52 protein-coding genes (2 of these 52 only partly in view) are annotated in these 56,758 nt (G+C 65.1%); 30 read left to right on the top strand and 22 right to left on the bottom strand.

Annotated elements, in window-relative coordinates; translation table 11 throughout:
* The 4 genes from CJ028_RS16460 to CJ028_RS16445 form a co-directional block, all read right to left on the bottom strand.
* Positions 1–675, bottom strand: the 5' portion of a protein-coding gene (locus CJ028_RS16460; RefSeq protein WP_105036303.1) for an ABC transporter permease. The gene continues 282 nt to the left of window position 1, outside the view; the window shows 675 of its 957 coding nt (coding positions 1–675); its start codon is at positions 673–675; the stop codon falls past the left edge of the window.
* Positions 676–679: 4 nt separating this feature from the next.
* Entirely contained in the window at positions 680–1,696 is a 1,017-nt protein-coding gene (locus CJ028_RS16455) for a TIGR03842 family LLM class F420-dependent oxidoreductase (RefSeq protein WP_105036302.1), read from the bottom strand.
* Positions 1,697–1,705: 9 nt separating this feature from the next.
* Positions 1,706–3,139 (bottom strand): dihydropyrimidinase, encoded by a 1,434-nt coding sequence (gene hydA / locus CJ028_RS16450; protein WP_105036301.1) that lies wholly within the window; start codon positions 3,137–3,139, stop codon positions 1,706–1,708.
* A 78-nt stretch (positions 3,140–3,217) separates the two neighbouring features.
* The gene (locus CJ028_RS16445) at positions 3,218–4,072 is read right to left on the bottom strand and encodes a nitrilase-related carbon-nitrogen hydrolase (protein WP_105036300.1); all 855 of its coding nucleotides are present in this window, start codon (positions 4,070–4,072) and stop codon (positions 3,218–3,220) included.
* 153 nt (positions 4,073–4,225) lie between these two features.
* On the opposite strand from CJ028_RS16445, the gene CJ028_RS16440 reads away from it, so the two are divergent.
* Positions 4,226–5,593, top strand: coding sequence for an aminotransferase-like domain-containing protein (locus CJ028_RS16440; protein ID WP_105036299.1), 1,368 nt, complete (start codon positions 4,226–4,228; stop codon positions 5,591–5,593).
* Positions 5,594–5,613: 20 nt separating this feature from the next.
* Here CJ028_RS16440 and fgd read toward each other — a convergent pair whose 3' ends face one another.
* Entirely contained in the window at positions 5,614–6,618 is a 1,005-nt protein-coding gene (gene fgd, locus CJ028_RS16435) for a glucose-6-phosphate dehydrogenase (coenzyme-F420) (RefSeq protein ID WP_105036298.1), read from the bottom strand.
* A 173-nt stretch (positions 6,619–6,791) separates the two neighbouring features.
* Here fgd and CJ028_RS16430 point away from each other — a divergent pair, with 173 nt between their 5' ends.
* The 4 genes from CJ028_RS16430 (at position 6,792) to cofD (ending at position 10,669) form a co-directional block, all read left to right on the top strand.
* A complete protein-coding gene (locus CJ028_RS16430; protein ID WP_105036297.1) occupies positions 6,792–7,787 on the top strand; it encodes a putative F420-0 ABC transporter substrate-binding protein in 996 nt (331 codons plus the stop codon).
* A 94-nt stretch (positions 7,788–7,881) separates the two neighbouring features.
* Positions 7,882–8,898: a putative F420-0 ABC transporter permease subunit gene (locus CJ028_RS16425; RefSeq protein WP_105036296.1), complete on the top strand. Its 1,017-nt coding sequence runs from the start codon at positions 7,882–7,884 to the stop codon at positions 8,896–8,898.
* Complete coding sequence (locus CJ028_RS16420; protein ID WP_105036295.1) at positions 8,889–9,668, top strand: ABC transporter ATP-binding protein; 780 nt, start codon at positions 8,889–8,891, stop codon at positions 9,666–9,668. The genes CJ028_RS16425 and CJ028_RS16420 overlap by 10 nt, the downstream gene beginning before the upstream one ends.
* Entirely contained in the window at positions 9,665–10,669 is a 1,005-nt protein-coding gene (gene cofD / locus CJ028_RS16415; protein ID WP_105036294.1) for a 2-phospho-L-lactate transferase, read from the top strand. The genes CJ028_RS16420 and cofD overlap by 4 nt, the downstream gene beginning before the upstream one ends.
* Here the strand turns inward: cofD and cofC are convergent.
* The gene (gene cofC, locus CJ028_RS16410; RefSeq protein ID WP_105036293.1) at positions 10,666–11,334 is read right to left on the bottom strand and encodes a 2-phospho-L-lactate guanylyltransferase; all 669 of its coding nucleotides are present in this window, start codon (positions 11,332–11,334) and stop codon (positions 10,666–10,668) included. The two genes, cofD and cofC, sit on opposite strands and share 4 nt — an antisense overlap.
* A gap of 121 nt (positions 11,335–11,455) precedes the next feature.
* Between cofC and CJ028_RS16405 the strand changes: the two genes are divergently transcribed.
* Complete coding sequence (locus tag CJ028_RS16405) at positions 11,456–11,806, top strand: hypothetical protein (RefSeq protein WP_105036292.1); 351 nt, start codon at positions 11,456–11,458, stop codon at positions 11,804–11,806.
* Here CJ028_RS16405 and CJ028_RS16400 read toward each other — a convergent pair.
* Together CJ028_RS16400 and CJ028_RS16395 are read right to left on the bottom strand one after the other, a co-directional pair.
* On the bottom strand, positions 11,803–12,591 hold the full coding sequence (locus CJ028_RS16400) for a coenzyme F420-0:L-glutamate ligase (RefSeq protein WP_105036371.1): 789 nt from the start codon (positions 12,589–12,591) through the stop codon (positions 11,803–11,805). The genes CJ028_RS16405 and CJ028_RS16400 overlap by 4 nt on opposite strands.
* 48 nt (positions 12,592–12,639) lie before the next feature.
* A complete protein-coding gene (locus CJ028_RS16395) occupies positions 12,640–13,686 on the bottom strand; it encodes a TIGR03557 family F420-dependent LLM class oxidoreductase (RefSeq protein WP_439099056.1) in 1,047 nt (348 codons plus the stop codon).
* A gap of 65 nt (positions 13,687–13,751) precedes the next feature.
* Here CJ028_RS16395 and CJ028_RS16390 point away from each other — a divergent pair, with 65 nt between their 5' ends.
* Positions 13,752–14,588, top strand: coding sequence for an exodeoxyribonuclease III (locus CJ028_RS16390; RefSeq protein WP_105036291.1), 837 nt, complete (start codon positions 13,752–13,754; stop codon positions 14,586–14,588).
* Positions 14,589–14,676: 88 nt separating this feature from the next.
* On the opposite strand, the gene putP is transcribed toward CJ028_RS16390, so the two are convergent.
* Positions 14,677–16,179 carry a sodium/proline symporter PutP gene (gene putP / locus CJ028_RS16385; RefSeq protein ID WP_105036290.1) on the bottom strand — a complete coding sequence of 501 codons (1,503 nt, stop codon included), beginning with the start codon at positions 16,177–16,179 and terminating at the stop codon, positions 14,677–14,679.
* 157 nt (positions 16,180–16,336) lie between these two features.
* On the opposite strand from putP, the gene CJ028_RS16380 reads away from it, so the two are divergent.
* Positions 16,337–18,031 carry a dihydroxy-acid dehydratase gene (locus tag CJ028_RS16380; RefSeq protein ID WP_105036289.1) on the top strand — a complete coding sequence of 565 codons (1,695 nt, stop codon included), beginning with the start codon at positions 16,337–16,339 and terminating at the stop codon, positions 18,029–18,031.
* Between the two features lie 12 nt (positions 18,032–18,043).
* Here CJ028_RS16380 and CJ028_RS16375 read toward each other — a convergent pair whose 3' ends face one another.
* On the bottom strand, positions 18,044–20,860 hold the full coding sequence (locus CJ028_RS16375; RefSeq protein WP_105036288.1) for an FAD-binding and (Fe-S)-binding domain-containing protein: 2,817 nt from the start codon (positions 20,858–20,860) through the stop codon (positions 18,044–18,046).
* Positions 20,861–21,023: 163 nt separating this feature from the next.
* Between CJ028_RS16375 and CJ028_RS16370 the strand changes: the two genes are divergently transcribed.
* Genes CJ028_RS16370 through CJ028_RS16345 form a run of 6 tightly spaced genes read left to right on the top strand, consistent with a single transcriptional unit; the run spans position 21,024 to position 26,176 of the window.
* Complete coding sequence (locus CJ028_RS16370) at positions 21,024–21,773, top strand: SDR family NAD(P)-dependent oxidoreductase (protein ID WP_205684075.1); 750 nt, start codon at positions 21,024–21,026, stop codon at positions 21,771–21,773.
* On the top strand, positions 21,766–22,380 hold the full coding sequence (locus CJ028_RS16365; protein ID WP_240607365.1) for a carboxymuconolactone decarboxylase family protein: 615 nt from the start codon (positions 21,766–21,768) through the stop codon (positions 22,378–22,380). The genes CJ028_RS16370 and CJ028_RS16365 overlap by 8 nt, the downstream gene beginning before the upstream one ends.
* Positions 22,377–23,588 (top strand): CaiB/BaiF CoA transferase family protein, encoded by a 1,212-nt coding sequence (locus tag CJ028_RS16360; protein WP_276309396.1) that lies wholly within the window; start codon positions 22,377–22,379, stop codon positions 23,586–23,588. Before CJ028_RS16365 ends, CJ028_RS16360 begins: the two co-directional genes overlap by 4 nt.
* The gene (locus tag CJ028_RS16355; RefSeq protein ID WP_105036286.1) at positions 23,581–24,741 is read left to right on the top strand and encodes an acyl-CoA dehydrogenase family protein; all 1,161 of its coding nucleotides are present in this window, start codon (positions 23,581–23,583) and stop codon (positions 24,739–24,741) included. Before CJ028_RS16360 ends, CJ028_RS16355 begins: the two co-directional genes overlap by 8 nt.
* 35 nt (positions 24,742–24,776) lie before the next feature.
* A complete protein-coding gene (locus tag CJ028_RS16350; protein ID WP_240607364.1) occupies positions 24,777–25,448 on the top strand; it encodes a GntR family transcriptional regulator in 672 nt (223 codons plus the stop codon).
* Positions 25,449–25,489: 41 nt separating this feature from the next.
* Positions 25,490–26,176, top strand: coding sequence for a GntR family transcriptional regulator (locus tag CJ028_RS16345; RefSeq protein ID WP_105036284.1), 687 nt, complete (start codon positions 25,490–25,492; stop codon positions 26,174–26,176).
* An 18-nt stretch (positions 26,177–26,194) separates the two neighbouring features.
* Here the strand turns inward: CJ028_RS16345 and CJ028_RS16340 are convergent, their stop codons facing one another.
* Entirely contained in the window at positions 26,195–26,929 is a 735-nt protein-coding gene (locus tag CJ028_RS16340) for a fumarylacetoacetate hydrolase family protein (RefSeq protein ID WP_105036283.1), read from the bottom strand.
* A 52-nt stretch (positions 26,930–26,981) separates the two neighbouring features.
* On the opposite strand from CJ028_RS16340, the gene lhgD reads away from it, so the two are divergent.
* Positions 26,982–28,169: an L-2-hydroxyglutarate dehydrogenase gene (lhgD, locus tag CJ028_RS16335; protein ID WP_105036282.1), complete on the top strand. Its 1,188-nt coding sequence runs from the start codon at positions 26,982–26,984 to the stop codon at positions 28,167–28,169.
* A complete protein-coding gene (locus tag CJ028_RS16330; RefSeq protein ID WP_105036281.1) occupies positions 28,166–28,585 on the top strand; it encodes a cupin domain-containing protein in 420 nt (139 codons plus the stop codon). Before lhgD ends, CJ028_RS16330 begins: the two co-directional genes overlap by 4 nt.
* A 21-nt stretch (positions 28,586–28,606) precedes the next feature.
* On the opposite strand, the gene CJ028_RS16325 is transcribed toward CJ028_RS16330, so the two are convergent.
* The 4 genes from CJ028_RS16325 to CJ028_RS16310 are packed head-to-tail and all read right to left on the bottom strand — an operon-like array spanning position 28,607 to position 31,986.
* Positions 28,607–29,263 carry a GntR family transcriptional regulator gene (locus CJ028_RS16325; RefSeq protein WP_105036280.1) on the bottom strand — a complete coding sequence of 219 codons (657 nt, stop codon included), beginning with the start codon at positions 29,261–29,263 and terminating at the stop codon, positions 28,607–28,609.
* 54 nt (positions 29,264–29,317) lie between these two features.
* A complete protein-coding gene (locus tag CJ028_RS16320) occupies positions 29,318–30,292 on the bottom strand; it encodes a dihydrodipicolinate synthase family protein (RefSeq protein WP_105036279.1) in 975 nt (324 codons plus the stop codon).
* A gap of 4 nt (positions 30,293–30,296) precedes the next feature.
* Positions 30,297–31,082 (bottom strand): SDR family oxidoreductase, encoded by a 786-nt coding sequence (locus CJ028_RS16315; protein ID WP_105036278.1) that lies wholly within the window; start codon positions 31,080–31,082, stop codon positions 30,297–30,299.
* Between the two features lie 28 nt (positions 31,083–31,110).
* Positions 31,111–31,986 (bottom strand): NAD(P)-dependent oxidoreductase, encoded by an 876-nt coding sequence (locus tag CJ028_RS16310; protein WP_105036277.1) that lies wholly within the window; start codon positions 31,984–31,986, stop codon positions 31,111–31,113.
* A 220-nt stretch (positions 31,987–32,206) separates the two neighbouring features.
* Between CJ028_RS16310 and CJ028_RS16305 the strand changes: the two genes are divergently transcribed.
* Genes CJ028_RS16305 through CJ028_RS16290 form a run of 4 tightly spaced genes read left to right on the top strand, consistent with a single transcriptional unit; the run spans position 32,207 to position 36,664 of the window.
* Positions 32,207–33,199, top strand: a complete 993-nt coding sequence (locus CJ028_RS16305) for a TAXI family TRAP transporter solute-binding subunit (RefSeq protein ID WP_105036276.1) — start codon at positions 32,207–32,209, stop codon at positions 33,197–33,199.
* A gap of 6 nt (positions 33,200–33,205) precedes the next feature.
* Positions 33,206–33,748 carry a hypothetical protein gene (locus tag CJ028_RS16300; protein ID WP_105036275.1) on the top strand — a complete coding sequence of 181 codons (543 nt, stop codon included), beginning with the start codon at positions 33,206–33,208 and terminating at the stop codon, positions 33,746–33,748.
* The gene (locus CJ028_RS16295; RefSeq protein WP_105036274.1) at positions 33,745–35,793 is read left to right on the top strand and encodes a TRAP transporter permease; all 2,049 of its coding nucleotides are present in this window, start codon (positions 33,745–33,747) and stop codon (positions 35,791–35,793) included. Before CJ028_RS16300 ends, CJ028_RS16295 begins: the two co-directional genes overlap by 4 nt.
* 1 nt (position 35,794) lies before the next feature.
* Positions 35,795–36,664, top strand: coding sequence for a fumarylacetoacetate hydrolase family protein (locus CJ028_RS16290; protein ID WP_105036273.1), 870 nt, complete (start codon positions 35,795–35,797; stop codon positions 36,662–36,664).
* 23 nt (positions 36,665–36,687) lie between these two features.
* Here CJ028_RS16290 and CJ028_RS16285 read toward each other — a convergent pair whose 3' ends face one another.
* Positions 36,688–37,608, bottom strand: a complete 921-nt coding sequence (locus tag CJ028_RS16285; RefSeq protein WP_105036272.1) for an AEC family transporter — start codon at positions 37,606–37,608, stop codon at positions 36,688–36,690.
* 81 nt (positions 37,609–37,689) lie between these two features.
* Between CJ028_RS16285 and CJ028_RS16280 the strand changes: the two genes are divergently transcribed.
* Entirely contained in the window at positions 37,690–38,505 is an 816-nt protein-coding gene (locus tag CJ028_RS16280; protein ID WP_105036271.1) for an alpha/beta fold hydrolase, read from the top strand.
* A 331-nt stretch (positions 38,506–38,836) separates the two neighbouring features.
* Positions 38,837–42,841 (top strand): SCO7613 C-terminal domain-containing membrane protein, encoded by a 4,005-nt coding sequence (locus CJ028_RS16275; protein ID WP_129590529.1) that lies wholly within the window; start codon positions 38,837–38,839, stop codon positions 42,839–42,841.
* Between the two features lie 257 nt (positions 42,842–43,098).
* Here the strand turns inward: CJ028_RS16275 and CJ028_RS16270 are convergent, their stop codons facing one another.
* From CJ028_RS16270 to CJ028_RS16260, 3 genes are all read right to left on the bottom strand, one after another.
* Complete coding sequence (locus CJ028_RS16270; RefSeq protein ID WP_105036269.1) at positions 43,099–44,709, bottom strand: HNH endonuclease signature motif containing protein; 1,611 nt, start codon at positions 44,707–44,709, stop codon at positions 43,099–43,101.
* 264 nt (positions 44,710–44,973) lie between these two features.
* Positions 44,974–46,377: an APC family permease gene (locus CJ028_RS16265; protein WP_276309398.1), complete on the bottom strand. Its 1,404-nt coding sequence runs from the start codon at positions 46,375–46,377 to the stop codon at positions 44,974–44,976.
* A 166-nt stretch (positions 46,378–46,543) separates the two neighbouring features.
* Positions 46,544–47,380 carry an SDR family NAD(P)-dependent oxidoreductase gene (locus CJ028_RS16260; protein ID WP_105036267.1) on the bottom strand — a complete coding sequence of 279 codons (837 nt, stop codon included), beginning with the start codon at positions 47,378–47,380 and terminating at the stop codon, positions 46,544–46,546.
* A 249-nt stretch (positions 47,381–47,629) separates the two neighbouring features.
* Here CJ028_RS16260 and CJ028_RS16255 point away from each other — a divergent pair, with 249 nt between their 5' ends.
* Entirely contained in the window at positions 47,630–48,169 is a 540-nt protein-coding gene (locus CJ028_RS16255) for a hypothetical protein (protein WP_105036266.1), read from the top strand.
* 23 nt (positions 48,170–48,192) lie between these two features.
* Positions 48,193–49,266, top strand: a complete 1,074-nt coding sequence (locus tag CJ028_RS16250; RefSeq protein ID WP_205684074.1) for a COG1361 family protein — start codon at positions 48,193–48,195, stop codon at positions 49,264–49,266.
* Here the strand turns inward: CJ028_RS16250 and CJ028_RS16245 are convergent.
* Entirely contained in the window at positions 49,263–49,664 is a 402-nt protein-coding gene (locus tag CJ028_RS16245) for a DUF3592 domain-containing protein (protein WP_240607361.1), read from the bottom strand. The genes CJ028_RS16250 and CJ028_RS16245 overlap by 4 nt on opposite strands.
* Before the next feature lie 119 nt (positions 49,665–49,783).
* On the opposite strand from CJ028_RS16245, the gene CJ028_RS21020 reads away from it, so the two are divergent.
* The 4 genes from CJ028_RS21020 (at position 49,784) to CJ028_RS16235 (ending at position 51,831) form a co-directional block, all read left to right on the top strand.
* The gene (locus CJ028_RS21020; protein ID WP_161499012.1) at positions 49,784–49,939 is read left to right on the top strand and encodes a hypothetical protein; all 156 of its coding nucleotides are present in this window, start codon (positions 49,784–49,786) and stop codon (positions 49,937–49,939) included.
* Positions 49,940–50,058: 119 nt separating this feature from the next.
* Positions 50,059–50,196: a PIN domain-containing protein gene (locus CJ028_RS20805; protein WP_148666445.1), complete on the top strand. Its 138-nt coding sequence runs from the start codon at positions 50,059–50,061 to the stop codon at positions 50,194–50,196.
* A gap of 17 nt (positions 50,197–50,213) precedes the next feature.
* Entirely contained in the window at positions 50,214–51,104 is an 891-nt protein-coding gene (locus CJ028_RS16240) for an amidohydrolase family protein (protein WP_240607360.1), read from the top strand.
* 286 nt (positions 51,105–51,390) lie between these two features.
* A complete protein-coding gene (locus CJ028_RS16235; RefSeq protein ID WP_105036264.1) occupies positions 51,391–51,831 on the top strand; it encodes a QcrA and Rieske domain-containing protein in 441 nt (146 codons plus the stop codon).
* A gap of 202 nt (positions 51,832–52,033) precedes the next feature.
* On the opposite strand, the gene CJ028_RS16230 is transcribed toward CJ028_RS16235, so the two are convergent.
* Together CJ028_RS16230 and CJ028_RS16225 are read right to left on the bottom strand one after the other, a co-directional pair.
* Positions 52,034–53,059, bottom strand: a complete 1,026-nt coding sequence (locus CJ028_RS16230) for a hypothetical protein (protein WP_105036263.1) — start codon at positions 53,057–53,059, stop codon at positions 52,034–52,036.
* 1 nt (position 53,060) lies between these two features.
* The gene (locus tag CJ028_RS16225; RefSeq protein ID WP_105036262.1) at positions 53,061–54,743 is read right to left on the bottom strand and encodes a multicopper oxidase family protein; all 1,683 of its coding nucleotides are present in this window, start codon (positions 54,741–54,743) and stop codon (positions 53,061–53,063) included.
* A 317-nt stretch (positions 54,744–55,060) separates the two neighbouring features.
* Between CJ028_RS16225 and CJ028_RS16220 the strand changes: the two genes are divergently transcribed.
* Both CJ028_RS16220 and CJ028_RS16215 read left to right on the top strand, forming a co-directional pair.
* Positions 55,061–56,461, top strand: a complete 1,401-nt coding sequence (locus CJ028_RS16220; RefSeq protein ID WP_105036261.1) for a DUF6421 family protein — start codon at positions 55,061–55,063, stop codon at positions 56,459–56,461.
* On the top strand, positions 56,461–56,758 hold the 5' end (the start) of the coding sequence (locus tag CJ028_RS16215; RefSeq protein ID WP_105036260.1) for an SDR family NAD(P)-dependent oxidoreductase. The gene runs 365 nt beyond the window's last position; only the first 298 of its 663 coding nucleotides appear in the window; the start codon lies at positions 56,461–56,463; the stop codon falls past the right edge of the window. The genes CJ028_RS16220 and CJ028_RS16215 overlap by 1 nt, the downstream gene beginning before the upstream one ends.

Raw genomic sequence — 56,758 nt, 5'->3', positions numbered from 1 at the left:
GAGCGTCTTCCACCAGCCGATTGCGTAGCAGTGCATGAGGTCGACGTGGTTGGCGTCGGGCGAGGCGAGGCCCCGCAGGGCGCCGATCGACACCGGGAAGAACGCGAGGTAGGAGGCGATCATGGCCACCGACATCCAGCTTTCCCAGGTGAATTCGCCGAACTGGATCTGCGCGCCCCAGCGTCGAACCAGCGGGGCGATCGCGATCAGCGGCACGGTCTGGCTCAGAATGATCCAGGGCAGAATCATTGACTCGGCCAGGCGAAAGCGCTGCATGAGCAGGGCAAGCGCGAGCCCAACGGTCACGCCAACCAGCCAGCCGACTGCGGCGATTCCCAGGGTGAACAGCGAACCGGCCAGCACCGCCTGCCACAGCGGCAGAGCGGATGCCGCGCCGGTCACCGGCTCGAACAGTCGCTCGAACATGACCCAGAGGTGCGGCATGGCGAGATCGCTCGTTCGCGGAAGCACGGTGAGCGTGCCAATGACGACACCGTCGACCGGTCCGAGCGTTTTGTAGAGCTCCCAGATGAGGGCGAGCAGCGCGAGGCCGGCCAGACCGAAAAGGCCACCACGCAAGCGCGGGTGCACGCCGGAACGCCCGGGCTGGCGCGCTTTAGCCACTCCGAGCGCGCCGCGCGTAAGTGGCGCGGCCTGCTCGCTGGTCGTCGGCATCCGCTTATTTCTTAGCCGTAATGGCGTCGGTCAGCGCTGGAATCACGGTGTCGCCGTAGACGCGCATCGTTTCTTCCTTGTTGTCATGCTGCAGGTAGCCGGCGAACTGGTCGACGCCGAGGTCTTTGAGCGCCTCGAGCTTCTCGATGTGGTCTTTCGCCGTGCCGAGCAGGCAGAACCGGTCGACGATCTCGTCTGGCACGAACGCGGCGTGCTCATTGCCCGCCTTACCGTGTTGGTTGTAGTCGTAGCCCTCACGGTCCTTGATGTAGTCGGTGAGTGCCTTCGGAACCGCGGAATCGACGCCGTACTTGGCCACGATGTCGGCCACGTGGTTGCCGACCATGCCGCCGAACCAGCGGCACTGGTTGCGCATGTGCTCCCAGTCCGAACCGACATAGGCGGGGGCGGCGACGCAGAATTTGATCTCCATCGGGTCGCGGCCGGCGTTGGAGGCTGCGGTACGCACGCTCTCGATCATCCACTTGGCCACGTCGAGGTCGGCCATCTGCAGGATGAAGCCGTCGCCCACCTCACCGGCGAGCTTGAGCGCGAGCGGGCCGTAGGCCGCGACCCACATCTCCAGGCTGGAGCCGCGACTCCACGGAAACTGCACCGTGGCGCCGTTGTATTCCACCGGGCGAGAGTTGGCGAGCTCGCGAATGACGTGGATCGACTCGCGCAGGGTCTTCAGTGTGGTCGGGGCACCGTTGGTGGTGCGCACCGCGGAGTCGCCGCGCCCGATGCCACAGATGGTGCGGTTGCCGTACATTTCGTTGAGGGTCGCATAAGTGGATGCCGTCACGGTCCAGTCCCGGGTGGCCGGGTTGGTTACCATGGGGCCGACGATGATTCTGCTGGTCTCGGCCAGAATGCGGCTGTAGATCACGTAGGGTTCCTGCCAGAGCAGGTGCGAGTCGAAGGTCCAGACGTGGCTGAACCCGTGTGCCTCGGCCAATTTGGCCAGTTGCACGGTGCGCGCCGACGGCGGGTTGGTCTGAAGTACTGCGCCGAAATCCATGTCGTCCCCTTAGATGAGGTACTGGCTCAGGCCGCGCTTGATGAAACGGCCGTCACCCTTGGTGCCGAGGTAGGCGTGATCGTCGACGACGACCTTGCCGCGGGAGATGACGGTGTCGACGTGGCCGTCGATCTCATAGCCTTCCCAGGCCGAGTAGTCCATGTTCATGTGGTGGGACTTTCCCACCCCAATAGACGTGTGCCCGTTCGGGTCGTAGATGACCACATCGCCGTCGGCGCCGGGCGCGATCACGCCCTTCTGGCCATACATGCCGAACATGCGCGCCGGGGTCGTTGAGCACACCTCGACCCAGCGTTCGAGCGAGATCTTGCCGTCGACGACGCCCTGGTACAAGAGGTCCATGCGGTGTTCGACCGAGCCGATGCCGTTGGGAATCTTGGAAAAATCGGTCAGCCCTAAGTCCTTCTGGCCTTTCATGCAGAACGGGCAGTGGTCGGTGGAGACCATCTGGATGTCGTTTGTGCGAAGGCTCTGCCACATGTGGTGCTGGTGTCCCTCGGCCTTAGCCCGTAGCGGCGTGGAGCAGACCCATTTGGCGCCCTCGAACCGGCCCCACTCGTCGCTCTCGGCACCGAGGTTGTCCTCGAGCGAGAGGTAGAGGTACTGCGGACAGGTCTCGCCGAACACATTCTGGCCATTGTCTCTGGCCTGCGCGATCTGGTCCACGGCCTGCTTCGCCGACACGTGCACTATATATAGAGGAGCGCCGGTGAGGTTGGCAAGCATGATGGCCCGGTGGGTGGCCTCTTCTTCGGCCTGCCAGGGTCGGGTCAGGCCGTGATAGAGCGGGCCGGTGTTGCCGGCGGCAACCGCCTGCTGCACGAGCAGGTCGATGACGCTGCCGTTCTCGGCGTGCATCATGATCATGCTGCCGTTGGTGGCGGCGCGCTGCATGGCCTTGACGATTTGGCCGTCGTCGCTGAGGAACACGCCCTTGTAGGCCATGAACAGTTTGAAGCTCGAGACGCCCTCGTCGACGAGTTTGTCCATCGCGGTCAGCGAGCTGTCCTGCACGTCGGAGAGGATCTGATGAAAGCCGTAGTCGATGGCGCACTGGCCGGCGGCCTTCTGCTGCCAGGCGGCATAACGCTCCAGCACGTCTTCGCCGGCGTACTGCACGACGAAGTCGACGATGCTCGTGGTGCCGCCCCAGGCGGCAGCGCGGGTACCGGTTTCGAAGGTGTCGCTGGCCTGGGTGCCGCCGAACGGCATCTCCAGATGGGTGTGGGCGTCGATGCCGCCCGGAATGACGTACTTGCCCCCGGCGTCGATGACGCGGTCAACGTTGCCCGCCACGTCGAAGCCGAGCAGGGTCGAGCCGGGTGCGAGCACCGCGGCAATTTTCTCGCCGTCGATGAGCACATCGGCGAGTCCTCGGCCCGTGGCGTTGACCACGGTGCCGTTCTTGATCAAAGTCTTCATGGCATCCTCTTCGCTGAAAGTGTCAGGGGTAGCGGATGCTGTCGGCCGGGTCGGTCGACAGCATCCGTTCTATGCGCTTTAAGGGGCGACGAGGGGCTCGTAGGAGTCGGGGCGACGGTCACGGTAGAACTGCCAGGAGTTGCGCACCTCGCGGATCACGCCGAGGTCGAGGTCGCGCACGAGAATCTCCTCGGTGTCGGTCGAGGCTCGCTCGCCCACGTAGTTGCCCTTGGGGTCGACGAAGTACGAGCTGCCGTAGAAGGTGACGGCCTCATCGCCGAACTCCGCCTCTTCGTTGCCGATACGGTTGTTCGCGCCGACGTAGTACTGGTTGGCGACAGCGGCAGCCGGCTGCTCGAGCTCCCACAGTCGGTTCGACAGGCCGGGTTTGGTGGCCGAGGGGTTGAACACGATCTCGGCGCCGTTCAGGCCGAGGGCACGCCAGCCCTCCGGGAAGTGGCGGTCATAGCAGATGTACACGCCGATCTTGCCGTACGCGGTGTCGAAGACCGGGTAGTCGGCGTTTCCGGGACGAAAGTAGAACTTCTCCCAGAACTGCGGCAGGTGGGGGATGTGGTGTTTGCGGTACTTGCCGAGGTAAGTTCCGTCGGCGTCGATGACCGCAGCGGTGTTGTAGAGCACGCCGGGCTGTTCTTCTTCGTACATGGGCACGACGATGACCATCTTGTACTCGCTCGCGAGCTTTTGAAAGCGCTCGACGATGGGGCCGGGCACGGCCTGCGCGTAGTCGTAGTACTTGGCATCTTGCACGATGCCGAAATAGGGGCCGTGGAAGAGCTCCTGAAAGCAGATCACCTGCACGCCCTGGGCAGCCGCGGTGCGCACGAAGCCTTCGTGTTTTTGAATCATGGATTCTTCGTCGCCGGTCCAGGTGGCCTGGGTGATGGCGGTTCGAACGATCTGACTGTTCATGCTGTGCCTTCCACTTGCTTTTCGTTAGTCAAGGGTCGCTACGAACTGCGCTGTTCGTATTGTTATTATTTGACGTAAACATTTCAAATGTGTTTCTCTGTGTATCGCACGCATTAATCATCCTGTCGTCCACGGCACCTTGGGGCAAGAGCAATGCAGAACTTTATCGCTGAAATCGAGCAGCGCACACCGGCGGGGATTGCCGCGGCCATCGGCCGATTGATCGCGAGCGGTCGCCTCGTGCCAGGCGACCGTCTGCCGACGGTGCGGGTGCTGGCCGGTGACCTCGGCGTGAGCCCGGCCACGGTCAGTCATGCCTGGCGGGCGCTCTCCGCGGTCGGCCTGATCGTGTCGCGTGGTCGGGGCGGCACCTTCGTTCAGGATGCCGCGCCCAAGTGGCTGCCCGCCCGCAGCCAGTCCATGATCGGCGCGGTCGGTCCGGCCCGCCTCGACCTCTCGCGCGGCACTCCCGACCCGAAGTTGTTGCCGGCGCTCGGACCTGCGCTCTCCCGGGTAGCGCAGCGCGCGGTGACGCCGAGCTATCAGGACCTCCCGATCATTCCGGAGCTGCTCGAGGTGCTGCGGGCTTCGTGGCCCTACCCGGTCGAAACCGTCACCATCGTCGACGGCGCCCTCGACGCCATCTCGCGCAGCCTCGATGCGGTCGCGCGGTTCGGCGACCGCGTCATCGTGGAGAACCCGTCGTTTCCACCGTTCTTCGATCTGCTCGACCAGCTCGGCCTGGAACGCCTGCCGGTGGCCGTCGACGAGCACGGCATCATTCCGGCCGACTTCGCCGCGGCCCTCAAGCTCGGCCCGGCCGTCGTACTGCTGCAACCGCGCGCGCAGAACCCGACCGGCGCCTCGATGACCGCGCACCGGGCAGAGGAGCTGGCCGGGCTATTGCACAGCACTGCGGCGAGCGCCGACACCATCGTGATCGAAGACGACCACTCTGCGGAGATCAGCATCGCCCCCGACGTGAGTCTTGGACTCTGGCTGCCCGAACGCACCCTGCACGTGCGCAGCTTCTCCAAGTCGCACGGCCCCGACCTGCGCATGGCCGCGCTCGGCGGCCCGGCCGCACTCATCGACCCGATCGTGTCGCGGCGCATGCTCGGCCCCGGCTGGACTAGCCGCATGCTGCAGACGATTCTGCACGACCTGCTCACCAACGGCGAGAGCATGGCGCAGGTCAGCGAGGCGCGCCGCATCTATTTCGCCCGCCAGCGTGCCCTCGCCGACGCCCTGGCCGAGTTCGGGCTCGTCGTGGTGCAGGCCGACGGCATCAATACCTGGCTGCCCGTGCAGAACGAGCGTGATGCCCTGGTGCGGCTCGCCGCGTCCGGCATTCGCGTGGCCGGCGGCTCGCCGTTCCAGGCCGTGGAGGGTGGCCCCGCGTTCATTCGGGTGACCGCCGGCGCCCTGCCCGACGACATCCGTCCGGTGGCCGAAGCCCTCGCCGCTGCGGCGCATCCGCTTGATTCGGCCGTGCACTCGGTCGGTGCGCGCTGGTCGTAGTCGGTCTCGTTTGCCCGGCTTCAGCCCAGCTGGCGCAGCCGCGGGGCCAGGTCGCGCTCGAACAGGTCGAGAAAACGTTTCTGGTCGTGGCCCGGGGCGTGGAAGACCAGGTGGTTGAGGCCCGCGTCCAGGTAGGGCTTGATCAGCGCCACGGCCTCGTCGGGGTCGGAGGCGACGATCCAGCGCTTGGCGACCTGCTCGATCGGGAGCGCATCGGCGGCGGCCTCCATCTCGAGCGGGTCGTGAATGGATTGCTTCTGCTCGGGCGTGAGTGACAGCGGGGCCCAGAACCGGGTATTCTCCAGTGCGGCTTGCGGGTCGGTGTCGTAGGAGATCTTGATCTCGATCATGCGGTCAATGTCGTCCTGCGGGCGCCCCACCTTCTCGAGGCCCTCAGCGACGGCCGGCAGCAGTTTCTCGGTGTAAAGCTCCATGCCCTTACCCGAGGTGCAGATGAAACCGTCGCCGGCACGGCCGGCATAGCGGGCCACGACGGGGCCACCGGCCGCGATATACACCGGCACCGGGGCATCCGGAATGTCGTAGAGGGTGGCGCCGACAGTGGAATAGTACTCACCCGTGAAGTCGATGCGCTTGCCGGTCCACAGTTGCCGCATGAGGTTGACGGCCTCACGCAGGCGCGCAAATCGTTCCTTGAACTCGGGCCACTCGCCCTGATAGCCCGTGGCGATCTCATTGAGGGCCTCGCCCGTTCCGACACCGAGCATGATGCGCCCGGGGTACAGGCAGCCCATGGTTCCGAAGGCCTGGGCCAGCACGGCGGGGTTGTAGCGGAAGGTGGGGGTCATCACCGACGTGCCGATCTGCACCCGTTTGGTGCGCTCGCCGACCGCGGCCATCCAGGCCATCGCGTAGGGTGCGTGGCCGCCTTCGTGCCGCCACGGCTGAAAATGGTCACTCACGGTCACGCTGTCGAGCCCGTGCTCCTCGGCCATGACGCCGAGCTCCACCAATTCTCGTGGTGCGAACTGCTCCGCCGACGCTTTTAGTCCCAGCTTCAACATGCGCTCTCCTCTTGTGGTAGTCAATGTTTGCACTGACTCAATGTTTGCACTGGCCGGTCCCTGCTACGGTGTTCCTGACCACCAATTAGATGTTATTGGTTGAGCTTGCCTCGATTTGGGCAGCAGGTCTCTGGACAATCCAGTCTCCCGCGCCCAAAATTATGAGGTTCTGCATGCAGCGTCATTCCCGTTTTGTATCTCTCGGCGTGGCCGCCAGCGCCGCCCTGTTGCTCAGCGGATGCGCCGCCGCCGCAACCCCGGCCGCCACCCACTCCTCTTCCACCGGCGCAACCGCTAGCTACCCGGTCACCGTGGAGAATTGCGGCACGAGCCTCACGGTGACGAAGGCGCCCGAGCGGATCGTGTCGATCAAGTCCTCGACGACCGAGTTGCTGCTGGCGCTCGGCCTCGGCGACCGCATCGTCGGCTCGGCTTTTCTCGACGGTCCGCTGCCGGAGTCGCTTGCCGCTGCCGGCGGCGACCTCAACGTGATCAGCGACTTTCTGCCCGGCCAGGAGGCGGTACTCGGCCTGAACCCCGACTTCATCTACGGCGGCTGGGAATCCAACTTCAGCGCCGACGGTGTGGGCGAACGCGACGCCCTGACGGCGCTCGGCGTCGGCAGCTATGTCTCACCGGCTGCCTGCAAGGGCGACTTCATGCCGAACCCGCTCACCTTCAACTCGGTGTTCACCGAGATCGAGGAAGCCGGCGCCATCTTTGGTGTCGAGCCCGCCGCCGCCGAGTTGGTCAGCACCCTGAACGACGACCTCGCCGGCCTGGAGCCTACCGCCGGAACCACCACGGCACTCTGGTACTCCAGCGGCACCACCACCCCCTACGTGGGCGCCGGCATCGGCTCACCGGAAATGATCATGGAGGCCGCCGGGCTCACCAACATCTTCGCCGATGTCAGTGATACCTGGACCTCGGTGGGCTGGGAATCGATCATCGAAGCCAACCCGAGCGTCATCGTGCTGGTCGACGCCACCTGGAACACCGCCGCCGCGAAGATCGCCCACCTCGAATCGGACCCGGCTACCCAGGTGCTCGATGCCGTGCAGAACCAGCGCTACATCATTTTGCCGTTTGCCTCCACCGAGGCCGGCCTGCGCAACGTCGAGGCGGCATCCTCGACAATCACGCAATTAGCCGACCTAAACGAGTGACCCCCTCCCCCTGGTCGCGAAAGCGGGAAAAATGTTGCTTCAGCACGGTTGAAGCAGCGAATTTCCCGCTCTCGCGAGCCTGGCGGAGGCTCGAGTGACTCGGGGCAGGTACCTCGGGTGGCTGGTCGCGGCATCCGCGGCGCTCGTTCTCGTGTGCGGGGTCGCAGTTACCATCGGGCCGGCAGCCGTGAGCCTCGGGCAGGTGGCGGGCAGCATCGGCGCGCACCTCGGGCTCTTGGGCGAACCTGTCCCGGTTCTCGTCGATTCGATCGTCTGGCAGCTGCGGCTGCCACGGGTGCTCACCGCCGCGCTGGTCGGCGCTGGGCTCGCGCTCAGTGGCGCGGTGATGCAGAGCGTGACACGCAACCCCCTCGCCGACCCGTACCTGCTGGGTTTGTCGAGCGGGGCATCTGTTGGCGCGGTCTGCGTGGTCATTCTCGGCATCGGCTTTGCGCTGCCCGCCGCCGCTTTTCTTGGCGCGCTGCTTGCCCTCATGGCGACGCTGAGCATCGCGAAGGTCGGCGGCACGATCACCCCGGTGCGGGCGGTACTCGCGGGGCTGGCCATCGCACAGTTGGCCGGCGCGCTGACTTCGTTCATCATCTTCTGGGCAGCCAAGGGCGATTCCTACCGAGAGATTCTCAACTGGCTGCTCGGCTCGGTGGCCGGCGCCACCTGGGAGAGCGTCGCGATCGCAGCGACAGCCGTTTTCGTCGTAGGCACGGGCATCCTCTTGTCGGCGACCCGGCTCGACGCCTTCGCCTTCGGTGATACCTCGGCGGCGAGCCTCGGCATCAACGTCAACCGCACCCGCTGGGCGCTGCTCGGATCGGTGGCCCTGCTGACCGGCGCCATGGTGGCCGTCAGCGGATCGATCGGTTTCATCGGGCTCATTCTGCCGCACCTCGTGCGCGGAGTGAGCGGGCCAGGACACCGCCGACTGCTGCCACTCGTTGCCATCTGTGGCGGGCTGTTCCTGGTCATCGCCGACACGCTCGCCCGCACGGTGTTCGACCCGCGCGAGCTGCCCGTTGGCATCATCACGGCGTTCATCGGCGTGCCCGTGTTCATTCTGCTGATCAAGAGAAGGAAGTCGCACCTGTGGGCGTAGACCTCGACCGGCTGTCGTTCTCGATCGACGGCACCAGGATTCTGCGGGGCGTCTCGGCGTCGCTGCCCACCGGCACCGTCACGGGTCTGCTCGGGCCGAACGGCGCCGGCAAGTCCACCCTGCTGCGCCTCGTGGCCGGCATCGACAAAGCGGATGCCGGCACTGTTTCCCTCGACGGCGTCTCGGTCGGGTCGCTGTCCCGGCGCGAAGCTGCCCGGCGCATCGCCCTGCTCGAACAGAATGCGGCGCCGAGCGTTGAACTGACCGTGCTCGAAGTCGCACTCCTCGGGCGCATTCCGCACCGCACCAAACTCATGGGCTCGTTCAGCGGTGACGAGGATCGCGCCGTCGCTCGCGACGCCCTCGAGGCGGTCGGCGCCTTATCGCTCGCCGACCGTTTGTGGCACACGCTCAGCGGCGGACAGCAGCAGCGCGTGCAGATTGCCCGGGCTATGGCTCAGCAACCGAGCCTGCTGCTGCTCGACGAACCGACCAACCACCTCGACGTGAGCGCCCAGCTCTCGCTGCTTGGACAGGTGCGCGAGCTCGGGGTGAGCGCCATCATGGCCCTGCACGACCTCAATCTCGCGGCGGCGTACTGCGACCACATTCTGTTGCTCGATGGCGGTCTGCTCGTGGCCTCCGGCACGCCCGCCGAGGTGCTCACCCCCGAGATCATCGGCGCCGTCTATGGCGTGGACTGCTTCATTCTGGAGCATCCGCGCGGCGGGCATCCGGTCATCGTCTATTCCGCGGCGGTGTCGGCATGAAGCGAGTGACGGTGCTGGCTGGCGGTGTCGGCGGTGCCCGCTTCACTCGCGGGCTGCTCGCGCACCTCGCCCTGGCCGCCCCGGATGCAGCGGTGACGGTGATCGTGAACACCGGCGATGACATGTGGCTCGATGGGCTGCGCATCTGCCCCGATCTCGACACGGTCATGTACACGCTTGGCGGCGGCATCAATGAGGAGCAGGGCTGGGGGCGCCCCGAAGAATCCCGCCGCGCGTCAGCTGAGATCGCCGCCTACGGTCGGGGTTGGTCCTGGTTCACCCTCGGCGACCTCGACCTGGCGACGCACATTGTGCGCACCGACCTGCTCCGAAACGGCTCAACGCTCTCACAGGCCACGGAATTTCTGTGCCGCCGCTGGCAGCCAGGAGTACGCCTGCTGCCGATGAGCGACCAGCCGGTGGAAACCCACGTATGCCTCGCCGAGAATATCGACGAGCACGCCGCGGGCGACTATATTCACTTTGAGGAATGGTGGGTGCGTTACCGCGCTCGAGTTGCGATCACCGGGTTCGAGCAGCGTGGGCTGGCCGACGCGGTCGCCGCTCCCGGTGTGCTGGCAGCCATCACCGAGGCCGACCTCGTGGTGCTGCCACCGTCGAACCCGGTCGTGTCGGTCGGCACGATCCTGGCCGTACCGGGCGTGCGCGAAGCCCTGCGTTCCACCAGTGCGCGAGTCGTCGGGGTGTCCCCGATCATCGGTGGCGCGGCGGTGCGCGGCATGGCCGATGCCTGCCTGCACGCCATCGGCGTCGAGACCAGTGCGCTCGCCGTCGGCCTGCACTATGGCACTCGCGCCGCGGGCGCCGACGGCAGCGGCGGCCTCCTCGATGCCTGGCTCATCGACGAAACGGATGCCGCAGCGCTGCCAGCTCTCGCGGCCGCCGGCATCCGCTCTGCTGCTGTGCCGTTGTGGATGACCGACCTGCCCGCGACGACCGCTATGGCTGCCGCCGTATTGGCTCTCGCGGCCGTCTCTTAGAGCAGCGCGCTCGTGTGCGGCCCGAGCCCGATCAGGCGCGCCGCGTCAAGGTCGGCCGCGGTGTCGACGTCGCGCCGCAGCGACGACGTCGGCGACAGGTCGAGCACCGCGTGTCCGTCGGCCTCGTGCGCGGCGCGAGAGCCGAGACCGAACCGCGGTGTGACCGTGACTCCTGCACGGGCGAACAGGGTCGTCGTACCCACACCGTCGGCATCGGCCACCATCGAGCGTGAGTGCACTGCGGCGAGTGCAAACGCCTTCTCCAGGTCGGCCGGGCGCAGGGCGGGCAGATCCCCGGTCATCACGGCCAGATTCGCTCGGGGATACGCCAGCCGAGTGGCAGCCAGGCCCCGCAGGATCGCCGCGTTCAACCGGGCATGCCCCGTTTCAGCGCTCGGCGTTTCCGACACGATGACCGCACCGAGCCCAGCGAGCAGCGCGCCCAGACGCGCACTCGCGGTCACCACGAATACCTGCTCCACAGCGGATGCTTCCACCAGCGCCGCCACCGTGTCGAGCGCGAACGCATCGGCGAGCGCCGCCCGCTCGAGCCCAGCACCGAGTCGGCTCTTCGCCTCTGCGCTTCCCTTCACCGGAACCACCACCACCCAGGACGGTGCGGCCGAAGGCGACGCTTCATGGCCGGCACCCGGGTATTCTTCCATCTGCCAAACGGTACCAGCAGCGTTCGTGCCCTGTGCCGCAACCCGGCGCGCGGTAGCCTCAAGGGTCGACTGCAATATCCGTCGACTCGAATACGTTCGTTTGAACGGCCCAGGAGGTTCCATGTCACTCACCACTCAGTCCCGCACGTTGCCGATGGCCATCATGACCTACCTCGAACGCAGCGCCAGCGCGAAGCCCGCCTCCGCCGGAACGACCTTCACCGAGAATGCGGTCGTCGTCGATGACGGCAAGACCTACACGGGCGAAACGGCCATCACCGCCTGGCTCTCCGGCAGCGCCGCCGAATTCGAGTACACGACCACCCAGCTCCGCACCGAGAAGGACGAGTCGTCGACGACCGTCGTCAACCGCATCGAGGGCAACTTTCCGGGCCGCAGTGTCGACCTGAACTACCGCTTCGAGCTCGACGCCGAGAGTGGCCTGATTCAAGCCCTCACCATCTCGATCTAGCTCTTCCCAGCCGCTGCAGCCAACCCGGCAACAAACCCCTCGCCATACCCTTCAGCGCGCGCCTCTGCCGTGCCGAGTCGAAACATGTCCGTGTCACTCGGTCGCTGTAGCGCCCGAGCGCCGGCTGCGTCCAGCTCGCCGACCAGTCGGCCGAGCCCCCGAATTACGGCGACCGGGTTGCCGCTGGTCTTGCCCTTGACCAGATCAGCGGCGCCGGCGATCTCGTCGGCGACCGCCGCGGCGGTGACGTCGAGGCGGCGACCCGAGACATCCGTTGTGCCGCGCAGGTCGTCGAGCACGGCGAGCCCGGCCGCGCCGATGGCGATATCGGTCTGGCCTTCCCGCCAGGGGCGCCCGGCGGTGTCGGTGATCAGCACTCCGAGGCGCAACCCGGTGCGCTCCCGGAGGGCAGCGCAGATCGCGCGCGCCGAACCATCCGGATCGACCGGCAGCAGCAGCACCACACCCTCGGGCGCATTGCTGGTGTCGACGCCGGCCGCGGCCATGACCAGGCCCTGCCGGTTCTCGACGATGCGGGTGACGCCGCCCGGGTGCGCCCGCGACGCCACGACGCGCACGGTCTCGTCCGTGATCGCCTGTTCGCGGTCGGCGGCCTGAACGACGCGTCCCTCGGCCTTGGAGACGATCTTGCTGGTCACCGCCACGATGTCGCCGTCGACCAGGCGCGACTGCGCGGCCTCATTGATCAGGGCAGCGAGGTCATCGCCAGCAGCGATCTCCCCGAAACCACCGAGGGTGAACACCTTGAGGCCGAACAGTTCCATGGCACCCACTTCGGCGGTGGCCGCGTCGGGCAGCGAATCGTGTGGCATCTAGCGCACCAGTTTCGGTAGAACGGATGCGCCGAAGACGTCGATCCACTGTTTTTGGTTGCGGCCCACGTTGTGCAGGTAGATTCGGTCGAACCCGAGGTCGACGAACCTTTGAATGTATCGGCGGTGCTCGTCGGGGTCGGCCGAGATGATCATGCGACCCTCGAAATCCTCCGGGCGCACAAGCTTGGCCAGCTGCTCGAACTCAAACGGTGAACGGATGTCGCTCTTCGGAAATCGCATGCCGCCGTTCGGCCACTCGTGCAGCGCATTGGCCATCGCCTCTTCGTCCGTCTCAGCCCAGCTCAGGTGCAGCTGTAGCACCCTGGGCATCGTCGAAGGGTCTTTCCCTGCCTCGCGAGCACCGTCGTCGAACTTGCCGAACAGCATTGAGATCTTCTCCAGCGGGGCGCCGACCGTGATCAGGCCGTCGGCCAGCCGGCCGGCGCGTTTGGCTGTGACCGGGCCGGCGGTGGCGACCAGAATCTCCGGGGCAACCGCCGGCATGGTCCACAGCCGGGTCGACTCGAGCTTGAAGAACTGGCCGGTGTGTTTGACGTCCCGGCCGGCCAGGGAACCGGCGAACAACTTGGAGATGATCTCAATGGCCTCGAACATGCGGTTGATGCGCTCGGGAGCCTCTGGCCAGTAGCCGCCCACGATGTGTTCGTTCAGGGCTTCACCGCTGCCCAGTCCCAGCCAGTGGCGGCCGGGATGCATCGAAGCGAGCGTCGCCGAGGCCTGGGCCACCATGGCCGGGTGCCATCGAAAGGTCGGGGCGGTCACGCCAGGGCCGAAATTGCCCGTGGTGCGTTCGGCGATCGAGGCGAGCACGCTCCAGACGAAGCTCGACTGCCCCTGCGCCGGAACCCAGGGCTGAAAGTGGTCGGCCGCCATCACACCGGTGAAACCGTGCTGCTCGGCGTAGGCCGAGAGTGCGACCGCTTCGGCCGGTGGGAACTGCTCCAACATGGCCGCATAGCCAATTTGCAACTCCGTCACTGTGACCTTTCCGCGCTCGAGATTGTTGTACCCATTCAATCGCAACACGGCGCGAGCCGCTTTCGATACCGCGGCGGCGGCATCCGCTTCACTCCTTATAGGCTGGTGGCATGCGCATTGCCACCTGGAACGTTAACTCCGTTCGTGCCCGCTCCGGGCGAATCGTCGACTGGATGGAACGCGAGGACATCGACGTTCTGGCCATGCAGGAGATCAAGTGCAAGCCAGAGCAGTTTCCGTCGCAGGCGTTCGAAGATGCCGGTTACGACCTCGCCATTCACGGCCTGAGCCAGTGGAATGGTGTGGCGTTTGCGAGCCGAGAACCGATGACGGATGTCGTTACCAATTTTCCGAATATGCCCGGCTTTCAGAAGGGGTCGGCCGGCCCCGATCAGCCGCTCGAGGCCCGCGCCCTCGGCGTGACCGTCAACGACCTGCGCCTGTGGAGTCTGTACGTGCCGAATGGCCGCGCCCTCGGCGACCCGCACTTCGCCTACAAGCTGGCCTGGCTGAAGGCGCTCCAGACCCACACGGCCGAGGAACTTCGCCGGCACCCCGCGCTCGCCCTGGCTATGATGGGCGACTGGAACGTCGCCCCACGCGACGAAGACATGGGCGACCCGAGCTTCGTGCCTGGCCAGTCCACCCACATCTCACCCGAGGAACGGGCGGCGTTCGACGCGTTCGAACGGGCAGGACTGACCGACGTCGTGCGGCCGATCGTGCCCGAAGGATTCACCTTCTGGGACTACAAGCAGCTGCGCTTTCCACGCAACGAGGGCATGCGCATCGACTTTATCCTCGGCTCGCCCGCCTTCGCCGACCTGGTAACGGATGCCAGCATCCACCGCAACGAACGCAAGGGCGACGCCCCGAGCGACCACGTTCCGGTGCTCGTCGACCTCGACCTCGGCGGTGATGACGACGACCGCCCAATGATTTTCTAAACCCTGCAGCCGGCCACACAGACACAGACGGCACCTGTCCCCGCCGTGAGGCCGAGGGCAGGTGCCGTCGTATGGTGCCAGGTGCTTGTTACGCGGAGATCTTCTCCGGTACCTGATACTTCGGGTGAGCCTGCTCGGCGGCGGCGTCGAATTCAGCGTCGATGTCGGCGTTGGGCTTGTAGGTCGCAAGGGAAACGACGACGGCTACGATCAGGCTGGCGGCAAAGCCGGGCACGATCTCGTACAGAATGTCGCCGAGCTCGGAGTTGCCCCAGATGAAGACGACGACGGCACCGGTGATCATGGAGGCCAGCGCGCCCGGGGTGGACAGCTTCTTCCAGTACAGGGAGAGGAGAACCACCGGGCCGAAGGCAGCTCCAAAACCGGCCCAGGCAAAGCCGACCAGGTCAAGAATAGTCGAATTTTGTTGCAGGGCGATGAGGCCCGCAATGACCGCCACGAGCAGCACGCCGAGGCGCCCGAACGTGACCAACTGCTTCGGGGAGGCGTCCTTGCCGACGATTCGATACAGGTCCTCGACCAGTGCCGAGGAAGACACGATCAGCTGCGAGGAGATCGTACTCATGATGGCTGCCAGCACCGCGGCCAGTACGAGGCCGGCGATGAAGGGGTGGAACAGCGTCTGGGAGAGCAGCAGGAAGACCGTTTCCGGGTTCGCGAGCGACAGGTCGGGGTTCTGCTGGAAGTACGCGATGCCGATAAGCGCCGTCGCGACAGCACCAAGAGCGGTGAGGATCATCCAGCCGATGCCGATGCGGCGACCGGCCTTGGCATCCTGCGGGGTGCGCATGGCCATGAAGCGCACGATGATGTGCGGCTGTCCGACGTAGCCGAGGCCCCAGGCTGCGGCCGAGATGACGCCCAGCACAGATCCGCCGGCCGTCAGGGAGAGCAGGTCAGGATTGACCTCACGAATGGAGTCGAGGGTTGCGGTGATTCCGCCGGTGGCGTTGAGAGCTACGAGGGGAACAGCAATTAGCGCAGCGAGCATGAGGATGCCCTGGGCGACGTCGGTGAGGGTAGCGCCGAGAAAACCGCCGAACAGCGTGTAGAGCAGGGTGACGCCGGCCACGATGAGCATGCCGGTGAGGAAGGTGGAGCCAAAGGATTCTTCAAAGAAGACGCCGCCGGCTACCATGCCGGACGACACATAGAACGTAAAGAAGACCAGGATGATCAGGCCGGAGACCACCCGCAACAGGCGCGACGTGTCCTTGAGCCGGTTCTCGAAGAAGCTCGGAATGGTAATGGAGTTCTTCGAAACGAAGGTATAGGAGCGCAGCCGTGGGGCGATGAATTTCCAGTTCAGCCAGGCACCGATGGTGAGGCCGATAGCGATCCAGGCCTCAACGAGACCAGACACGTAGATTGCGCCGGGAAGGCCAAGCAGAAGCCAGCCGGACATGTCGGAAGCTCCGGCGCTCAGGGCTGCTGTGCCCGGTTTGAGGCCGCGGCCGGCGAGCATGTAGTCGTCAAGATCTTTCGTCTGCCGAAAGGCGAAGTACCCGATGGCGACCATGCCAGCGAGGTATAAAACGATTGCGATTAACTGAAATGTTTGATCCGTCAATGGGATTCCTTTGTTGGGATGCCCGACGTACTGGACGTGATTACCCGAGGTGCCGGGCAAGCTCAAAGTTCCAGTCTCGCAGAAACACGGGCTTTTTACCATTTTCTGTCCCCCATTTGCCCAACTGGCTCGCGATCGTGTGGGATCCTGATTGGTCATGCACACAAATGACAGAGCTGTCGGCGTTGACCGCAAACTGACCAATTATGCTGACCGGGATTTCAGCAAGTTCATTCGGCGGGCCTTTCTTGCCTCAGCCGGACTGGACCCCGAAGACCTCGAACGACCCGTCGTCGGCATCGTCAATACGTCCTCGGATTTCACGACCTGCCACCGGGATATGCCGCAGCTGATCGAGAGCGTGAAACGTGGAGTGCTCGAAGCCGGCGGCCTGCCCTTCGTCTTTCCGGTCATGTCCATCGGCGAAATTCTGACCACCCCCACGAGCATGCTCTTTCGCAATCTCATGGCCATGGAACTCGAGGAGCAGCTCGGCAGCCAGCCGATGGATTCGGTGGTTCTGCTTGGCGGCTGCGACAAGACCGTTCCGGCCGAACTCATGGCGGCGGCGTCGGCCGACATTCCGGCGATTTCGCTCGTCGTCGGCCCCATGTCCGTCGGCAGCTACAAGGGCGAACGGCTCGGTGCCTGCACCGACTGTCGACGCCTGTGGTCGGAATTTCGCGCCGGCACGATCGACGAGACCACCATCGGTGAGATCAACCAGGAGCTCGCGCCGACCGCGGGCACCTGCATGGTGATGGGGACGGCCTCGACCATGGCCTGCGTCGTTGAAGCGATGGGAATGTCGCTTCCCTTCGCCGGCACCGCCCCGGCCGTATCAGCCCACCGGCTGCGACTCGGCGTGCAGACCGGTCGCCGGGCCGTCGAGATCGCCGCCGCCGGCCGCCGGCCGTCGCAGATCATGACCGCGGGAGCATTCCGCAATGCGGTGACCGTGCTCGCGGCGATCTCCGGCTCGACGAACGCCATCATCCATTTGACGGCGATTGCCCGGCGTCTCGGAATTGAGCTCGACCTCGACGACTTTCACGAGATCGCGGCGAGCACGCCGCTGCTGGTGGACTGCAAACCGGCCGGCCGGAACTACCTGCCGGACATGCACCGAGACGGCGGGGTTCCGGCCCTGCTTAAAACCCTCTCTCCGCTGCTCGATCTGGAGGTGCTGACCATCACCGGCCAGACCCTGGGCGAGGCCCTCGACGGTGCCATTGCCCCCCAGGCCTGGCAAAACACGGTGCACGCGCTCGATGACCCGCTCGGACCGACCGGCTCGCTCGTGGCATTGACCGGGTCGCTCGCACCGGACGGCGCCGTGATCAAGGTGGCGGCGGCATCCGCTCACCTGCTCGTGCACGAGGGGATCGCTGCGGTGTTCGACTCCCTCGACGACGTGGAGGCGCGGCTCAATGATGAGAGTCTCGCGCTGACCCCGGATCACGTGCTGGTCATGCGCAACATCGGGCCGGTCGGCGCCGGAATGCCGGAAGCCGGGTCGATCCCCATCCCCCGCTATCTGGCCCGGCAGGGCGTTCGCGACATGGTGCGCATCTCGGACGGCCGCATGAGCGGCACCGCCTACGGCACGATCGTGCTGCACTGTGCGCCGGAGGCCGCGATCGGCGGGCCGCTCGCCCTGGTTCGGGACGGCGACCGGATTCGGCTTGACGTGCCCGGACGTACCGTCGACCTGCTCGTCGATGACGAAGAACTCACGCGTCGGCGTGCCAACCTGCAGCTGCCGATCCTGCCTCCTCGAGGCTGGAGTCGACTGCACGCGTCAACGGTACTGCAGGCGCCCGAGGGTGCGGATCTGGACTTTCTGAGATAGGTACTTCTAGGATCAGGACGGATCGAGCAACTGCGCCAAGTGGATGCCGCGTCGGTCGCTGAGATCCTGCAGCTGGGTGCGGCAGGAGAAGCCGTCGGCGAGCACCACCGTCTCGGCCGCGGCGCCGCGCACCGCCGGGAGGAGTTGCTGCTCGGCCACGGCGACCGACACGTCGTAGTGGCCGCGTTCGACGCCGAAGTTGCCGGCCAGCCCACAGCATCCGCCCAGCTGGGTCAGCTCGGCGCCAGCGTTCTGCAACAGTGTCGCGTCAGGGCTCCAGCCCATCACGGCGTGGTGGTGGCAGTGCGGTTGGGCCACCACCGTCGTGCCCGCAAGGCTCGGCGGCAGGTAGTCGGGCAGCGTCGCCAGAAATTCGGCGAGCGTGTGGGTGGCCGCCGCCACGGGCTGTGCCGTCTCATGCCCGAGTAATTCGAGGGCATCGGAGCGGAGCACACCGGTGCAGGAGGGCTCGAGCCCCACGATCGGGATTCCGTCGGCCGCGACCGCGGCCAGCTGGCCGACCGTTCTGCCGAGGATGGTGCGCGCCGCATCGAGCTGACCGGTCGAGATCCAGGTAAGGCCACAACAGAGCGGCTGCTCGGGAATCTGCACGGTGCACCCAGCGGCTTCGAGCACCCGCACGGCCGCACGGCCAATCTCGGGCGTGAAATAGTTCGTGAAGGAATCCGCCCAGAGCAACACCGGGCGTGTGTTCTCGGCGGTGCGGCGCGGCTCGCGGGCCTGAAACCAGTCGGTGAAGGTCTGCTCGGCGAAGGCGGGAATCGAGCGACGGTGGTCGATACCGGCCAGCCGCAGCGCCAGTCGGCTCAGCAGGGGCAGCCGCACGAGCCGGTTGAGCAGCTTCGGGGCGACGGAGGCCAGTCGCGCCCACCGCGGCAGCCAGCCCAGCGAGTAGTGGGTGATCGGGCGCAGGCGCCCCTTAAAACTCTGGTGCAGCACCTCCGCCTTGTAGGCCGCCATGTCCACCCCGGTCGGACAATCCGAGGCGCAGCCCTTGCAGGACAGACACAGATCAAGGGCATCGTGCACCTGGGGCGAGCGCCAGTTCGCGCCACCCTGATTGATCATCTCCTGCAGCACCCGCGCCCGGCCCCGCGTGGAATCCTTCTCCTCCCGGGTCGCCAGGTAGGAGGGGCACATTACGCTGTCGCCGGCATTCTCCGCTCGACACAGGCCCACGCCGGTGCACCGGTGCACGGCCTGGCTGAAGTCGCCCCCGTCAGCGGCATACGACAGGGCCAGCCCGGCGCGTACCGACGGCGCGTGTGCCGAACGGATGTCCGCATCCAGCGGGCGCGGATCAACGACGATCCCGGGGTTCAGCACGTTGTCCGGGTCCATGATGGCCTTCACCGAGCCGAACAGGGCGAGTGCGGCCCTGGAATACATGATGGGCAGCAGCTCGCTCCGGGCCCGGCCGTCGCCGTGCTCACCGGAGAGCGACCCGCCATAGCTGGCCACGAGCCGGGCCGCATCCGTCATGAACGCCCGAAATCGGGACGAACCGTCGGGACGCCCGAACGGAAAATCGAGGCGCACGTGCACGCAGCCGTCACCAAAGTGCCCATACGGAAAACCCACCAGGTCATGCCCGCGGAGGAGCTCGTCGAAGTCGCGCAGGTAGGCGCCGAGTCGCTCCGGCGGCACGGCGGCGTCTTCCCAGCCGGAGTGGGCCGGCGCCCCGACCGGCGAACGGCCGGCCAGTCCAGCGCCGTCCTCCCGAATCTTCCACAGTTGGGCAGCCTGGCGTGGGTCGGTGATCACCTTCGCGTCCACCGCCGCACCGATCTGGCTCACGCGCCGGGCTCGGTCGCTCACCTCCTGCTGGTCTTCGCCCGACACCTCGATGAACAACCAGGCCGTGCCGGCCGGAAGCTCGGGAACGGCCTCTCGGCCTTTTCGGGTGCGCACGACATCGACGATGCGCGAGTCGAGCCCCTCGCAGGCGGTCGGCTGAAAGGGCAGCACGGTCATGACCGCATCGCCGGCTGAACCGATATCGGAGAAGCCGAGCACGACCATCCGCTTGTGGGCCACATCGGCGACCAGACTGACGCCAGCTTCCAGCACAATCGCCAGGCTTCCCTCGCTGCCGACCAACGCGCGCCGCAGATCGAAATCGCGCTCGGGCAGCAGGTGTTCGAGGGCATAGCCGGAGACCTGGCGTCCGAAACGGCCGAGTTCCGTGCGAATCGTGCCGAGCTCACCGCGCACGAGCTCGCGCAGGGCGTCGGTTTGAGGCGCGGTCGGGGTGCCCTCGCCCCCGAGAAAAAGCCGTTCGCCGGTTCCGGTGAGCACGTCGAGATGGGTCACGTTGTCGGCGGTTCGACCGTAGGCCAGGGTGCGCGAACCGCAGGCATTATTGCCGATCATGCCGCCGATGGTGCAGCGGGTGTGCGTCGACGGGTCGGGGCCAAAGCGCAAGCCGAGCTTCAGAGCCGCCTGCTGCAGCGTGGCGTGCACCGTTCCCGGCTGCACGACCGCCGTGCGGGCCTCGGCGTCGATCGACACGACCCGGTTCAGGTACCGACTGAAATCCAGGATGACGCCGGAACCGATGGCGTTACCGGCAACCGACGTGCCGGCACCGCGCGAGGTGAGGGGAATGCCACGGTCTCGGCACAATGCCAACGTCGTGGCCACATCATCAACGTCGCGCGGCATCACGACGGCCGACGGAACGACCCGGTACAGCGAAGCATCCGAGGAATACGCCGCCCGCGTCGTGTCGTCGTCGCGCACATGCCGCACCCCCCGAGAGCGCAGAGCGGTGGCCAGAGATTGCGGATGTGCGACGACGGTGTGCATGGGTAGCAATGCTACCGGCGTCGTATTGTGCACAATGCGCTCCGAAAATTCTTGCGCCCGGCCTTTGACTCCCGCCTCAAATTGGATACAGTATCCAAATGAGTCTTTGCAATGATGCAATCCAGCCGACACCCGTTCCGGCGCCCCGTGGCCGGGGCACACGATGACCGGCGCCAGCGATGACTGGCTCGGCCTGGACGCCCAGCGCGTTCTCGTTGCCGGTGCCGGGGGAATCGGCACCGCCTGCGCACTCGCCTTTCTGGAGGTTGGCGCCCAGGTTATCGTTGCCGACCTCAATGCCGAGCGGCTCGCCGAGCTGGATCCACGCATCATCGGCGTGCAGGCAGACCTGACGACCACGGCCGGGTGCGAGAGCGTGGTCGGCAGTGTGGTGGAACGGCTCGGCGGCCTCGATGTGCTCGTTCACGCGGTGGGTATCAACCATCGGGTTCCCGTGCTCGACCTGAACGACGACGACTGGCAGCGCATCCTCAACGTCAACCTCTCCAGCGCATTCCGTCTCGGCAAGGCTGCCGGCCGAATTATGATCGATGCCGGCTACGGGCGTCAGGTGTTCTGCTCCTCGGTTTCGAGCACTCTCGCCCACGCCGACCACGCGCCGTACGCGGCGAGCAAGGGCGGCCTCAACCAGCTCGTGCGGGTGATGGCGCGCGAGTGGGCCGCGTCCGGCGTCACGGTCAACGCCATCGCGCCGGGCTACACCGAGACCGAACTGACTCGCGCCCACCTGGACCGGCCCGGAATGCGGGACCACTACACCGAGCTCGTACCGGCCGGCCGGCTCGGCACCGTGGATGACCTCACCGGCTCCGTGCTCTTTCTGGCCTCCCGCCAGGCGGCCTTCGTCACCGGTCAGGTGCTCTTCATCGACGGCGGGCGAACCCTTGTCTGATCGGGCCGTGTTCGAACATGCTCAGGGCGGGCGCCTTCCGCTGCTGTCCCCGGCCGACCTCGACCCCGCCGGGCAACGCCTCTACGACGACATCGTCGCTCCCCCTCGCGGTGACGGGCCGTTCCTCGTGGTCGACGATGACGGCCTGCTGGCCGGTCCGTTCAACGCGCTGCTGTACTCCCCCGCCCTGGGCCAGGCCGTTGCGGCCCTCGGCGCGTCGCTGCGCTTTGCCGGCACGCTCGAGAACCGCACCCGCGAACTGGTGGTGTGCCTGATCGCCGCCGAATATGGCTGTGAGTACGAGTGGTACGCCCACAGCCGCGTGGCGACCACCGTCGGCATCACCCCGCTGGAATTGCAGGCGCTCGCCGATGGGGCGGCGCCCGACACAGTGACCGAGCTGGAGGCATCCGCTCTCGCCTTCGCGCTGGCACTCGTGCGGAAGCGGGCCGTCGATGCGGCCACCCACGCACGAGCGAAGCAGCACCACGGCCACGCCGGCCTGGTCGAGATCACCATCTTGGCGGGGTACTACCAGTTGCTGGCCGGTCTGTTGATCGCCTTCGACGTTCCCGCTCCCTCTGGAGTGACGGAGGTATCCTCGTGATCGACACCGATACCAGGTCGTCGCTGGACGGCATCAAGGTAGCCGATTTCTCCCGCGTTCTGGCCGGTCCGTTTGCCTCCATGATGCTCGCCGACTTTGGAGCCGACGTCATCAAGATCGAGCACCCGGCCGGGGACGACACCCGGGCCTGGGTTCCACCGGTCGATGCGAACGGCATGGGCTCCTACTTTGCCAGCGTCAACCGCAATAAAAGGTCCGTCGTCTGCGACCTGCGCACCGAAGCGGGGTTGGCCGAAGCCCGCAGCATTGCCCTCGCCGCCGATGTGGTGATCGAGAATTTTCGTCCGGGCGTGATGCAAAGATATGGGCTCGACGATACTTCATTGCGACTGGAGCGACCAGACGTGGTCTACTGTTCGATCACCGGTTTTGGAACGGATGCCGGCGCTCACCTTCCCGGGTACGACCTGCTGGTGCAGGCCGTCGGTGGCCTCATGAGCGTCACCGGATCCCCCGATTCCGAGCCCAGCAAGGTGGGCGTCGCGCTCGTCGACGTGATCACCGGCCAAAACGCCGTGGTGGGAATCCTCGCCTCCCTGCGGGTGCGAGATCGCACCGGTCAGGGGCAACGCGTTGAGGTGAACCTGCTCTCCTCGCTGCTCGCCGGCATGGTCAACCAGTCGTCGAGCACGCTTGCCACCGGAACGGCACCGCACCGAATGGGAAACGCACACCCGAGCATTGCGCCCTACGAAACCTTCAGCACCCAGGACGGCCCCATTGCCGTGGCGGTCGGCACCGACAAACAGTTCGCCAATCTGGTTCGCGTGCTCGGTCTGCCCGAGCTGGCCGACGACGACCGCTTCGGCAGCAATACTGAGCGTCTGGCGCATCGGGTGCAGCTCAAGGAACTGCTCGAGGAGCGATTGCAGCAACGGCCTGCCGCAGAGTGGTCGGCCGCTCTGCTCCCGGCCGGAGTGCCGGCCGGCAAGGTGAACTCGATTCTCGAAGCGCTCGAACTCGCCACGACGCTCGGCCTGGCTCCCGTCGTGGAGGTGACAGACGGCTCCCGTAGCAGTCGGCAGATCGCTAATCCCATTCGGCTCTCGCGCACCCCCGCACGCTATCTGCGACCGCCACCGTTGCTCGGCGAACACGCCGGAGCCAGGTTCAGCACCGCAGAACTAAATACCACCGCACTAAATACCACAGCACCCACCACGACCAGAAGGACAGCCCATGCTTGACACCTCAGATCTCATCGGCATTGAATCCCTGCTCACCGACACCGAGATCGCCCTGCGCGGAGAGGTTCGTTCCTTCGTCGACTCGTCGATCAAACCTAATATCGCGCTCTGGTACGAGAAAGCGATTTTTCCGCTTGAGATCGTGCCGGAAATGGCCAGGCTTGGGCTTCTCGGCATGCACCTGTCCGGCTACGGCTGCCCGGGCCGCACGTCGGTGGAATACGGCCTCGCGGCAATGGAACTGGAGGCGGGCGATTCTGGCCTGCGCACCTTCGTGAGCGTGCAGGGCTCCCTCGCCATGAGCGCGATTCACAAGCACGGCTCCGAGGAGCAGAAGAACGAGTGGCTGCCCCGCATGGCCGCCGGCGAGATCATCGGCTGCTTCGGCCTGACCGAGCCGACGGCCGGGTCTGACCCGGGAAGCATGACCACCTTCGCTCATCGTGATGGCTCCGACTGGGTACTGAACGGCACGAAACGGTGGATCGGACTCGCCTCCGTAGCGCAGGTAGCCATCATCTGGGCCATGACCGGAGACGGTATCCGCGGCTTCATCGTGCCCACCGACACTCCCGGCTTCGTCGCGACCCCGATCGAGCAAAAACTGTCGATGCGTGCCTCCATCCAATGCGAAATCCAGCTCACCGACCTGCGACTGCCGGACTCGGCGATGCTGCCCAAGGCTCGCGGTCTGCGCGGACCCTTCGAGTGCCTCAACGAGGCTCGCTACGGCATCATCTGGGGCGCGATGGGCGCTGCCCGAGACAGCTACCTCACCGTTCTCGACTACTCTCGCGAGCGGATGCAGTTCGGCAAGCCGCTCGCCGGCTACCAGCTGACCCAGCAGAAGCTCGTCAACATGGCACTCGAAATCAACAAGGGGACCCTGCTGGCCCTGCAGATCGGTCGGCTCAAGGACCTGGGCACGCTGTCACCGCACCAAATTTCGGTGGGCAAGTTGAACAACTGCCGGGAGGCCATCGAAGTCTGCCGGGAGGCGCGCGCCATGCTCGGCGGGAACGGCATCACCCTGGACTACTCCCCGATGCGCCACGCGAACAACCTCGAAAGCGTGCGCACTTATGAAGGTACCGATGAGGTGCACACCCTCGTTCTCGGCCAGCACATCACCGGCATCGCGGCCTTCCGCTAATAAGCGAGCGTGACGGGTGGGTTAGAGTCATGACCGTGACGCGACTAACTCTCCCCTCGGTGACCGGCCCACGGCCATCGACGGCTCCGGAATTCGTACTCAAGGAGCTGCGACGGCTGATCGTCGTCGGCGAGCTGGTTCCCGACCAGCCGCTTCGGCAGGACACCCTGGCCGAACGCCTCGGGGTGAGCCGGGTACCGGTTCGCGAAGCCCTGAACACGCTGGCAGCCGAGGGCCGGGTGGTGCACGAGCCGCACCGTGGCTACCGGGTTGCGCGATTGTCATTGGACGACCTACTGGAGGTCTACCGACTTCGGCAACTACTCGAGACCGAAGCCGTACGAACGACCATGGCCAATCCGCCGACCGGCGTGCTCAGCGATTTTCGCGCCGCTGCTCGGGCAGTCGAACTCGCCAGTGACGGCGGCGACCTGCTGGCGATGACCGAAGCCAATCGACGGTTTCACTTCGTGCTGGTAGCGGCAGCCGGTCTGCCGCGGCTGGAACGTATTGTCGGGGCCCTGTGGGACTCGACCGAGGCCTACCGGCTGCTCTACTACGAAACCCCCAGCAACCGGGAGCGCGTGGAGAGTGAACACTCCCAGATGGTGGAGGCCTTCGCCGCCGGCGACACCGATCGGCTGGTCCAGCTTCTGGACGACCATCGGCGACACGCTACGAATGCCCTCCAGACCCTGCTGACATAGAGCACCAGACTCGCGCAAACTATAGCCGGTAGGATTTTACTATGGCACGAGACGACGCACCGGAACGCACAACGCACGCTGACAAGGTTTACACCCTGTTGTTTGGTCAATTAATGAACGGCACGTTCGATCCGGGTGCTGCGCTGAACATTCCGACGCTGTCGCGGGAGTTCGAGGTGAGCCAAACTCCCATCCGCGAGGCGCTCGCTCGTCTCGAACACACCGGGCTCGTGCATCGCGAAGCCCTCCGCGGCTATTTCGTGGCGCCGCTGTTCAGCGAGGTCGAGCTGGACAAGCTCATGGAAGCCCGACTCGTGCTCGAACCGGCACTGGCGCTGGAGGCCGGCCGACGGGTGACGCCCGAGTTTCTCGCGAAGCTTCTGGTGCCCATCGATGACCTGCTGCGTCTGTCGGAGTCCCAGGTGGTGCGTTCATTTCGGGAGTACTGGTCCGCCGACGAAGAGTTTCACACTCTCATCGCCAAGCAGTCGGCGAACCCCTTTCTCGAGGGGGCCTACCGGTCGCTCGGCGGGCAGGTACAGCGCTTTCGTCTGTTCGTGAAACTCGGTTCAGCGGATGCCCGATTCGCCGCCGCGGAACACCGGAAGATCTACGATGCATTCGTGGCGCGTGCGCCAGAAGCCGCTGCGGATCTGATGCGCCACCACATTGAAAGCGCCCGGCTGCGTGCTCTCAGCGACCGCAAAACCATCCTCGCGAACGAATAGCCGCGTTCCGGCAGCCGGCTAGACGACGCGAAAGCTCAGCTCGCCGACTCCGTCGACACCACCACGAACCTCATTGCCGGTCACGATGGCGCCGACCCCGGCCGGCGTGCCGGTGAAGATCAGATCGCCCGGCCGGAGTGTGACGAAGCGCGACAGCGATGCGACCACCTCCGGAACCGACCAGATCTGGTCGTCGAGATCGCCGCGCTGACGGCTGTGGCCACCCACGCTCAACCACACGGTTCCGGCAGCCGGATGGCCGATCCGGGAGGCCGCCACGAGCGGGGTGCAGGGTCCGGAAAAGTCGAACCCCTTGGACAGCTCCCACGGGCGCCGAAGCGACTTGGCCTCGTCCTGGAGGTCGCGCCGCGTCAGGTCTATCCCGGCGCCGTAGCCCCAGACGTGGCTGAGGGCATCCGCTGCCGTGATATTGCTGCCGCCGGTGCCGATCGCCACGACGAGTTCCATCTCATAGTGCAGATTGGCGGTCTCCGGCGGATAGGGCACCTCGTGCGGGGCGATCCCCAACTCCGGAACGCCCTCGTCGACGGCGAACACGGCATCGGCCGGCTTGGCGAAGAAGAAGGGCGGCTCCCGATCGGGGTCGTTACCCAGTTCGCGCGCGTGATCGGCATAGTTGCGCCCAACGCAATACACCCGGCGCAGGTAGTAGCGATCCTCCGACTCAGTGATCGGAAGGCTCGGCGCGGTCGGCGGCGAGGAGACGGCAGGGAGCGGATTGATCGGGTTCATTATTTCACTATAGTATGCTCTTAGTAAGCAAACTATAGGCGGGATCGAATCAATGAAGACTCACGTCATCGTCGCCGGAGCGGGCATCGTCGGGCTGTCCACTGCCTACGAGCTCACGCGCCGAGGCCACCGCGTGACCGTGCTGGAGAAGGAACCTGGCGTTGCGGCGCACCAGACCGGCAACAATTCCGGCGTCATCCACTCCGGCCTGTACTACACCCCTGGAAGTCTCAAGGCGACGCTGGGCCAGGCCGGGGCGATTTCGATGGAACGCTTTGCGAAAGACAACGGGGTGGCCATCGATATCTGCGGAAAGCTCGTTGTGGCCACGAATGCGTCTCAGGTACCCGCGCTGGAACGGCTGTACAAGCGCGGTCAGGCCAACGGGGTGGGCTGCAGCGTTGTCAGTACGTCAGAAGCGCGCGAAGTTGAGCCTCACGTCAACGCCGTGGCAGCGTTGAAGGTGCCGTCGACCGGAATCGTGGACTACCGCGGCGTTTGTACCGCACTGCGTCGGCTGATCGAGCAGGGCGGCGGCGAGGTGCTCTTCGACCAGAAGATCGTGGCCGTCACGACCCATCCGGACGCGGTGACGGTCAGCACGAAGGTGGCGGAATTTCGTGCCGACGAGTTCGTGAACTGCGCCGGGCTGCACAGCGATCGGGTCGCCAGTCTGGCCGGCCTGAAACCGGACGTTCGGATCATTCCGTTTCGGGGCGAATACTTTGAGCTCACGCCCGAGTCCACGCACCTGGTAAACGGTCTCATCTATCCGGTGCCGGACCCGGCGTTTCCGTTCCTCGGAGTGCACCTGACCAAGATGGTCAAGGGTGGCGTTCACGCCGGCCCCAATGCGGTCTTCGCTCTCGCCCGCGAAGGCTATACCTGGCTTCAGATCAACCCCCGGGATACCTGGGAGAGCGCCAGGTGGCCGGGTCTGTGGAAGTTGGGCAAGAAGTTCTGGCGAAACGGCCTCGATGAGGTCGCCCGTTCCCTGTCGCAGAAGCGCTTTCTGGCGAGCCTGCGCGAGCTCGTTCCCGCCCTGGCCGACGACAGTCTGGTGCCCACCCACGCCGGGGTGCGCGCTCAGGCCATGCGGCGAGACGGCAGCTTGGTCGACGATTTCTACTTCGAACGCGCCCCCCGGCAAATTCACGTGCTGAATGCGCCGTCCCCGGCCGCGACGGCCGGGTTGGAAATCGGCCGTGCTGTTGCCGATGAATTGGCGGCCATACGATGACTGAGCCGACGCGGGTGGTGCTGCCGCGCATTCTGGTCCCGGGCGCGCTGCCCGCGCGGGATCGCGGCAACGGCGCATCCACTGTTGCTCTCGTCACCAAGGCGATTGGCGCCCAGACCTTTCTCAACGGCCTGACCACCTTCGAACCGGGAGCCGCTATCGGTCACCACAGCCACAACTGCATCGAGAGCGTGGTTGTCGTTCAGGGCGAAGCAATCGTGAACATCGACGGCGTGGAAACACCGTTGTCGACCTTTGACACCACGTTTGTTCCCGCCGATATCCCGCATCACTTTCGCAACGCGTCGATGGTCAACCCCATGCGCATCCTCTGGACCTACGGGTCAGCCGATGCCACCCGCACGATGGTGGACACCGGTGTAACGGGCCGAATCGACGGCGAAGACCACGGCTAGACCGCTGCCAGTTGAATGGCGCTAGGCGCGCGCGTCACCGAACCTGCGGTCGACGAAAGCGTGATGGGCGATGCCGAGGTGGGCGGCCATGAGCGCGGCCGCCACCTCGGGGTGCCGTTTCAGGATGGCGACGGCGAGATCGCGGTGAAACGCCACGCTGCGGGCGATGTCCTCGTCGGAGTAGTAATAGAAGGTACCCAGCGACAGTGACGATGCCGTGAGTGTTCGCACGATCTGAACCAGTCGGGGGGCTCTGGCCGCCGCCAGAATGAGATCGTGGAACTCCTGGTTGTTCGTCAACAGCTCCGCGCGATAGGTCGGTGACCGCGTTTCATTGATCGCCTCCATCGCCCGCACCGATTCAAACAGCGCATCGGCTTCGTCGTCCGACCGGATGATCGCGGCCAGCCCCGCCGCTTTGGACTCCAGAATTTGTCGCAGGTCAAAGACTTCGTCAATGTCAGAGCGGGTCAGCTGTGCCACGAAAGCACCCCGATGGGGCTCCGTGATGACGAGACTTTCCTCGGTCAGTCGGCGCAGGGCCGCCCGCACGGGAGAACGGCTGACGCCGAGCTCGTCGGTGAGAACGGACTCGAGCAGGTGCTGGCCCGGTCGGTAGGCACCCGAAACGATGCGGCCACGCACCAACGCGTAGACGCTGTCGTCTGCACCTGCCATTGTTCTTCCCGTTCTCAATCGACTCAGCTGCTGTACAGCAGCTGAAGCTTAGCGTCAGTGTTCGCGCGGCATTCTCGCCCGAGAGTCGTGGTGCGACAAACGCTCCAGCAGGTAATCGACCTCGGCCCTGGTCGCGTCTGTCATTCTCCCCGCCGGCGACCGCTGGGCGGCAGAAGCAAGAACACCACGTTGCTGGAAGACGTACTTGCGTACCGCCAAACCGATGCCCGGCTGCTGCTCGTAGCGAATCAGCGGAAGGTGGGCATCGAACAGGTCGTGCGCCGCGTCGCGCTTGCCCGCAGCGGTCAATGCAACCGTGTCGACGAGCATTTCCGGAAAGCAATAGCCGGTCATGGCGCCGTCGGCACCACGTTCCGTTTCGAAGTCCAGAAAGAGGCCGCCGTTGCCGCAGAGGATCGACAGCCGCGGCATGGTGTCGGTAGCCTCATAGCCGCGCAGGGTGGTGATCTTGTCGAGTCCGGGCCAGTCCTCGTGCTTGAGCATGAGGGCGTTGTCGTTCTCGAGGGCAATCCGTCGGATCACCTGGGGTGTCATCACCACGGAGAAGGTCAGCGGATAATCCTGGATGACAAAGGGCGTTTCGGTGCCGATGGCGGCACTGGCTCCCGCGTAGTAGCCCACGATTTGATCGTCGGTGCGCAGCGAAACGGGTGGGGCAATCATGACGCCCGCCGCTCCGGCATCCATCACGGCCGCAGTCAGGGCCTGCATCGCCGCAAAGCCCGGTGCGGAAGCCCCGACGATGATGGGGAAGGTGGTGCGTTCCACGAACCGCGTGGCGATCCGTACCGCTTCCTCGGCCGAGAGCTTCGGTGCTTCGCCGAGCTGTCCCAGAACGGTCAGCCCATCGACCCCGGACTCGTTGTAGAACTCGATGAGGCGGTCGAGCGAGACGTAGTCCACGGCCCCGTCCTCGAGGAACGGGGTGGGGGCGATGGCGTAGACCCCGGCGGTAGTTCGCGAAAATGATCCCGTCTTCACCGCCGTGCTGCCCGCGTGTGCAGTCATCCGCTCAGACACTAGCGATCAGTCCTCCATCGATGCGGATGGTCGATCCGGTGATGTAGGAAGCCGCCTCGCTGGCCAGGAACGCGACGGTTTTTCCGTACTCATCGGGTGTCCCGTAGCGGCCGAGCGGAATAGCGGCTTCGCTTTCGGCGGTCACGTCGGCCACCGCACGACCGTCGCGTGTGGCCTTCGCTTCGTCGAGAAAGGCGATGCGCCCAGTCATGATGCGGCCGGGCAAGACGATGTTCGCGGTGATGCCATCGCCGCCGACTTCGCGGGCGAGGGTCTTGGACCACCCGACCAGGGTTGATCGCAGTGCATTCGACAATCCCAGGTTGGGGATGGGGGCGATCACTCCCGAACTCGTGCTCGTGATGATGCGGCCCCACTGTCGCTGGCGCATTCCGGGAAGCACCCGATCGGTCAGTGCGATCACCGGAAGGACTATGGACTGGAAGTAGCTGGTCCACTCCACGGCGGGCACGCCGCTCACCGGCGTGGGTTTGGGTCCGCCGGTCATATTGATGAGGATGTCGATTCCGCCGAGGCGCTGTTCCACCAGGCTGACCTGTCGGTCCATCTCGACCAGATCGGCGAGGTCCCAGGCGAAGGCTTCGGCTCGGCCGCCGGCGTCGGTGATGGCGGTGACGGTAGCAACGGCACCGGCCAGGGTTCTGCTGGCGACAGCGACAGAGGCGCCCTCGGCGGCCAGGGCGCGGGCGATGGCTCCTCCCAGGCCACCGCCCGCACCCAGCACGAGTGCCGTTTTCGTTGCGATTCCCAAGTCCATGGTGATCCTTTCGTTGAAGTGCCGGCTGTCAGTTCTGGTCGCGTGCGAGCGTTGTTTCGAGCAACCAGCCGACCGCAGAATCAATGTGATCTGCCGTGCCCGGAGCTGGCGGGGTCTGTCGCAGGGAACGAATCGTCTGCTGATAGCGCCCCGAGGTGCCGGCCAGCACCGTTCCCGGCAGGCCGATTTCATTCAGCTGGGCGATGGCACGATGCACCTCGTGGGATCGCCGCTCGGCGTGCACCACGTGCGTGCGCACGATGGCGTTGAGAAATTGCGTGAATCCGGCCTGGTTGATGTCGTCGAGGACCAGGTACAACTCGTCCCGAACGCCCTGACTCTCGGCCGCGATCAGGCATTCCACTCCGAGGGCTTCCAGCCCCTTGGTAAGCACCGTGCGCAAAAGCTTCAACGTCATGGCATCGCCAGGTTCGCCGTCCGTGAGGGCGCGGGCCGGGGCCAGAATCTTTGCGAAATCGGCCAGTGCGGTTTCCGCTCGAGCCCCGGCGAGAAGGATCGGGGTCTGCAACCCGGTGAGCGCCACGGCGCCCATGATCGCGGCGTCGACATACGCGACGTCCCTGGCGCTCATCCGCTCGCTCATTTCTTTCTTGCCCGCGGCGGTGGCGGTACTCAGGTCCACGTAGACCGCGTCGGCGCGAAGAAAGGGCAGGGCCGCTTCGGCCGCGCTGTGCGCGACATCGCCGGGCACGCAGGCCCAGACCCGATCCATCTCACCGAGCCACTCGCCGATGTTTTCCTTCAACTCGACGTCGAGGTACCGGGCGCAGTCCAGGGCCTGCGGTGAGGGGAACGAATCGCACAGCACCACGTCGAATGCCTCTGCCGCGGCGGCCGCGTAGAGCCGTCCAACCTCACCGCAACCGATGATGGCCAGCTTCATTGGGTTCCTATCAATCGATTGATTCCTAACCCGACTGTACGAAATTCAGACAATCCTGTCAATGTCGAGGAAAACTTGCCGATAATTCGGGTTTGTTGACGTGGATAGTACGAGGAATGTATAAATGTAGAGAGGGACAATTACCTTCCCCAAGCCATCGGCTCTTTCGAGAGACCCGGCTTGCGACGCTCGAACCAATGAAGTTTGGAGCACTCAGCTCATGACCATCCGCTCTCGTTCAATCCCCCAACGACGCACAGTGCGCATTGCCATTGCCGCTCTCGCGGTACCGGCCCTCTTTCTCACCGCCTGCAGTGAGGGCGGCGGTGAAACTGGTGGCTCCAGCGCCCTGTCCATTGCTGCCGGCGGCACTGGTGGTGTTTACTACCCGCTCGGTGGCGGTATCGCCACCATGATCGGTAACGACATCGAGGGGTACAGCGCCACGGTTCAGGAAACGAACGCATCCGTCGACAATCTGCTTCTGATTCAGACGGGCGCAGCCGACCTCGCCCTCGTGGTGGGCGACGTCGTGTCCGATGCCGTGGACGGTGTCGGTTCCTTCGCCGACAATCCTGCCGACATTTGCTCGCTCGGTAACCTCTACAACAACTACATGCAGCTGGTCACCTCGACCGGCACGGGCATTGAGAGTGTCGAAGACATGAAGGGAATGCGAGTTTCCGTCGGCTCCCCGTCGTCGGCGACCGAAGTCGGAGCAGTTCGCATTCTCGAAGCCGCCGGCATCAACGTTGAGACCGACATCGACCGACGCCAGCTCGGTGCCGCCGAAACCGCCGACGCCCTGCGTGACGGCACGATTGACGCCGGCTTCTGGTCGGGCGGCATCCCCACCGGTGCGCTGGTCGACTATGCCAGCACCGGCGACATGGTGCTGGTGAACTTCGGCGAGTACGCCGATGCTCTCGCCACCGAATTCGGTGCTTACTACGTCGAACAGGACATCCCGGCCAACACCTACGAGGGCCAGACCGAAGCCGTCTCCGTGATCGTCTCGCCGAACCTGCTGGTCGCCAGCAATGACATGGACGAGACCCTGCAAGAGCAAATCACGGCAGCCATCTTCGACAACAAGGAAGCCCTGATTCAGGTGCACCCGGCAGCCGAGGAACTGGATGCCGCTACGGCCGGTGACGTTCCCTACATCACCACCTGTGCGGGCGCCCAGACGTACTTCGACCAGGCCAGCTAGACCGCCATGCACAAGCCAGCCGTTGCCATCGCGGCGGCGCTCGTCACGCTCACCGTCGGAGCTCTCGGCCTCGTCACCGCCTTCGGGCCGGTCGGCGCCGATGCCGGCGGTGGTGGCGGGGATGGCGCAGAACGGATGATCGTGGTCACCGACCAGGGCGGCGATGTGCTGGCCAGCCTCCCGCTGAACGGAGACTCGTTCTCCGTGAGTTATCGCAATTCGATCTACCAGACCATGGCTGAGGAACGCTATGTCGTGGCCGCCGACGGAACCTACGAATTGGTCGAGATAGCGGCCGACCAACTGGCCGTGATCGAAGAGTATTACGCCGTGCCGGACGCTCCCCGCCGAGCGCCGGCCGGCGACCGACGCGCCTATGTCGTAGAGCCGAACCCGTTGCATCCGGCCGTGTTCGAGGCGCTCTCGATCGCGGCAACCGACCTCGGCGAACGAACCATTCACATTCCCGGGTCGTCCCCGTACGCACTCTGGCAGCTTGTCGACGATGCCGCCCCCTACCTAGTACTTGAGATCGAGGAGACACCATGACCCAGGAAACGGGCGGCAGCGCAGCCGTCAACACCAAATCGTTGCCGAGCACGTCAACACCGACCGGCACCGCATCCGACCTGCTCGACGACGCCGAACCCGCGATCGATGAGGAAGCGCTCCTCGCGGAGTTCGATGCTGAAATTCCCGCCCGCAAGCTCAGCGGCATTCCCCAGCTCGTGGTCAAGATCATGGGCGTCGCTCTCTCCCTGTTCGGTCTGTACTGGGTCTTCAACCCGATGGCGTCGCAGTTCTACCTCCCGGCTTTTCTGATGCTCGCCCTGTCGGCCACCTTTCTCGCCTACCGGGGTTGGGGCAGCAAGAACAAGACCAAGGTCCCCGGCGCTAAAGACAACCCCCGCATCGCGGACTGGTTGCTCGCCGTGGTCGCCGTGGTACCTTTCGCGTACATCATTTCCGACTGGGACGCGTTCTTTCGTCGGGCGATCATTCCCACCGACCTCGACGTCATCATGGGCACGCTCGCCATTCTGGTGACTCTCGAAGCCGCCCGGCGCACCGTGGGTCTGATGATCCCCATTGCCGTCATTGTCTTCTTCGCCTACGCCCACTGGGGTTCCTATATTCCGGGCGTATTCGGCACCTCATCGTTCGACTGGTCCCGCCTGGTCGGTCACAACATCATGGGCACACAGGGATTGTTCGGCGTTCCGACCAATGTGGCGGCCACCTTCGTCATTCTGTTCACCGTGTATGGCGCCGTACTGACCGCGTCGGGTGCCAGTCGGTTCTTCATCGACCTGTCCTTTGCCGCGTTCGGTAAGTCCGCCTCCGGCCCCGGCCGTACGGTGACTCTGGCCGGTTTTCTGCTCGGCACGGTGTCCGGTTCCGGTGTGGCGACGACGGTGACGCTCGGTGGCATGTCCTGGCCGCTGTTGCGCCGGGCCGGTTACCCGCGCGAACACGGCGGCGCCCTGCTCGCGGCTGCCGGTATCGGGGCCATCATGGCACCGCCGATGATGGGTGCGGCAGCCTTCATCATCGCCGCGCTACTCGGTGTCTCCTACCTGCAAGTGCTGCTGTGGGCGATCATTCCGACCATTCTGTATTATCTGGGGCTCATCCTTTCGATTGAAATGGATGCTCGAAAGTTCAAGACCACAGACGTCACAATGGAGGTCAAGCCGGCCGGCAAGTTGCTGCTGCGCTTCGGCTACCACTTCAGTTCCCTGGCCGCGATCGTGGTGTTCATGTCGCTGGGCATGACACCGTTCCGTGCGGTCGTCTACGCCACCGTGCTCGCCTTCGTGCTGAGCTTCTTCGACCGCAACTCCTGGATGACGCCGCGTCGCGTGTGGGATGCCCTCGCTACGGGCGCTGCCGGAGCCATGTCGATCATTCCCGTGATGGCCGCCGCCGGACTCATCGTCGGTGTGCTGACCCTCACCGGTCTCGGGCTGAAGCTAGCCGGCATCATCGTCTCCGCCGCCGGGGGCAACCTGCTGCTGACGGCTATCCTCTCGGCCATCGCCGTTACCCTGCTCGGGCTCGCGGTTCCGGTCACGGCCAGCTTCATCATCTCCTGGGTGATCATCGGGCCGGCCCTGCAGGACGTCGGTGTGCCGGCTTTCGCCGCGGCGATGTTCATCTTCTACTACTCCGTGCTCAGCGAGGTGTCCCCGCCGACGGCGCTGTCGCCGTTCGCGGCATCCGCTATTACCGGGGGAAAACCCATCACGACGATGTGGCTTACCTGGCGTTACACGCTCACCGCCTTCCTGGTGCCGTTCATCTTCGTGTTGTCAGAGCAGGGTGTTGGTCTGCTCCTGCAGGGCGGGATCGGGTCTATTCTGCTCGCCTCTGTAACTTCGATCATTGCCGTTGCCGCGTTCTCGGTGGGAACCGGTGGCTGGCTGTGGGGTCCGGCCCGGTGGCCGGCGCGGGTACTCATCGGTGCCGGTGCGATTCCCCTGGTCACGCTCTCGCTCGTTCCCATGGTCTGCGGCCTGACCGCCATTGCGCTGGGAATCATCGTGCACTTCATCGGTCGTAAATCCACTCTTCGCGCTTCCGGAAAGGCTTGACATGCGTCTCTGTACTGTTCGTGACGGCTCTGTTCGTGACGGCTCGTCCGAAATCGCCGCCATCATTTTCGATGATCGCGGCGTAGCGCTTATTCGCGATCTAGTCCCGGGCTTCACGGGAGACATTCTCGACGTCTTGGCCACGGGCACAGCGGATGCGATTGAGGCGGCAGCTCTCGCCGCTGACGCCTCGGTCTTTCGCCCGGCGGATTCAGTGACCTTCGGTGCGCCGTATCGGCACCCCCGCATGTTGTGGGGCATTGGATTGAACTATGTGGAACATGCGTCGGATCTCGCCGAGGGCGTCCCGGACGAGCCGGCCTCGTTCATCAAGGGCGACCACACCATCATCGGTCCAGGCGAAAACATCCCGATCCCGTGGCAAAGCATCCGAACGACCGCTGAGGCCGAACTGGGCATCGTGATCGGACAATACTGCCGCGACGTTGAACCGGAGGATGCCTTGAGCTATGTGGCCGGCGTCGTTCCGCTCCTCGACCAGACGGCGGAAGATATCTTGCAGCGAAATCCCCGGTTCCTCACGCGGTCGAAGAATTTTCCCGGATTCTTCTCGTTCGGACCGAGCATCGTGCCGTTGTCGGAAGTGTATGAGTCCTACGATTCCCTGGCCGACGTCACGGTCTCAACCGTGATCAACGGAGCCGTTCATCGCAGCAATACCGTCTCCAATATGCGTTACGACCCGGCCTTCCTGATCAGCTTTCACAGTAAGGTCATGCCGCTTTTTCCCGGCGATATCATTTCAACCGGAACGCCCGGCGCCGTGCAGGTTCGGCCAGGCGATGTCGCCGAGTGTCGCATTCCGGGGATCGGTGTTCTGCAGAACCCGGTTGTGGCCCAGTCACGCTAACGCGCAGTCACGCCACGGGCCAGTCAGGCCAGCAGGGCCGCAACCACGATCAAGGCCGGCATCGACAGGATCGTCGTAAGTAACACGGTGTCGCGGGTGACGACGATCGCCCGGTCGTAACGCGACGCGAAGTTGAAAATGTTCTGCGCGGTCGGCAGGGCCGACACGGCGACCACCGCGAACAGCTGGGCGCCGTCAAGGTCGAAGACGAAATGCCCGAACAGGTAAGCGACGATCGGTGCCAGTACGACCTTAATCACCGTGGCCACAACGACCTGTTTGCGGCCAGTGCCGGCCTGGAGCAGGCGCTGGCCGTGCAGGGACATGCCAAACGAGAGCAAGACCATGGGAATAGCGGCTCCGCCGATGAGCTCGAACGGTGCCAGTACCGGGTCAGGCAGTGTGATTCCGGACACCGCAACGACCACTCCGGCCAGTGAGGCGAGAATCATCGGGTTGCGAAACGGTTGGGTGAGGATCGATCGCATGGATGCCCGGCCGTGAGTGGCCAGGTCGAGGATCGCCAGAATGGTCGGGGCCAGAATCACCAGCTGCAGAAGCACCACGGGCGCCACATACTGGGCACTGCCGAGCACATAGATCGCCACGGGCAATCCGATGTTGTTGACGTTGATATAGGTCGCGCTGGACGCACCCAGCACCGTCTCGGCCAGCGGAGTGCGAAAGAATAGCCGGGACGCGACGACATAGAGCAGAGCGCCCACGACGACGGTGCAGACGATGGCGGCCAGAAACTCGGAGAACAGCACAGAAACGTCGGCGTGCAAGAGCACGGTGAACAGCAGTGCGGGGGTCGCGACGAAATACGCCATGCGGTTGAGCACCCGGCCGGCGCCTGCCCCGACCAGGCTGAATCGCTCGACGAAGTACCCGATCAGGATCACAAATCCGATAATCGAAAACCCGACCAAAACACCGACCATTTGGTTGAGCCTACGGGTTCACTCAGCTGATCACGTGCGCGGCCCTTTCGATCATGCGATCGACGTTGCTACGATCCAAGCATGCCCCGACTCGACGTTCCTGGCGCTTCCCTCTATTACGAGACTCAGGGAGACGCCGCCTCGCCAGCCTTGCTGCTGATTCACGCGGGCATCGCGACCCTGCGCATGTGGGATCCGCAGGTCGCCGCCCTCGCGGCGCACCACTACGTCATCCGCTTTGACACCCGTGGTTTCGGTCAGACCACGGCCGAGAATGTGGAATTCTCCAACCGAGCGGATGCCACGGCGCTGCTCGATCATCTCGGCGTCGCTCGTGCCACCCTGATCGGGTGCGCGCGCGGAGGCACGATCGCGATCGACCTCGCCGTGGCCAGCCCCGAGCGAGTCGCCGGCCTGGTCACGATCGGGTCGGGGCCCAGCGGGTTCCCCGATGTAGAGCTCACCGAGAAGGAAGATGCCCTGTTCGACAAGCTGGATGCCGCCTTCGCAGCGCGCCAGTGGCCGCGGCTGGCCCGGCTCGAGGTCACGCTCTGGGCGGTCGGGCCGACCCGCAAGGCGGCCGATGTCGACCCCGCGTTCCTGGCGCTGGCGCAGGAGCTGAATCTGCGCAACGTCATCCACGCCACGGAAGCCCCGATCCTGATTCCGCTGGAGCCGCCGGCACTCGACCGGGTGAGTGACATCGACGTTCCCGCGCTGGTCACTGTGGGCGAGCTCGACGTCACATCGTCGCTGGCCCAGTACGAGTTCTTGTTGGAGATGCTGCCGCAGGCCAGCGGATGCACATTCCGCGACACCGCGCACCTGCCAAGCGTCGAGCATCCGCTGGAGTTTCAGCGCGTACTGATCAGCTGGCTCGCTACCAACAGTCTCTGATCCCTCCTCCGCTCCTACTCAGCGCAGAAGTTATCCACAGTCACGCACCACGGTCGATCCAGAGATTCCCTGCCCCGGTAGCCTGTGTGAAGGGTGACCGACCGCGGGGAGATCGATGTCAGAGCACGAGCCAGTTCAGAGCGGGCAGTTCTACCTTCGGCATGTCGGTCGCATTCTCTGGCCACGAACTGCCAACGACCTCATTGACACGACGCTCTGCCCGGCCTGCCAGGCACCATTGAGTTCGCCGGTATGCTCACGTTGCCAGCTCAACCTGCGGCATGCGGCCGCAAAAGAATTGCTGGCCAGTTCAGCGGCTGCAGCTGCAGCCATGGAGCGGCGCGCGGAGCTGATCGGTCGCATCCGCTATGAAACTGGCATCGGTCGGGTCACCGTGCCCCGACCGGTCGGTACCAACTCTGTCGGTACCAATTCGGTCGGTGCCAACTCGGTCGCCACGACGGTGGCAGCACCGATCCAGCCTTCGGTTTGGCCGACAGCCGCTCCAAGCACGCCACGGGCCGCGCTCCCCACCGCGCCACCGGTGTTCGATCCGACCGCGTCCCGGCAGAGTTCGCGGTCGCAGCCAGCTCAGCCTGTTCAGCCTGTTCAGCAAGCCGTTGTACCCCCGCTGGCCTACCCCGCGCTGGCTCTGCCCACCAAGCCCCAGCGTTCCAGCGTGCAGGTCGTGCTTCTCTCCGTCGGCGTGCTGTTGGTCTCGGTCGCCGCGATCTTCTTTCTCACGGTCGCGTGGATCTTCACCGGGCTGGGGTTTCGCTCCGTTGTCGTCGCGCTGCTGACCGTGGCCGCCCTCGTGGTCGCCGCCCGGATGCGTCGTTCGCGGCTCACGTCCACCGCCGAGGGAATCGGCAGCTTTGCCGTGGTGCTCGTGCTTCTCGACGTTTGGGGTATGCGGCAGAACAATCTCTTCGGCCTCGCTGCCGGCGACGGTGCACTCTACTGGGGCGTCACCCTGACTGTCTGCGCTGCGCTCTTTCTGGGCTGGCATGACCGGTCTAATCTGCGGGTGGGCAGCATCGCGGGCTTCGTCGTCGCGGTTCCCGGCGTCGGGCTTCTGGCGGCCGGTCTCTTTCAGAACCAGGACACGCTCACCCGCGTTTTCGTCGGTTTTCTCGGCGCTGCCGTCGCCGCCCTGCTGCACCGCGTAACGCTCCCCCGGCCCGGAGCGGGTGGGCGGTGGCCGGTCATCGATCGCTTCCCTGAGCGGATGCTGCTGCTCACCCTGGGCGCGATCGCCCTGGTCACGTCGGCCATTCTCGCGATTTTTGTGGACGCTGACAGCCTGATCGCCCCGATCTGGTGCCTCGGCGCGGTCACACTCGTCGCTACGACGCACGCTGTGCTCGTGCTGCGCGCGCCGGGCTCTGCCTTGACCTCTACGTCGACCGCTTCCTTGACCGCGCCGAGCGTGCAGCCAGCCCGATTGATGACTGAGTACCGAACCTTTGCCTATCTTGCGGCGTCCCTGGCCGCGTTCGCGGCCGCCGGAATTGCGCCGGTCGTTGCCGGTCGCTACGACAGCCTGCCGTTCTCCCTCACCGTGCCCCTACTCGTCGCTGCGGCTTTGGCCCTAATCCTGGAGCTTTTTGGCCGTCGGTTCGTGGCGCCTGACGCCGTGCGCACCGCTGCGCTCCTGGCAGCCGGATCGGCGGCAATCGTCGCCGCCGTTGGGCTGCTCCTCACCGCCGGCTATGCGGCCTGGCCACTCGTTCAAGCTCTGGGGAACGGGTTGCGCGGCCGGGAGGTAGTCACGAACCTGGCCGACGCAAACAATGGTTGGGCCCTGCTCGCGCTGGTCGGGGTCGGCGCGATTCTGCTCAGCGGGTGGAGGCTTGGCGGCCTGATCCACACCCGTCGCCAGATTGTGACGGCCCTCGCGCTGGCCGTCGTCGTTCTCTCGGTACCCTTCGCTGGGTCCATCGGAGTCATTGTCGCGCTCTACCTGCTGCTCGGTGCCGTTGCGCTGATCAGCTTGCTCCTCGCTCGGGCGCCTCAGTCGACGTCGACGTCGACGTCGACGTCGACATCGGAACCGGCACCGGCACCGGCACCGGCACCGGCCAGCGGCAGGATCTCGCTCGGCTTCCTGGCACCGTCCCTCATTGGGCTCCTGATTGCGGTCGAAGTCTTGGGCTATCTCATCAGCTGGGCGCACCCCACAACCTGGTGGTTCGGCACGGTGTCGCTCGTGCTCGCTCTCTGGTTTGCCCGCCTCATCGTCACGCAGCAGCCCGCCGGCCCTGTGCCCGTCGGCCCTGTGCTCGCCAGCCCCGCACTCGCCAGCCCGGTGCTCGCCAGCCCCGTACTCGTCAGCGACACCCGCGCTCATGCCCGAGGAGCGCTGCTGGCCACGGCCATCGTGATCGCCCTGATCGGAGTTGGGCGTGTTCCGCTGGCGCTCGCTCCGGAACAGCGCTGGTCTGATTCGATCAATCTGGCCAACGTCACGGCGGCCCTCGCCCTCAGCACGGCCCTCCTGCACCTTCTCGTTGCCGCGGCAGGGCTTCGGCCCCGTGCCCTACCACTGCTCGAGCGGCGTTGGGCCTTCTTCACCCTTCTCGTTCCGTGTGTGGTCGCCTTCGCGCTGCCCATTCGGTACTGGGCGCTTCCCGTCGAAGAATCCCTGCTGCAGCCCGAACCGCTCGGCGCGATTCTGCGCGCGGGCTTGCTCGTCGCAGCGTGCGCCGTGTGGGTCTTTGTGAGCGCCAATCGTGGAGCCCTGCACTGGGAACGTGTCATCGCCGGTCTCGCGCTGGGCCCGGCAGTTTTTTTGCTGGTACGCGAGGTTTTGTTTGCAACGGATGCCGTGGCATCCGTTTTCACGCTGGCCGCACCGGCAGTAGCCCTGGTGGTCGGCTCGCTCGCGCTGTTCCGCGGCACGACCGGCACGACCGGAACGCTGGGCGTGGATCTGTCTGCCCGTCGCGACCGGATTGCCCTCGAAATCGGTGCAGCGATTGTGCTCGTACCGGCCGTGTTCACAGCGGTAGTCACGTTGCGTTCGCTCGGGTGGCTCGCGATCGTGCTGGCCGGTATCGTGGCGCTCATTATGGCGATCGCACCCGACGGGCTCTTCGGCTCCCGGTCGAATCGCCGCCATTTTGGCTGGCTTGCTCTGCTGCTTGGCACGGTCGGTCTCTGGCTCGGTCTCGACCGGGCAGGCGTTGTGGCGCTCGAACCCTACGTACTGCCGGTCGCCGGCGTCGTGCTGGTCACCGCTTCGCTGATTCGTCGCTATGGCACAACCGATCGCTTGAGCGAAGCAAGTGCGGTGGCCGGCCTGCTGACCTTTGCCGGGCTGCTCATTGCGCTGGTACCACTCGCCGTCTCCTCGGAGTCGGGGTCGCTGGTGCGCCCCATCGTGCTGGCCCTCGTGTCGGTCACCCTCATGATCGGTGCTGGCCTGCTGCGATGGGCTCCGCCGTCGTCGACCTACCTGGCTGCGGCCGGTCTGGCCGGTGCGATCGCCCTCGTGATCACCGCCTTCGCGCAAACCCAACGTCTGCTCGACGTTCCCGGTGCGCCCGATGGGCGACTCGAGGTCTGGCTGCTCCTTCCCGCACTGGCGGCGGTCCTCACGGCGGTTCTGCTGGTGCGCCAAGCTGATGCCGAAACCACGGAGCTGCGTCGCGGCGCGAGCATCGCGCTCGTGCTGGTGTGGGCATCCATTTCAACCTGGGTTGAACTCACCGTCGTCACCTCCACCGCCGATGCCGGGCTGTCGACACCCCGGGCCGTGCTGCTCGTGCTCGCTCTCTCGGCCGTGCACGTGCTCGCCCTCTGGCGACCGCGAGCGCCGCTGGGCGCGCTCACCGCCTGGAGCGTACTTGGGCTGGCCGGTCTGGCCGCTGTCACGGTGGCCAGCACTGGCGTCGTCGCCCCGTTCGAACTAGTCACCGTTCCGGTCGCCCTCGCACTTATCGGGTCGGGCTGGTTGCGCCTCGTGAGCGACCCGCGGGCACGCAGTTGGCCCTGGTTCGGTCCGGGGCTGCTGTTGCTTCTGGTGCCGTCACTGCTGCTCGATCTCGGCTATAGCGACCTGTGGCGCATCGTCAGCCTCGGAGTTGTCGCGGTCATCGTGCTCGTGATCGGCAGCACGCGGCGGCTGCAGGCCCCGTTCGTGATCGGCGCTGTCGTGCTGCTCATTCACGGTGTCGCCCAGCTCTGGCCGTGGATCGCCCTCGCCTACAGCGTGATTCCGTGGTTCCTCTGGCTCGGTGGCGGCGGCATCGTGCTGATCGTGCTCGCCGCACGCTACGAGCAGCGCATCGCGAACCTCAAGTCGGTGGCTCTGCGGATCAGCGCGCTGCGGTAGCGGTGTCGCGGTGCTGTAGCGGTGTCGCGGTGCTGTAGCGGTGTCGCGCAGTGCGGTAGCCGCGCGGTGCTGGTTTTGCTCGGTGCTGGTGTCGCGCAGTGCCCCGCGGTGCGGTGCGCTGCAGCGCTCTGTTGTGCTGTGTTGCTCTGCGTTGGCTGGGGTCGGGCGGCGCTCTGTTGGTTCCGCGACGGCACACAGCCCGTGGTTCGCGATCGATCCGGTCATTTACGAATCGGCGGGGGTGCACGTGCCGGCGGTTAGAACGGTTGGGGATCGGTGCCGGTGTCGTTCCAGTTGGTGTTCATGGTGGTGTTCCAGGGGTCGGGCAGGGGTGGAGGTGTGGCCGGTGGTGCTGCTGGTGCCTGCGCGGTTTGTTGTAGGTGGGGGCTGATTCGGGTGGCGGGGTCGGTGGCGTAGTGCTTGCCCGCGGGGCTGGTCCAGTGCAGGGTTCCATCGGGGTCAGCGACGGCCTTCCAATCGCTGAAGTGCTTCAGGTTGTGGTGCGCCGGCGAAAGAAAGTGCAGGTTGGTGGCGGTGGTGGGACCGCCGAATTGTTTGTCGACGGTGTGGTCGAGGTCGCTGTGGCCGGCGGAGCGGTTACAGCCGGGGAACCGGCAGGTTCCATCCCGCAGCCGCAGGTACTTCTTCAGACTCGCCGGCACCCGGAACGGCGTGGCGCTGACGTCGAGGACGATGCCGGTGTGCGGGTGGGTGTGGATGCGCAGGAAACTCGTCGCGGTGCCGGCGAGGCGGCGGGCGGTTTCCGGGTCGATCGGCCCGTAGCCTTCGAGGTCGCCGGGTTCGTCGCTTTTTCCCAGGAGGGTGAGAACGGGGACGGTGATGTTGACGTTGGCGGTGAGGCCGGCGCCGAGGCCGCTGCCGGTGACTCCCTGCTGGAGGAGGTCGACGGCGACGTCGGCGCGCAGCTGACTGAGGGTGCGCGGTTCACCCGGGCCTTGCAGACTGAGGGCGGCGTCGGTAACTCGGGTATAGATACCCTGCAGGTCGTCGCCAGCGGCGCGCAACCAGAGCGTTGCCATGCCGTCTTTATCGGGGAAGAACAGCACCCGGCGATCGGACAGGCACTTGGCGCGGCGCACGGTAATGCTGTCAGGGTGGAACCGTTCCCGCAATTTGCGGGCCTTGCCGTCGAACTGCGTCGCGGTGAGGCGTTTGGCGTGCGGCAACAGCACCGCTTCGAGTTCGGCCCTGGCGAGTTCGGGGACGGAGTCGAGCTGCTCGAGCACTCGGCGGGCGTGCCGCAGCGAGATCTCCCCGGTACGGAGCGCGGTGAGGGTGCTCGGTCGGGACTCGACCAGGGTGCGGCTTTCCTGCAGGAGGCCGGAGGCGGTGCCGGCCGGGATGCGCAGCGCACACGCCATCTCGGCGACCAGGCCCTGCTGCGCGGCGAACGTCGCGTCCCAGTCATGCTCATGGCCCGGCCCGGACAGGGGCCGGCCGGTTTCGGCGGTGTTGGTGGTGTAGTCCCACGCCTCGGTGAGGACCTCAGCCTTGCTCGCCTGCGCCCACGCGATGACCTTCTCGAGCTCGAGAACCCGGTCCACGAACTCCGCCTGCCGGCGCTGGAACGGACTCAGGCCCGCGAGTGGGTCCGGCACGGACTGGGCAGCTGCCGGGAAGGCGGCCTGGAAGGCGGCGTCGGCGTGTTCTTCGGCCTCCCATACCAACCGGCACTCCTCCCGGAACGCATCAATGAACGCACGGTCCTCAGCGGAGAAGGACCACTCCACCTGCTCTCCGTCGTGGCTGCCGTCGAAGTCCGAAGCGTCGAAGTCCGAATCGGGGAGGAAAAAATCGGCGGAGGGATCGATGCCGCCCGGTTGGGAGGTGTCGCCGCTCTGGCTCATGGTTTTATTGTACCAAAATCATGGGCTGAAGTCGAGAAATTCTCAGAAGTACTAGGATTTTGGTGCGTATTTATATTCGACGCATGGAGACGTTCCCGAGACCGACTCAGGCCAGTCGATTGCGGCCCGGGCGGGTGTCGCGAACTCGGTGTCGGCTCAGGGAGCGTGCAGAAAAGCGGGCACGAGCGCGGGCGACCACGGACCGGCTCGCGCTGGGCGGTTCTCGCGTGTTCCAACCGCACGCAGTCGAACGGGGCAGCGTAGCTACGAGCGGCGCGACCCCAAGCTCGCGAGCAGGCGCTCCTCGGCGTCGTGGCCAGGAGCGATTCCGGCCGGAATGCGCAGGTAGAAGAAGACGCCACCGACCCACCAGAGTCCGAACAAGACCCAGGGCTCGAACGGCAGTGCTGCCGGCATCCCCGGCATATACAGACTGAGCAGGCCCAGGCACAGCGCGGCAGCGGCGACGCCGATCACGACTCCGCCGTTGCCCTTGCCGCCCACGCGCAGCGGGCGATCCATTTTTGGTTCGCGGCGGCGCAGCACCACGAAGGCGACGGCCACCAGAATGTAGGCCATGACGATGCTCGGTGCACCGGAATCAACGAGCCAGCCGAGCATTTGCGTGCCGAAGAACGGCGCCACAAACGACAGGGCACCGATGAAGTAGAGCGCGTTGGTGGGGGTACGAAATTTGGGGTGCAGCTTGCCGAACCAGGCCGGCAGCATGCCGGAGCGCGCCATCGAGAACATCAGGCGTGAAGCCCCGAGCAACAGCGAGTTCCACGAGGTGAGAATTCCGGCGATTCCGCCGGCGATGAGTACTTTCGCCATGACATCGCTGCCGAACAACGCACCCATGGCATCCGCTGTCGCAATATCGGCCTGGCCGATTTCGGCAGCCGGCATCGACGACGAGGTGGTGAGCACGATCATGACGTACCAGATGGTCGCGAGAATCACGGCGACGACAACGAGCTTGCCGATCTGTCGCGGTGCCACATTGACTTCTTCGGCCGACTGCGGAATGACGTCGAAACCCACGAACAAAAACGGCACCACGACGAGCACGGCGAAGAATCCGCCCATACCATTGTTGAAGAACGGTTCCATGTGCACGGTCGAACCGCCGGTGAACGAGCCGAGCACCAGCATCGCGCCGACGATCAGCAGGAATAATACGACGAAGGTCTGCACGACACCGGCCAGTTTCACACCACGGATGTTGATGCCCGTGATCACGACGGCGGCCACGGCTCCCACCAGCGCCCAGGTCAAATACACCTGCTCACCGGCGATCTGCCAGAGCGGGATCTGGCTCAGGTTGGGAAAGAGATACCCGGCCGTGCGCGGCAGGGCGACGGCCTCGAACGCCACGATGGTGACGTAACCGCCGGTGATCGCCCAGGATCCGACGAACGACCAGCGTGGCCCCATGGCTCGCAGCAGAAAGTTGTGTTCGCCGCCGGCCTTGGGCATGGCTGCGGTCAACTCGGCGTAGGTGAGGCCGACGATGCCCATGATGATGCCGCCGGCAATCATGGCCGTGACGGCACCCATCGTGCCGGCGTCGTTGATCCAGCCGCCGGTCAGTACGACCCAGCCGAAGCCGATCATGGCTCCGAAGCCGAGAGCGAGCGCGTCTCGATTTCCGAGGACTTTGAGCAGAGAATCAGGTGCGTCGTGGCGGTGCGTGGTAGCGATGGTGTCCCCGATTGTTTCGGCTCACGTCAACGCTGATGCGACGCCGGATGGTGCGCTGGCTACGAACCGATCGGCCCGCCACGAGTGCTTGTCTGCCTTGATTCTGTCATCCCGGCGGCGCTGCAGAACGCTATCCGCGGCCGACCCAGCGATCCATTGACCGGTAAACGCCGAAAACACGACCGGCCACGGCGTCCCAGGCCGCCAACGGCAGCACGCCGCGGAGGACCTTCGACAGGTTCACCGTCCACGGCAACAGTAGCTGCGGCTTGCCGGCCAGCATCGCCCGCCAGACCCGATCCACCACGTATTCCGGCGTCATCAGCGGGGTGAGCAACGGCCCTCGGGCACCCGTGAACATGCCGGTGTCGATGTAGCTCGGACACACCGTGGTCACCTTGACCTGGCCGTGTCCCTGCTGCACCAGCTCAAGCCGCAGCGAATCGCTCCAGCCGATCAGGGCCGCTTTCGACGCGGCATAAACGCTCATGCGCGGGGTGCTGAGGGTGCCTGCGGCCGACGCGATGTTTACGATGCGTGACTCGCGGTATCCGCTCGCAATCATCGCCGGCAGAAACTCGCGGGCGATATACATGGGCGCGAGCGCATTGATCTGCATGGTCGGGCGGGTGTCTGCACCGTTGTCGTGTTCCCAGAAATACTTGCCGCGCACGATGCCGGCGTTGTTGATGACCACGTCGGGGTCGCCGATCTCCGTACGCACCCGCTGCGCGGTCTGCGCGATGGCACCCAGATCGGCGATATCGACGACGTAAGGCGCGATCGTCGTGCGTCCGTTAGAACGATCATTCAGGATGGCGGTGGTCGCAGCGAGCGCGGAACCGTCGCGATCCCAGAGAATGAGCGTTTTCGCCCCCTCGGCGACACACCGCTCGGCATACAGGCGGCCCATTCCCATGGCTGCTCCGGTAATCAGCACGCGGGCTCCGGCGACGGTTCGACTCATACCCCCATCATGCCGCCTGCGCGTCCTGTTGCGGGACTGCGCGCAGTATCCGTCAGGCGAGCCACCCCACGAGATACCTGGCAGCTACAGGCAGTTTTTGCCCAATCTTTTTTCGTGTCAACCCCCACAATGGGCATCCCGGCGACCAGCATACTAAGCGTCGGCGATCGCGAATGCATGTCGCATTCGCGTCTGTCGAAGAACATCGTCTTCCCGTCCGCGGTACCTATTTGCATGCGAAGGAACTCAATGAAACTGAAAATGCGTATTTTGCTGGCGACCATGAGCGTTGCGGCATTGACCGTGGGGCTGGCTCTGCCTGCCTCGGCCGCTGACACCACGACGACACTCGCTATCGAGAATGGAACCCTGTCGATCACGGTTCCCAACGCTGCCTACATGGGATCTCAGCCCAACACTGTCGGCGGAAGCGTGGTCACGGCTTCCCTCGGCCAGGTCACCGTGAGCGATGCTCGCCCCATGAACTCCGCAGGAGCATCGTGGACGGTGAATGCTAGCGCGACAGGCTTCGTCGCGTCTGGTCAATCAACCACCATCCCCGCCAGTGCGATTGGCTACACTGTCGGGACCGTCACGAAGGTCGGGTCCCCGTCCTACATCGTAACTACGACCAATCTCAGCTCTATGGCAACCGCAGCCGCCGTGGTCGCCGCCAGCTCTGTCTATTCGAGCAGTTCGGCGGCCTGGAACCCGACCATCACCATCAAAGTACCGAGCGGCATGAGCGCGGCCACGTACACATCTATGATTACTCATTCCGTTTTCTAACGGCGACGTTCAAGGAATGTGACATGCCAATGTTTCGGTGGCCCCGGCTTGGGGCAGAGCTCTCGGGTTCTGAGCACCGACTGACCCGGTTAGCGCTGCGCATCGTCGTCGGTACGCTCGTCGTCATTTCGGCGGTTGCTCCGGGCGCCGCCGAAATCGCGAGCGCCGCCGGCGCCACGCCAGCCCCGAGCGACGGTATCGGTCTGCGCTTGGTGGAGATTCCCGTCAACGCGGCCGACGATCCGCGGGCCCAAAAATACATTGTTGACCACGTCGCACCCGGCACACTGATCCATCGGACGATCGAAGTCTCCAACGGCAGCGATTCCAGCGCGCACATCAGCCTGTATCCTGGCGCCGCCTCAGTCCAAGACGGCGCTTTTCTGGCCACCGAGGGGCACACGCCCAACGAATTGTCGTCGTGGACCTCGATTACGCCGGCCGAGATCGATCTGGCCCGTGCCGGTGCGCAGACCGCCACCGTCACCATCGCCGTTCCCGCTGACGCTGCTCCCGGCGAACAGTACGCCCTGATCTGGGCCGAGGCACGGTCATCGGCGGATGCCGGAGTCGTCGCGGTCAACCGCGTCGGTATTCGGGTTTATCTCTCGATCGGCTCCGGCGCCGCACCGGCCGCCGACTTCACGGTCGACTCCCTGGCCGCAGCCCGGGCGGACAACGGCCAGCCGATGGTGATCGCATCCGTTCACAACACGGGTGGGCGTGCGCTCGACCTGTCGGGCACGCTGGAACTGCTGGCGGGGCCGGGCGGCCTCAGCGCTGGTCCCTTTCCGGTCAACCTGAATACCACGGTCGCGGTCGGTGACACCGAGCCGGTCACCGTTGAACTCGCCACAGAGATTCCCAATGGGCCGTGGATGGCAACGATTACGCTCGGCAGCGGCTTGCTGGAACGAACAGTCGAGGCGTCAATCACGTTCCCGCGCAGTGGCACGGCCGCAGCCGTGCCGGCCCACGAACCGATTGTGATCTGGCCGTACCTGACACTGGCTGGCTTCATTCTGGTCGGGGCGACGGTGCTGCTGCTGGTGCGGCGCCAGCGCCGCCTGGTATACCCGGTTGTGAAGTTCGCCTAGATGAACATCAATACGATGCCGGCCACACCGGCGAGAACGCCAATGCCGAGTAGCACCAGGCCGATCAGGCGCAGTCCCTTGCCGTCAAGGTCGGGGTCGTGCGTGCGGCATTTTTCGGGCCGGCGATTGCGAAACCAGACGCGCACGTCATCGCCCGGCTCGAGATTCTGCGTCTCGTGGGTGTCGGCTGGGCACTCGTGCACATCGCCGTCGTTGTCAAACCAGCGGATGACCGTGGCTGGCCCCGACGCGGCAATCACGGCGGTCGTGCGAGTCCAGCGGCCACTGATGCCCCGCACCGAGAGACCGACTATATAGAGGAGCGCTCCGATAATGAGGCCGACAAGAGTGAGAATCTCGCTCATGATTCCGGCGAAGTCGAGAGCGTGCACTGCCACCGCCCATCCGTTGTCACGTGAGTCGTATATATCGAGGTTCTGGCGGCGTAAGCACCACTGGCTAAATCGTATCGTTTCACATCACGGCAGCGGGCCCGTCTCGGTTGAATCCATGCGATTTGGACTCTTCGTACCCCCGGGTTGGCGACACGATCTGGTCGGCCTCGGTGTCAATGGCAACGCTCGCCGGATTTCTTGCCCCGGCACCCGTCAGCCTGACCATCGAACAGGTGGATGATGCCGTCGCCGCCACTCTCGCCGATCTCACAGAATGATCCCTCGATACGAACGTGCTGGTTCGGTACGCCACCCGTGACGACGAGCGGCAATTCGCACTAGCCAGCACGTTCATGGGTTCGCTGAGCGCACGGAGCAGGGCTTCCTGGACACAGTCATGGTGGTCGAAACGTGGTGGGTACTGACTCGCGCCGATGCTTTAATCGCCCGCAGCGCCGTGGCCAACGGATGCACCGGCACCGGCACCGTCGACCGGCGTGCCGCCGGACTGGCCGGCATGGCGCTTCTGGAATAGGTGACACACTGGGGTCAATGATGCTCGACAACGAGGTACCGGCCTGGTGGCGCGGCCTGGGCCTGCCCGGACTGGTCGACCTGCACACCCATTTTCTGCCAGAGCGCATGCTGCGGCGCGTCTGGGCACACTTCGACGAGATCGAACCGCTGATCGGCCAGGAGTGGCCGATCCAGTACCGCGACGATCAGGAGTCGCGGCTGGCGAGCATCCGTCGTCTGGGCGTGCGCCGTTTTACCGCGCTGTCGTATGCGCATCGCCCAGGGATGGCGGCTTCGCTGACCGACTTCTCGCTCGATCTGGCGGCGGAGCACGCCGATTGCGTGCCGAGCGCCACGTTCTATCCGGAAGAGGGCGTGCTTGAGCAGGTGCAGTCCGCCCTCGATCGGGGCGCTCGAGTGTTCAAGATTCACGCGCAGATCGGGGCTTTCGACCTGCGCGAACCCCTGCTCGACCCGGTCTGGGGGCTGCTGGCGGATGCCGCGATTCCGGTGGTGATCCACGTCGGCAGCGGGCCGGTGTCCCGGCCGGGCATCACCGGGCCGGAACCACTTGCGGGGGTACTGGCGCGGCATCCGCTTCTGACGGCCGTCGTTGCACATATGGGCGGCCCGGAATACGGCGAGTTTCTCGATCTCGCCGAACGCTACCCCTGGGTACACCTCGACACCACCATGGTGTTCACGGATTTCTTCGAGCAGCTCGCACCGTTCGACCCCGCCCTGCTGCCACGGCTGGCCGACCTGCCCGACCGAGTGGTGCTCGGCAGCGACTTTCCCAACATTCCGTACCCGTATGCGCACCAGCTCGAGTCGCTCGAACGGCTGCGCGACCGGGAACCGCGCCTCGACGACGACTGGCTGCGCGCCGTCTGCTGGTACAACGGTCTGCGACTGATCGGCGAATAGGCTGCGGTGCCATACACGGTTGGCGCGCGGACTCTGACGGTAACAGGCGAGACCCGACCAGACTGTCAGCGCAGGGCAGCTGGTGACCCTGGACGGGTCAGCGTCCGTCGGTGCGAGGACTTTCTCCTGGACGAGCCCTGGTTTGGTCCAGCTCCTTCACTCAGGAGCAGGACCAAGCCGTATTTTGGCGTCCCCGCGCAATATTGCTATTACCGGCCATAGGATCCGTCTTGTGGTTATGACCCGTATGGCCCATCTACTCACTACGCCGAATTCGAGGACGACCATGACACCGACCGCCGATCTCTCCCGCCGCGCCGTTATCTTGATCGGGAGCGCGGGCACCGCTGCGGCGCTCGCCGGCTGCTCGACCGTATCGCCCGCCGGGGTGGAGGCTGGTGGCCCGTCGACGGCGTCCACGGGCGGGAGCGCACCCCAGGAGGTTGCCAAACTTGCCGACATCCCCATCGGCGGCTCCATTTCGGCCACCCTGGACGGGAAGCCAATTCTGGTTTCTCAGCCGACCGAAGGTAGCATCATTGCCTTTAGCGCCATCTGCACGCACCAGGGTTGTGTCGTTAAACCCGGGGAAGGCGAATTCGATTGCCCGTGCCATCAGTCACGCTTTAACGGGGCAACCGGAGAGGTGATTGATGGCCCCGCGCCCTCGCCGCTGGAAAAGATTGCGGTGCGCGTCACCGGCGGCGTTGTGCTCGCCGATTCCTGACCATCCGAGCGACCATCCGAGCGACCATCCGAGCGACCATCCGAGCGTGAGCATGAACATCCACAATGGTCTGCCCGGTCAAGAAGGTGATTGTCTATCTGGGAGATCTGCGGATCCAGCGCGGAACGGGCGTCCCAAGAGGGTACGCGGAGCGGGCTACCGACTCGTCTGAGTCGATAGCCCGGCTGAGAGTATCCCGCCGCTAGCCGTCGTTGCTTCCGTTGCCGGAGCCGGAGCCGCCACTATCGGAGTCGTCCTGGCCGCTGTTCTCGTCGGCCTCGGGGCCGGAATTGGTCCCGTGGCCCGAGCTTCCGCTGTCGTCGACAGTATCGTCGACGCCGGAGTTGCTGCCTTCCGGTCGTTCATCGCTGTCATCGGGAGCGTCAGTGACGTCGTCACTGCCGTTGCCCGATCCGTTGCGTCCGTCGCTGTCATCGGGTGCGGCGTCGTGGTTATGGTCCGAAGCATCTTCGGTGGCTGCGGGCGCCGGCGCCGGCTCGTTGGCCATGTCCACACCGACCCCCGCGGTCGAGCGGGGGGAAACGGTGACTGCCTCCAGCTTGGTATGCGCCGCGCGCGCGATGCCGTTTTGAACCGACTTTATAAGATCATCGCTGAGTAGCGGTCCGGTGTAGGTCACGTCGAGCTCACCGGTGCGGAGGGTGGTGGAGTAGTTGCCGAGCGCGTCCGACAGAATGCCTTCCCGGGCGATGGACTCCTCCAGTGCGGCAGGGCTGGTCGCCCGAACCGCGAACCGGAGATCGTGTACCAAGACCTCGGCAACGTGGTAATGGTCCACCCCGGAAACCACTGGGTCCTGGAAGTACGCACGGTTGACCAGTTCCCCGGCTTCGGCAACGGTATCCCCCATCGGCAGGGCCACGATCAGCTCCGGCACCAGGTGCTCGAGCGAGGCGGGGTCGAGCACGTCGGGAGAGATGTCGGACAGGTTTATCTGGCTCTGGTTCGCCGCATTATCGAGCACCGTGCGGAGCGCGGCGAGATCGGCGTCGGGAGTCGAGTGGATTGCGATCACCACCCGGCGTCGAACCATCAGCCCGTCGTAGGTCACGGTAGGTCGGTCGTTGCCCGCATCGGTACCCGTCTCAGCGTCGCCGATCAGTCCGGTCGAAACGGGAGTAGGGGTAGGAGGCGTCGCCACGGCGGTGCATCCGCTCAGTGCGAACGCGATGAGTACCGCCGTGACCATCTTGGTGACGTTGTTCATCTCAGGTTCCCGTCGCAAACCCCGGCCGGTACACCGGCGGATAGGAATTCATGGGGGTGGTGTCGACGATGGGATAGTCAGAGGTGACCGGGTCGTTGTTTCGCCAGTCCCCGACCGAGAATTGCACCATCATGTCGTGGTCTTCGTGCACCAGGTTGTGGCAGTGCACCATGTATCGCCCGCCGGTGTGGGCACCGGTGTTGAACTGCATCAGCAACGTGATGGACTCGTTCTCGCCCGCGTAGAAGACGTCTTTTGGCCCGCCCTCCCACGGGAACGGTTTGCCACCGTTTGTGTTTCGGGCGATGATTTTGGCATCGATCAGATGAATGTGCACCGGGTGGAACCAGCCTCCGGACTCGTTCGTAATGGTCCACTGCTCAACGGAGTACGGCTGGGGACTGCCGAAGCACCGGGAGAACCCGGATGCCTCCACGTCCTCCCAGGTCTCCCCGTTGATGGTCCACTCTCCGCCCTGACGCTGCACTCGAAGTACCCGCTTTGCCACCGCCATCTCCGGGGTCAGCTTCATCACGTCGAGGCCACCACGCTCGGGGTTTGCCGAGCCACCGTCGTCGAGGGTAGTCGGGATGGCGGAGATCGACCCGACAGCGGAACCCGAGTCGGCCACCACCTGAAACCGCATGATCTTGTTCGTGTTTGCGAAGTTGACGTTGTTCTTGTTACTCAGGTTGCGCATCTCGATCATCTGGCCAACCTTGTACTTGCGGAAGTCGATAAGGATCTCATAGCGCTCCGCCGTGCCCTGGCGCCAGGACTGCACCGCCTCCACCTTGGGCGTCATGCCGCCGTCGGTGCCCACGACGTAGAACGGGTCACCGGTGGACAGTGTGGGTCGATAGGAACGGGTGATCGAGGCCACGAGCACTCGAAACCGGTAGATGCGCGGCTTGACCTTCATCGTCGGCCACGGCACCCCGTTGACCATGATCACATCACCCCACAGACCCGCGTGGCCGTTGTCGTTGAATCCCAGAGAACCATCGGCGTTAAACATTGCGTCCGAGATCATCAGCGGCACATCGAACTCGCCCTGAGGCAGCTGCGCCTGCTCGTACTGGTCCGACAGCGGGTAGAAGCCCGCGAGCCCTGAATACACATTCTGGCTCGTGACCAGGTGGTTGTGGTCGTGGTACCAGAGCGTGCGCGCCGACTGCCAGTTGGGGTACTGGTAGTTCTTGACTTTGCCCGGAGCAGTGAAGTCGTTGGCGTACCCGTCGTACTGGGGCAACGATGCCGAGCCGTGCATGTGGGTGACGGTGTTAAACGCCGACGGATGCAAGAGCCCTGTTGCCGGCAAAGCGTTACGGATGCGTATCTCGGTTCGGGTGCCCTGTCGCACCCGAATGGTCGGGCCGGGAAAAACACCGTTGTACCCCGCGAGGGTGGTGGAGAGCCCCGGAAGTATCTGCGCCTGCGCCAGCTTCTCGGTGAGGGCGAATTTGGCGAATGGTCGAGCCGGGTCGCCATCATCGAAGCCCGTGGCGTACGGCACCAACTCGGGCGGGCGGCGGAACACGCCCCGGTACGGGACCGGCATGTTCGAGGGTGCCAGCAGGCTGGGGGTGGGGACCGGGTCCCCCATCTTGGCCATGCCGAGGGCGCTCATCGCGCCGACGGCACCCACTGCGCCCAACTGCAGTACTTCCCTACGTGTCGTCATGCTCACTCCAGAGTGGTGCGTCGAGATGAGTTCACGATAAAGAATGCCGTGGCGGCCTTGTGGAAACCTTGCGCACTGGCGTGGTGTTCGTGTGCACGCTCGGGAACTGATCCGCGGCCCTGATTACTGATGACAATCGAAATGCCGTCGTCGTGTCTCAGCTCGCCATACGGCATGCCGCGGTGAATTCAATCGTTATTACACCCCAGACGCGACGATTTATTGCGAAAAATCGCAAGAAAACGCCGCGCATCGCCCGATACTCTGAAGTGGCACGCCCGCCGCGACCGCGGCACTCATTCGAATCGGAGGTTCCCATGTCGATATCTGTTGAAAAAACACACGTAGCTAACGCTCTGGTCGGAGAGCCCGAGGTTCTCGAAGACGGCCTTGCGCAGCACCCCTCCTGGCTTAGCCTCAAGGCAGCGGCGACCTCACTGCAGGCTGTGCAGTCGCAGAACGGGTCGATTACCGACGCCGAACGGCACGCGGATGCCGCGGCATCCGTTTCGCGCATCACCGCGGCCATCACCGACCTCGCGCCGCAGTTCGCACACGACGCCGCGTATCTTGCCGCTCTGATCACCGACTTCGACCGCTGGGCGTCGGAGGGATTCGGCGTGCCCGACTTCTACGACTCTCTGATGGCCTTTCAGCCGCAGCAGCACCGTGTGAACGGACTGCGCCACCTCGTGGTGTTCCCCATGTACACGCAGAACGGCAGCGCCAATCGCCTGGTCGAAGCCGTTCTAATCGAGGTCATCTGGCCGGAATTCGTCGGCGAACTCGAAGCCGGCTACACAAACAAGCTGTTCGTGCCGATTCGTTTTCTGGACTTCACCCCGGGCTACGACACCAACTCGGCCGTGCTGTTTCCCGAGACGGTCGCGATGCGCGAGATTCCCACGTTCACCTGGGGGGCGATCTTCGCCGACCGTGAAGCCGCCCGTTTTCGCCGCGTCGTGCGCGCGGCATCCGAGATCACCCGGCTCGAGCTGCCCGCCGAGGCCGCAGCACTGCTCGATGACCAGCACCTCACCGAAGAGACCTTCGTGATGTGGGACCTCATTCACGACCGCACGCACATGCGCGGGGATCTGCCGTTCGACCCGTTCATGATCAAGCAGCGCATGCCGTTCTTTCTCTATTCGCTCGAGGAGTTGCGCTGCGATCTGACCGCTTTTCGCGAATCGGTCACGATCGAAGGCAGTGAGCTGGCAAGCCCCGAAGCGCGTCGGCACGCGAAACTGGTGCAATATGCGGTCATCTTCGACCGCATCTTTCGGTTCGCCATCACCGGAAACCGGGTGCGCAACTATGACGGCCTCGGCGGTCAGCTGCTGTTCGCCTGGATGCACCAGCACGGCGTGCTGCACTGGACCGACACTCGGCTCACCTTCGACTGGGACGCTGTACCCGACGTGGTCATCGCACTCGGAGCGCAGATCGACGAGCTCTACTGGTCGTCGATCGACCGGCCGAAGAAGGCACACTGGCTCGCGGCCTACGAGATGATCTCGAAGACCCTCACGCCGAACCCGGCATCTACCTGGGCCCGCGGGCTTTCGAACGAGGTGCTCGCCGGAGCTCCGAAGGGCTACACCGACCAGGTTCTCGACGACGAATTTCCGCTGTCGATGTTCTTCGAAGCGCTAGAGAAGAAGATGCGCACGGTCATCACGTCCACGGCCGGCATTACCGGCAGCGCGGTCGACTGATGAGCGCCAGCTCGGCCGTCGCTGGTCGCACCGTGCTGATCGCCGGCGCGACCAGCACGGCCGGTCTGGCCGTCGCGCGTTCACTAGCGGATGCCGGCGCGCACGTCGTCGCCGTCGGCTCCAACCTCAAACGCCTCCAGTCGGTGCTCGAGGTAGCCCCCGATGCTGCGTTGTATGAGTGCGACCTGACGGATTTTTCCGCAGTGACTGCTCTGGCGGCTCAGCTCTCCCCTATCGACGGGCTCATCCACCTCGTCGGCGGCTGGCGCGGCGGAGGCGGGCTCGCCGGCCAGACCG

This window comes from Cryobacterium aureum (genome assembly GCF_002954245.1).
Taxonomy (GTDB): domain Bacteria; phylum Actinomycetota; class Actinomycetes; order Actinomycetales; family Microbacteriaceae; genus Cryobacterium; species Cryobacterium aureum.
The sequence above is the reverse complement of the archived record's forward strand: the minus strand, read 5'-3'. Positions and strand labels throughout refer to the sequence as shown.

What these genes read in the sequence shown, in the direction of transcription:
- CJ028_RS16455 (WP_105036302.1), bottom strand. Translation starts at nt 1,696, where the DNA reads ATGGATTTCGGCGCAGTACTTCAGACCAACCCGCCGTCGGCGCGCACC.
- hydA (WP_105036301.1), bottom strand. Translation starts at nt 3,139, where the DNA reads ATGAAGACTTTGATCAAGAACGGCACCGTGGTCAACGCCACGGGCCGA.
- CJ028_RS16445 (WP_105036300.1), bottom strand. Translation starts at nt 4,072, where the DNA reads ATGAACAGTCAGATCGTTCGAACCGCCATCACCCAGGCCACCTGGACC.
- CJ028_RS16440 (WP_105036299.1), top strand. Translation starts at nt 4,226, where the DNA reads ATGCAGAACTTTATCGCTGAAATCGAGCAGCGCACACCGGCGGGGATT.
- fgd (WP_105036298.1), bottom strand. Translation starts at nt 6,618, where the DNA reads ATGTTGAAGCTGGGACTAAAAGCGTCGGCGGAGCAGTTCGCACCACGA.
- CJ028_RS16430 (WP_105036297.1), top strand. Translation starts at nt 6,792, where the DNA reads ATGCAGCGTCATTCCCGTTTTGTATCTCTCGGCGTGGCCGCCAGCGCC.
- cofD (WP_105036294.1), top strand. Translation starts at nt 9,665, where the DNA reads ATGAAGCGAGTGACGGTGCTGGCTGGCGGTGTCGGCGGTGCCCGCTTC.
- cofC (WP_105036293.1), bottom strand. Translation starts at nt 11,334, where the DNA reads ATGGAAGAATACCCGGGTGCCGGCCATGAAGCGTCGCCTTCGGCCGCA.
- CJ028_RS16405 (WP_105036292.1), top strand. Translation starts at nt 11,456, where the DNA reads ATGTCACTCACCACTCAGTCCCGCACGTTGCCGATGGCCATCATGACC.
- CJ028_RS16400 (WP_105036371.1), bottom strand. Translation starts at nt 12,591, where the DNA reads ATGGAACTGTTCGGCCTCAAGGTGTTCACCCTCGGTGGTTTCGGGGAG.
- CJ028_RS16390 (WP_105036291.1), top strand. Translation starts at nt 13,752, where the DNA reads ATGCGCATTGCCACCTGGAACGTTAACTCCGTTCGTGCCCGCTCCGGG.
- CJ028_RS16380 (WP_105036289.1), top strand. Translation starts at nt 16,337, where the DNA reads ATGCACACAAATGACAGAGCTGTCGGCGTTGACCGCAAACTGACCAAT.
- CJ028_RS16375 (WP_105036288.1), bottom strand. Translation starts at nt 20,860, where the DNA reads ATGCACACCGTCGTCGCACATCCGCAATCTCTGGCCACCGCTCTGCGC.
- CJ028_RS16370 (WP_205684075.1), top strand. Translation starts at nt 21,024, where the DNA reads ATGACCGGCGCCAGCGATGACTGGCTCGGCCTGGACGCCCAGCGCGTT.
- CJ028_RS16355 (WP_105036286.1), top strand. Translation starts at nt 23,581, where the DNA reads ATGCTTGACACCTCAGATCTCATCGGCATTGAATCCCTGCTCACCGAC.
- CJ028_RS16345 (WP_105036284.1), top strand. Translation starts at nt 25,490, where the DNA reads ATGGCACGAGACGACGCACCGGAACGCACAACGCACGCTGACAAGGTT.
- CJ028_RS16340 (WP_105036283.1), bottom strand. Translation starts at nt 26,929, where the DNA reads ATGAACCCGATCAATCCGCTCCCTGCCGTCTCCTCGCCGCCGACCGCG.
- lhgD (WP_105036282.1), top strand. Translation starts at nt 26,982, where the DNA reads ATGAAGACTCACGTCATCGTCGCCGGAGCGGGCATCGTCGGGCTGTCC.
- CJ028_RS16330 (WP_105036281.1), top strand. Translation starts at nt 28,166, where the DNA reads ATGACTGAGCCGACGCGGGTGGTGCTGCCGCGCATTCTGGTCCCGGGC.
- CJ028_RS16325 (WP_105036280.1), bottom strand. Translation starts at nt 29,263, where the DNA reads ATGGCAGGTGCAGACGACAGCGTCTACGCGTTGGTGCGTGGCCGCATC.
- CJ028_RS16320 (WP_105036279.1), bottom strand. Translation starts at nt 30,292, where the DNA reads ATGACTGCACACGCGGGCAGCACGGCGGTGAAGACGGGATCATTTTCG.
- CJ028_RS16315 (WP_105036278.1), bottom strand. Translation starts at nt 31,082, where the DNA reads ATGGACTTGGGAATCGCAACGAAAACGGCACTCGTGCTGGGTGCGGGC.
- CJ028_RS16310 (WP_105036277.1), bottom strand. Translation starts at nt 31,986, where the DNA reads ATGAAGCTGGCCATCATCGGTTGCGGTGAGGTTGGACGGCTCTACGCG.
- CJ028_RS16305 (WP_105036276.1), top strand. Translation starts at nt 32,207, where the DNA reads ATGACCATCCGCTCTCGTTCAATCCCCCAACGACGCACAGTGCGCATT.
- CJ028_RS16300 (WP_105036275.1), top strand. Translation starts at nt 33,206, where the DNA reads ATGCACAAGCCAGCCGTTGCCATCGCGGCGGCGCTCGTCACGCTCACC.
- CJ028_RS16295 (WP_105036274.1), top strand. Translation starts at nt 33,745, where the DNA reads ATGACCCAGGAAACGGGCGGCAGCGCAGCCGTCAACACCAAATCGTTG.
- CJ028_RS16290 (WP_105036273.1), top strand. Translation starts at nt 35,795, where the DNA reads ATGCGTCTCTGTACTGTTCGTGACGGCTCTGTTCGTGACGGCTCGTCC.
- CJ028_RS16285 (WP_105036272.1), bottom strand. Translation starts at nt 37,608, where the DNA reads ATGGTCGGTGTTTTGGTCGGGTTTTCGATTATCGGATTTGTGATCCTG.
- CJ028_RS16280 (WP_105036271.1), top strand. Translation starts at nt 37,690, where the DNA reads ATGCCCCGACTCGACGTTCCTGGCGCTTCCCTCTATTACGAGACTCAG.
- CJ028_RS16275 (WP_129590529.1), top strand. Translation starts at nt 38,837, where the DNA reads ATGGAGCGGCGCGCGGAGCTGATCGGTCGCATCCGCTATGAAACTGGC.
- CJ028_RS16270 (WP_105036269.1), bottom strand. Translation starts at nt 44,709, where the DNA reads ATGAGCCAGAGCGGCGACACCTCCCAACCGGGCGGCATCGATCCCTCC.
- CJ028_RS16260 (WP_105036267.1), bottom strand. Translation starts at nt 47,380, where the DNA reads ATGAGTCGAACCGTCGCCGGAGCCCGCGTGCTGATTACCGGAGCAGCC.
- CJ028_RS16255 (WP_105036266.1), top strand. Translation starts at nt 47,630, where the DNA reads ATGAAACTGAAAATGCGTATTTTGCTGGCGACCATGAGCGTTGCGGCA.
- CJ028_RS16250 (WP_205684074.1), top strand. Translation starts at nt 48,193, where the DNA reads ATGCCAATGTTTCGGTGGCCCCGGCTTGGGGCAGAGCTCTCGGGTTCT.
- CJ028_RS20805 (WP_148666445.1), top strand. Translation starts at nt 50,059, where the DNA reads ATGGTGGTCGAAACGTGGTGGGTACTGACTCGCGCCGATGCTTTAATC.
- CJ028_RS16240 (WP_240607360.1), top strand. Translation starts at nt 50,214, where the DNA reads ATGATGCTCGACAACGAGGTACCGGCCTGGTGGCGCGGCCTGGGCCTG.
- CJ028_RS16235 (WP_105036264.1), top strand. Translation starts at nt 51,391, where the DNA reads ATGACACCGACCGCCGATCTCTCCCGCCGCGCCGTTATCTTGATCGGG.
- CJ028_RS16230 (WP_105036263.1), bottom strand. Translation starts at nt 53,059, where the DNA reads ATGAACAACGTCACCAAGATGGTCACGGCGGTACTCATCGCGTTCGCA.
- CJ028_RS16225 (WP_105036262.1), bottom strand. Translation starts at nt 54,743, where the DNA reads ATGACGACACGTAGGGAAGTACTGCAGTTGGGCGCAGTGGGTGCCGTC.
- CJ028_RS16220 (WP_105036261.1), top strand. Translation starts at nt 55,061, where the DNA reads ATGTCGATATCTGTTGAAAAAACACACGTAGCTAACGCTCTGGTCGGA.